Origin of the sequence: Leuconostoc pseudomesenteroides KCTC 3652, assembly GCF_014634745.1 — a bacterium.
Classification (GTDB): Bacteria; Bacillota; Bacilli; order Lactobacillales; family Lactobacillaceae; genus Leuconostoc; species Leuconostoc pseudomesenteroides.
This window is the reverse complement of sequence record NZ_BMBP01000002.1, coordinates 115,343-173,013: the sequence shown is the minus strand read 5'-3', so window position 1 is coordinate 173,013 and position 57,671 is coordinate 115,343. Positions and strand designations below refer to the sequence as shown.

The window sequence follows — 57,671 nt, the reverse complement described above, 5'->3', positions numbered from 1 at the left end:
GCATTTATCTGGGACTGTTCAATTGCTTTATCTGCATTCCGCAAATTGTGGCTTCGGTTGCTAGTTTTGCAATCTTCCCAGCAGTAGGAAAATCAATGGCACACATGTTAGCAATCGCCGGTGTCTTCTTGATGATTGGTGGTTGCCTAATCTGGACCGTAAAAGAAGAAAATCGTAATTAAAAAAGGAGAATTATCATGACAGAAACAATAAAATGGTGGCAAAAAGCAGTTGTATATCAAGTTTATCCTAGGTCTTTTCAAGACGCTAATGGAGATGGTATCGGTGATTTACAGGGTATCGAGCAACGCCTTGATTACATCGAAAAATTGGGTGCTGATGTTGTATGGCTGAATCCTGTCTATGCATCACCAGATAAAGATAACGGTTACGACATTTCCGATTATGAAGATATCAACGCAAAATTTGGTACAATGGCTGATTTTGATCGCTTGCTAGCGAAAGCGCATGAAAAGGGCATCAAAATTTTGATGGATTTGGTTGTCAATCACACATCAGATCAGCATAAATGGTTTATTGAAAGCCGTAGTTCAAAAGATAATGATAAGCGTGATTTCTATATTTGGCGTGATCCAGTGGATGGACACGAGCCTAATAACTGGGGCTCATTTTTCTCTGGTCCAGCTTGGAAATTTGATGAGGCAACAGGGCAATATTATCTACACTTGTTTGTCGAAGGTCAACCTGATCTAAATTGGGTTAATCCTAAAGTACGTCAATCTGTCTTTGACATGATGAACTTCTGGGTTGATAAGGGCATTGATGGTTTCAGAATGGACGTCATTTCCCTCATTTCTAAGCCAGATGGCTTGCCTGATGGTGAAGTGCCAGAGGGGGGCGAGTATGGTAATTCAGATAAAGCCGTTGCCAACGGTCCGCATGTCCATGAATACTTGCAAGAAATGCGTCAACAAGTCTTAAACAGAGCTGATATGATGACCGTTGGTGAAGCCTCAGGTGTTGATATTGAAAATGCCGTTAAGTATGCCAATCAAGACAACTCAGAATTGAACATGGTCTTCCAATTTGAGCACATGGGACTTGATAATAATCCTAATCCTGCGCTTGGAAAATGGTATGACAAAAAAGTTTCCCTCGTTGATTTGAAAGAAAATCTCTCAAAATGGCAGAATGATTTGGCTGGTAAAGCATGGAATTCACTTTATTGGGATAATCATGATCAACCACGTGCTGTAAGTCGTTATGGGGATGACCGTCCTGAATATCGCGTTGTATCTGCTAAAATGGTAGCCACTTTACTTCATTTCATGCAAGGAACGCCCTATGTTTATCAAGGTGAAGAAATTGGCATGACCAACGCCTATAATTTGCAACGTGACGATTTTGATGATGTTGAAATTAAAAATGCTTTCAAATACTTGATTGATAAAGATCACTTAACTGATGAAGCAACCATGCTGAAGTATGTGCATGCCAAAGGTCGTGATAACGCTCGTACACCAATGCAGTGGGACGATAGCAAAAATGCAGGCTTCACAACCGGCACGCCATGGTTAAAGATGAATGATAATTATGAAACTATTAATGCCAAGGCTGCGTTAGCAGACTTAAATTCAACATTCTATTACTACCAAAAGCTCGTTCGCTTACGCCACGAATTACCAATCATAACGACAGGCACATACGAATTGTTGGATCCTGAAGATGAACAAGTTTACGCTTACCGTCGTGTTGGCCAAAATGAGTCATTATTGGTAATCAATAACTTCACCAGCGAAACATTGACGCGTGATTATCATGTGCCAGATAACGCGTCAGTCCTCATTAGTAATTATGAGGATGACGCTTTGACAACACTTCGTCCTTATGAAGCAAAAGTATATCGTTTTGATAAGTAATTTTGTCTTGTAATTGGCTTGACTTTGAGGTGAGATAACTATATCATTAAGGCATATATTAAAGCCGATGAATTGGAAAAATTACGCTCTGGACCATCAGAAATTTTGCGGGTGATGCAAGCAAAACGATGACGTAATTTGTGACACCTTGGAGGACACTGTTGTATAAGGCAGTGCGTGGTAGCGCGATAAGCAATCTAAGTGATGTGTATGCATCAACATCTAAGGTGGTACCGTGCAATTGCGCCCTTAACGAATAATCGTTGAGGGCGCTTTTTCAGTTTTAATGTCAAAATAAAGAAGGAGTCCAACTGACGCGTTTCAAGATGACGTGCCAGCAATTAAAATACCATGGCAAAACCACTTTTCCAGCGCCCTAAGGGCACTGCAGATTTATTACCAGATCAAACAAGCCAATGGCAACACGTTGAAAATGTTGCGCGTTTATTATTTGGTGACTATAATTTTAAAGAAGTTCGAACACCAATATTCGAAAATTTCGAAGTTTTTTCTCGTTCAGCAGGTGACACATCAGATGTTGTCACTAAGGAAATGTATGATTTTCATGATAAAGGTGATCGTCACATTGCCCTACGACCAGAGGGAACAGCCGGAATTGTCCGCGCGTATGTCGAGAATAAACTATATGGACCTGAATTTGATAAGCCTTATAAATCATTTTACATTGGACCAATGTTCCGTTATGAACGTCCACAAGCAGGGCGTATGCGTCAATTCCATCAAATTGGTGTGGAAGCTTTCGGCTCCTCATCACCAGCACTTGACGTCGAAGTTATTGCTATGGCGATTGATTTGTTCCAAACGCTTGGTTTAAAGAATTTACGTGTTGCAATTAACACTTTAGGTGATAAGCAGTCACGAGATGATTACCGTCAAGCATTGATTGACTATCTTACGCCACATCGTGCCGAATTATCTGCTGATTCTCAGGCGCGTTTAGAAAAAAATCCACTACGTGTTTTAGACTCAAAAGATCCACGTGATCAAGTTTTTGTGGCTGATGCACCTTCAATTTTGGATTATTTGTCTGAAGCCTCACAACAGCACTTCCAAAAAGTTCAAGCATTGTTGACGGCTTTGAATCTTGACTTTGAAATTGATCCAACAATGGTTCGTGGTTTGGATTATTATAACGATACAATCTTTGAAGTAATGACAGTTGATGAACAGTTAAAAGGGGCTGCAACAATCGCCGGCGGTGGACGTTATTCAGGATTGGTGTCGGTTTTTGGTGGTCCTGAAACAGCAGGCGTTGGTTTTGGAATTGGTATGGAGCGTTTGGTGAGTTTGTTAAACGCTCAGGGTGTTGCACCGCAAGTCGATAATGACCTTGATTTTTATGTTGTCAACATCGGTGATGAAACAGATGTTGCAGCAATGCAAATCGTGCAAGCCATTCGGTCATTTGGTTTTGTTGCTGAACGTGATTATCTTGATCGCTCAGCCAAAGCACAATTTAAAACAGCTGACCGTCACAATGCTAAGTACGTCGTGACTGTTGGTGAAAAAGAGTTAGCGGCACACGCTGCCAATATTAAAAACATGGCAACTGGTGAACAACAACTTGTTAAATTGGCTGATCTTTATACAGATTTGCCAACAATTATTGATGCGCAAGGAGACGAACAATGAAACGAACAACATATGCAGGTTTAATTGATGAAAGTTACCTTGACCAAACGGTGACGTTGAGCGGTTGGGTGCAAAAGCGTCGTGATTTTGGTGACTTAATATTTGTTGACATACGTGATCGTGAAGGCATTGTGCAATTAACTTTCAATGCTACCAACCAATCAGCTTTGACCGTCGCTGAAGACATGCGAAGTGAGTATGTTGTGGCTGTGACTGGTAAAGTTATCAAACGTGATGAGAGTCAAATTAACGATAAAATTAAGTCTGGTGCCGTTGAAGTTGATGTGACATCAGCTAAAATTTTGGCAACGTCAAAAACACCACCGTTTTATATTGAGGATAACGTTAATGCTAATGAGGAACTCAAGTTGCAGTATCGTTATTTGGATTTGCGTCGACCAGAAATGCAAAAGAATCTACGCGTCCGGTCTAAAATTATGTCTAGTGCCATGCACTTCATGGATACACATGATTTTATTAACATTGAAACACCAATTTTGGCTAAGTCAACGCCTGAAGGTGCTCGTGATTACTTGGTGCCATCTCGTGTTTTCCCCGGATCTTTTTATGCGTTGCCACAATCACCTCAACTATTCAAGCAACTATTGATGGGGGCTGGATTTGATCGTTATTTCCAGATTGCACGTGCGTTCCGTGATGAAGATTTGCGTGGTGATCGACAACCTGAATTTACGCAAATGGATGTGGAAACATCATTCATGACTGCCGACGAAATTCGAGCGCTGGTCAATGAATGGGTCAAAGCAATGATGCATGATGTGGTGAATTTTGATCTTGATACGACTACCATTCCGACTCTAACATGGCAAGAATCAATGGATCGTTTTGGTACGGACAAACCTGATTTGCGGATTGCTTATGAAATTCATGATATTTCTGATATCGTTTCAAATAGTGAATTTGGTGTGTTTGCCAACGCTGTTAAAGCTGGTGGTGTTGTGAAAGCAATCGCTGTACCGGGCGGCGCAGATCACTATTCTCGTAAAGACATTGACAAATTGGCACAATATATTGAACGATTTGGTGCTAAAGGTTTGGCATGGTTAAAGGTAACTGATGACGGACTAACTGGTCCAATTGCCAAGTTCTTTAAACCAGAAGATAGCCAAGCCTTGATAGCTGGTGTTGGTGGTCAAACAGGCGACTTGTTGTTATTTGGCGCTGGTCGTAATGATGTTGTATCAGCTACTTTGGATTATCTCCGTCGTCAAACGGCTGCGGATCTTGATTTGGTGGACAAAACAAATCCTTGGGCATTTGCATGGATTGTTGATTGGCCATTATTTGAGTATTCAGAAGATTTCGATCGTTGGATCGCTGCCCACCATCCGTTTACAATGCCGAACGAAGAAGATTTGCACTATCTTGATGATGGTGAAGATCCACATAAAGCGCATGCGCAAAGTTATGATTTGGTTTTGAATGGGTATGAGTTGGGCTCAGGCTCAATCCGTATTCATCGCATGGATATTCAGGAAAAAATGCTTAAAGCGCTTGGCTTTACACCCGAAAAAGCGCATGAGGCATTTGGTTTCTTGCTTGAAGGCATGGAATATGGCTTCCCACCAATGGGTGGTATTGCGCTTGGGCTAGACCGTTTAGCAATGTTATTGGCGGGACAAGAAAATATTCGTGAAGTCATTGCTTTCCCTAAAAATTCACGCGCTACTGAACCGATGACTGAAGCACCAACACGCGTTGAGACAAAACAGTTGAATGAATTAGGTTTGTTTGTACCAGAAGCCGAGTGATTGATGCAAAAAATATTTCATAATTTCATGAAAAACCAATATGCGAGTCGTGTTGGTGGTGCTATATTTTACGGTGTGATTGTTGCTTTTGCAATGAATTACTTCTGGCATCCTGGTCATATTTATTCATCAGGGTTTACTGGATTTGCCCAGTTAGTTTCAACTTTAAGTGGTGAAAAAATTCCGGTTGCGCTCGCATTGGCACTAGTTAATTTACCAATGTTGATAATTGCATGGTGGCAACTATCTTGGCGTTTTGCTACTTTCACTACATTGGCTGTACTTCTCAGTTCAGCTTTGATGCCACTTTTTGATACAACTCGCGTGTTAACGCCAGACCCTTTAATTAATGCCATGTTTGGTGGTGCTTTAAATGGTATGGCTGTTGGAACAGCACTGCGATATGGCGTAGGAACCGGTGGATTAGATGTCATTGGATTGTTAGTTAAGAAGCATTTTGGCTTCAAAATGGGACCAATCAATTTAGCATTCAATGCTCTCATTATGATTGGTGCTGGGTTAACTTATGGTTGGAAATATGCATTGTATTCTATTGTCGGTGTGATTATTAGTTCACGCATGATTGACGCTTTTTATACTCGCCAACAGCAAATGCAGGTCATGATTATCACGACTAAACCTGATGAAATGGTTGATGGCATTCAGCGTAAAATGCGTCGCGGGGTTACCATCATTAACGATGCTCGTGGCGGCTACACTGGTCAAGAGCGCTCTGTATTACTGACAGTGATTACACAGCAAGAACGCTTTGAATTGCGTGAAGCAATGAAAGAAGTTGATGAACATGCATTTTCATCAACATGGAAAATTGAACATACTGTCGGTCGTTTCTACGAACCAGAGCTGTAAACATATTAAAAGGGATCCAATATCATGTTGGATCCCTTTTAATATGTTTATGAGGCTGTTGACGTTGAAGTCGAAACTTTTGATGAAAACTTACGATGTGATAGATAACCAAAAATGATAGTAAAGACAATGGCACCAATAGCTGACATTCGTGAATCAGATTGGAAGAATAAACTAACATAAATTGCAGCAAAGAATAGTAATGTTAGAGGGCTGGTCCATTTGTAGCCAGGCATGACGAATCCGTTTGGCATAAAGTCAGATGATTCACGGAACTTACGATGAGCGTACATTGTCATCGCATAGACAATAATATACATGTTTGACGAAATTGATGTGATAAATCCAAATGCACTAGTAATTTGTGGAATTGAGTTAATAACAGGTGACAACAGTACTAACACAGCAGTCAGAATAATGGCTTTAGCAGGCACTCCGTTTGACGAGATTTCTCGGAAATTGCCCATAAACTTGGAATCAGACTCTTCGGCCAGTTGATAGAAGTGTCGACCTGCTGAATAAATAGCAGAATTGAGTGCGGAAGCGGCTGATGTTAGAACAACAAAGTTGATAACTAACGCAGCGGCTTTGAAACCAGCTAATTGAAAGACCATAACGAACGGACTTTCATCAGGTGTTTTAGCAATCACATGCCAATTGATAATTGACATGATGATAATCATAGCACCAAGATAGAAAATCAAGATACGGAAAATAATTGTGTTAATCGCTTTTGGCAAAACTTCACGTGGGTTTTGTGTTTCAGCTGTTGTGATACCAACGAATTCCATACCTTGAAAGGCGAAAAATACCATTGGAAATGCAGCGAAGAACATACTTGCACCATTTGGAAATAGTGTGAAGTTAGAAAATACATTGCCAAATGAGGCAACCGTGTGGCCACCACTAGCCGGTGCCTTGAAGCCTGTTGCAATCAAGAATAATCCTGTTACAATCATGGCAACAATGGCGATGATCTTTATCATCGCAAACCAGTATTCGGTTTCTCCAAACAGTTTAACGGCGATGAGGTTAATCATTGTCAAAATGAAGAGAAAAGCAATTTGAATGATCCATGTTTGCCAGTTGGGGAACCAAAATTTAACATAAGTAGAAACCGCTGTTAATTCAGCCATTGCAACGAAAACAAGACCAATCCAATAAGACCAACCTGCAAAATAACCTGCACCTGCGCCCACATACTTACTGATAAAGGAGACAAATGTATGTTGCGACGGGTCAGCATATAACATTTCGCCAATGCCTCGCATCATCATGAAGAAGAAAGCGCCCAATACTGCATAAACAATCAGAATGGAAGGGCCTGTCTTCGCAATTGAATTACCTGCTCCTAAAAATAGTCCGGTACCAATTGTGCCGCCAATGGCGATCATTTGAACATGTTTCTTTTTGAGACCACGAATGGTACCGTCGTGGTTCACCGCTAGATTTGTGTATTCGATCATAAGTAATGCCTCCTTGATTGGAAACAATTTTATCATGTTTATCATCAAATACTAATTTTTCTTTGCACAAACTTATTTTTTTGGTTTATGCAAAGTGACTAATTAATCAGCAATAGTGACAGTTGAATATCCACTAACACATCTGGCATTTCTAAATTAACATCTAACAGCTCCGCAATACGCTTCAAGCGATAATTGATTGTATTGCGATGTACAAACATTGCGCCGGCTACGGCTGTGACGTTTTGATGTAAAAAAATGTATGTTTCTAGTGTCTTGAGAAGTTCAGGATTGTCTAGGATAGGTCCGAGTGTTTTTTCAACAAAGGCATGGCTTTCTTGTGGTGGTAGTAGATGCAGCAGTTCATGCGCACTTTTTGGTCTAAAACGCATAATGGGATGGGTTTTGGTCGTTAATTTTAAAGCGTTATTTGCTTGCTCATAAAGCTCTGCTAATTGTTTCATTTCGCCAGTAACACGTGAAAAGCCAATGGTAAAATCATATTCTAGTTTATCTTGCTCAGTTAAAAAGTCATATAATTCTTGCAAAAAAGAACGCGTGTCAATGGTCATATTAATCAGTAAAACAAGCTGTTGTTTGTGAGAAAAGATCAATACGGACCAATTTGATTCCCGAATGAACCACCGAGTGAGTGCTTGAAGAATTTCGAATTGGCGTGTTTCAATGACTGTTTTCTTTGTCGTAAAATCTAATACTGCAACCCGATAGCGCGCCGTAACGTCAATATTGGCGTCGTTCAAGTAGTGATTGATTGCTTCCTGGTTTAACCCTGATTCCATAACATTCAAAAAAAAGCCGGATCGATTACGGAATTCTGTTTCGTTAATGAGATCTGTGCGAGAGTTCGCAAATCCCAACGCGTTAATGACTTGTTCACGTTTTAACAATTGAAAGTCAGACAATCGATCTTCTGAGGTGGCAATTGCCACGAAAGCTTTATTCTCCTTTAAAGCAGAAAAAATGGGCAAAATATCAAAATTTTGACCTTTAAAAGTGACACGAACTTTTTCTTGTAGATTGAGATAGGCAATACCAGAAGATTCACGTAAAAATTGAGTGAAAAAATCACGTTCCTTGAGTAACGCTGTGCTGGCGTAAATTGCTGTAAAGTGAGAATCTAACAATAAGAGTGGGGCTTCTAAAATTTGGGCACTTAAATCAAGCAAGTGTTGATAAGTGTTATTATGATTGATTGCCGATAATTCTTGATTGATTTTAACAATTTCGTGCAATTCGCCCGTGTGTTTACTTAAAATGACATCACTTAAATTGCGAATTGTAATAGAAATCACTTCATCAGCTGGTGTCCATATAATAGGAATCCGATGTTTATTGGCTAAAACAATCACATCACGTGGTAATTCCGTGAAGTACCGATTGTATTTAATGCCTAGACCAGCCGCGTTGTGCTTATCCAGTTCAATAATTAAACTACGCAATAACGGTAAATTATCATGGAAGAGGTATCCAGTCGTTAAAATTAGCTGCCCTGGTAATAAATATTTTTCAAAATCTGGCGCATCAACAACACCAACTTGACTAACTTCTCGGGCTAAGCCTTCTTCGCCAGCCGCGACAGTATATTGATCCATCAGTGGTTCATTTAACAATGATTTAAATTTCATGGTTTGCCTCCGGAAAATTACCATTATTATGGCACAACTTAACATATTGTACAAACAAAACGATTTTGTTTGTGCAAACCGACGGTGAATAGTCATTCGGATTTCGTTACAGTAGGGAAAAAGGGGTGAATCGTATGCAAGTACAACGTTCAGAACGAGAGATTATTAGTAACATTTTGAAGGGATCGCTTGGTAATTTGATAGAGTGGTTTGATTGGTATGTTTATGCCTCATTCGCTGTTTATTTTGCGCCATCATTTTTTCCGAGCCATGATAAAACGGCTGAATTACTAAGCACTGCTGGCGTTTTTGCGATTGGTTTTTTGATGCGCCCATTAGGCAGCCTTATTTTGGGAAAATATGCTGATCAGCACGGTCGTCGGGCGGCTTTGACATTGTCCGTTCTCATTATGGCGAGCGGTTCACTGGTGATTGCTATCACACCGAGTTATGCGCATATTGGTATTTTTGCACCCGTTATTTTAGTACTGGCACGCTTGTTTCAAGGATTATCATTAGGTGGTGAGTACGGAACATCTGCGACGTACTTGTCAGAAATGGCCAGTCGAAATCACCGTGGTTTTTATGCTTCTTTTCAATATGTGACACTAATTAGTGGCCAGTTAATTGCATTAGGTGTCCAAATCATCCTGCAAATGACGTTGACTAATGAACAATTGACTGAGTGGGGATGGCGAATCCCATTTATTATCGGTGCCCTTGGTGCGATAATTGTGTTGTTCTTACGATTGAGCATGGCAGAATCTGATCAATTTGCTTCACAAAAAGCGAAGTCAAAAGGGAGCCTGAAAGAATTAATGCGGTATCCAAAGGCTGTCCTGACAGTGGTAGGCTTGACTTTAGGCGGTACAATTGCATTTTATACGTATACAACATACTTGCAAAAATTTATGATCAATTCAGTAGGATTACCAACACAGTCAGTCACTCGCATCAACTTTCTAGCGCTACTTATTTTTATGATTTTGCAACCAATCGCGGGTGCAATTTCTGATAAAATTGGACGACGGCCATTACTGTTTTGGTTTGGTGGACTTGGAACTATTTTTACCATACCAATTTTCGTGGCCTTGCAACATGCTACAACAAGTTGGGAGGCGTTTTGGCTCATGTTAGCGGGCTTGGTGATTGTGACAGGCTATACATCAATTAACGCCATCGTCAAAGCAGAAATGTTCCCAACAGAAATACGCGCTTTAGGTGTGGGTTTACCTTACGGACTGACGGTCGCTATTTTTGGTGGTACAGTTGAATATTTGGCGCTATATTTAAGAAAAATTAATCATGAAAATCTATTTTTTGTTTATGTTACAGTAGTTATTTTTATTAGTTTATTAGTTTATTGGCGTATGACTGATACAAAAGCAACTTCTAAATTAGACAAATAAGTGATAAAATTAAATAATATTTAATTTAAGAATGAGGTAAATCATGACAACGCAACAAGACCTATTTGATTCCGTCAAAGAACAGACTTTACTGTCTGAAATTGCAGCGCTTTCTGGCTGGGATGCTTTGACTGGTATGCCTAAAGATGCCGGTCATTTTCGTGCCGACGTTGATGCTTACTTAGCGCAGAAGATATTTACAGTCAGTACTGGAGAACACCGACAAAACATATTAAAAGCGCTCTCATCGGGCACAAATCAGTTAGACGAACTTGGTCGATTAGTACTTGAAAAAGCGCAAAAAGACTATGATATGACGGGCAAAATCCCAGAAGCAGATTTTATAGCTTTTGAAAAAACGTTATCGCAGGCACAAGACTATTGGGCGCAAGCTCGCGAAGCTAACGACTACAAAATTTTTCAACCTTATTTAGAAAAAATTATTGGCTACTTAAAGCAATTTATTCCGCTATGGCAAACAAATGAGGTAACACCTTATGATGTCTTGCTCAATCAATATGAACCGGGATTGACAGTGGCTAAATTAGACGCAGTTTTTGCCCAAGTCAAAACCGGCGTGACTGAGTTGCGCCAACGTTTGGCCAAAGAAGGTACGACGCCAGAAGACTCATTTTTGAAGAGACGCGTAACGAAAGAACAGCAACGACAGTACGCGATGGCGGCAGCACAGCGGCTGGGTTATAACCTAAATAAAGGTCGACTTGATGATACAATTCATCCTTTCATGGAAGCTTTGAATCGTGATGATGCTCGCATTACGACACGTTGGGATGATTATAATTTTCAAATGGCTGTTTTAGGTATTTTCCACGAAGCTGGTCATGGACTTTTTGAGCAAAATGTTGATCCCAAATATGATGATTTTCGTTCTGTTTTGCCAATTAGCATGAGTATTCATGAGTCCCAATCTTTGTTTAATGAGGTCATGATTGGACGTTCAAAGGCCTTCTGGGAAACAGAATATCCTCAAATGCAACAAGCTTTTGAGGGCGTTCTTGATGACGTTGATTTTGAAACTTTTTATGCAGGTTGGCTTAAAACGCAGGCTTCATTCACACGGACAGAAGCCGATCCTCTTACGTATCCATTACACATTATTATTCGTTATGAAATTGAAAAGGCAATTTTTAATGACAATATTGATGTAGCCGATCTGCCGGTCCTTTGGAATGCGAAATATAAAGAATACTTGGATTTAGATACACCTGATGATTTAACAGGTATTTTGCAAGATATTCACTGGGCAGGTGGCTCCTTTGGCTACTTCCCAAGCTATGCATTAGGTCATTTGTATGCTGCACAGTTCCAAGCAACTATGGCAAAATCATTGGACTTTGAAGCAATTTTTGCCTCTGGTGATTATTCACCAATTTTTGAATGGCGAAAAGAACATATTTGGCAATATGGTGGTGCAGTTGACCCACAAGTGATTTTAAAAGAAGCCACTGGTGAGTCACTTAATCCACAATATTGGCTTGATTTGCAAACAAAGCAGTATTTAGCGGCTTACGGTATTGACGATTAGTTAAAAGTCTGTCATAATAAATAAGTATTTAGTGCATGTCGTTTAACGAAATAAAATGCGAGAAAGGAGGGTTATCAAATGGCAAAGGTCATCGTACGTAAGAACGAATCTTTGGATGATGCATTGCGTCGCTTCAAGCGTGGTGTTTCAAAAGACGGTACTCTCCAAGAATACCGTAAGCGCGAATTCTACGTTAAGCCTTCAGTTGCACGTAAATTGAAGTCTGAAGCGGCACAAAAGCGTAACAAAAAGAAGGGTCGTTAATTCGATTCTAAACGTCACATCAGTGGCGTTTTTTTTATGGTAGAATGATAACAAGAAGGTCGGTCAGGTACCGACATTAATTTTAATTACGAAAGAAGAAAAATAATGTCATTGTTAGAAACTTTGAATGCTGATATGAAACAGGCAATGAAAGACAAAAACAAAGAAGCTTTGTCTGTTATTCGCATGGTGAAATCAACCGTCATGAATGAACAAATCAATTTAGGACATGATTTGACTGAAGAAGAAGAATTAACTGTGCTGTCACGTGAAGTCAAGCAACGTCATGAATCACTTTCAGAATTTGAAAAGGGTGGACGCGACGATTTGGCATCAGGTATCAAATCCGAACTAGCCATTCTAGCGAAGTATTTGCCAGCACAATTGAGTGAAGATGAAGTGATTGCTATTATTAAGGCTGCAATCTCAAAAACCGGTGCGACAACGCCAAAGGATATGGGTAAAGTTATGGGTGTTGTGACACCACAAGTCAAAGGTAAGGCTGATGGGAAGTTTGTTGCTAATCAAGTAAAAACTTTACTAGCAGGCCAGTAATTTATCCGCTAAAGCCCAGTATTAGTGCGTGAAGTAGCGCGCATCAAAGGAAAATGATATGAATCCAACAGTTGGTACCACAATTAAAGCACAAGTCACTGATGAAAACAGTCAGTTCTTTTTTGCGCAAGTCGATGGTTTTACTTATGAAATTGATAAGTCAGAACTTCAAAAGCCTCTCAAATTAGGTGGCTTTGTCACTGGCTTTGCCTATGAAAATGAAGATCATAAGTTACAAATTACCAAAAATGTGCCCACAGCACAAAAAGATGTGTACGGTTGGGGGACTGTTGTAGCTAACCGTCATGATTTGGGTGTCTTTGTCGCAATTGGCTTACCAAATAAAGACATTGTTGTTTCGTTAGATGATTTGCCCACTATCACATCACTTTGGCCACAAAAGGGCGATCGGCTCATGATTGCAATCAAAGAAGACAGCAAGGGACGTTTGTGGGGTGAAATTGCACAGCAAAATATCATTAACGCTGTTTCGCGTCGTGCACCTCAAGAAATGAAATCTAAACAGATTAAGGCAACCGTATACCGAAATAAAATGGCTGGCACGCTTGTTTTAACTGAGGATTACTATTTGGGATTCATTCATCCTTCCCAACGTGACGATGAACCACGTTTAGGAGAAGTAGTTAATGCTCGCGTAATTGGTGTACGTGATGACGGCACACTTAACTTGTCGCTGAAGCCCTTAGCTTATAAAACCATGAATGAAGATGCCACTTTCTTGTTGTTACAATTGCAGAGGCGTTCCGATCACTTCCTGCCATTTAACGATAAAAGCAATCCTGAAGCAATCAAGCGACAATTTGGTTTTAGTAAAAGTCAATTTAAACGCGCGCTGGGTCACTTATATAAAGAACGTCTGATAGAGCAGGTCGATGGCGGCATCAAATTAGTTGAACAATGACACAAGAAGTTGACAATGCAATTGTAGATTATTTGCATTATATTCGTATTGAACGTGGTTTATCCGACAATACCATCAAAAGCTACCATCAAGATTTAGTTCGTTTTGGTAAGTATCTTACTGTTGAAAAATTAACATTACGCCAAGTCGATCATATTGTGATTTTAGCGTGGTTAAATCAGCTACGTCAAGAAGGAAAATCTAATAGTTCTGTGATTCATATGGTGACATCGCTACGTAAATTCTTTGGCTATTTGACCCAAGAAAAAATAGTGGCTCATAACCCGATGAGTGACGTACGCCCACCAAAAAAAGCAGAACATTTGCCAGCTGTGTTAACGGTTGAGGAAATCGATCAGTTGCTTCAAGTAGCAGTTGAAGATACAACGCTTGGCATCAGAAATCGCACATTATTAGAAGTCATGTATGCCACTGGCCTTCGTGTCAGTGAACTGGTCAACCTTAAAATGAGTGATTTACATTTGGAGTTGGGTTTAATTCAAACAATTGGAAAGGGTGACAAAGAGCGTATTATTCCGATTGGTGAAGTTGCTATTGATTGGCTACAACGTTATTTTAAGACAAGCCGAATTGCCTTATTAAAAGAGCACGAGTCACCCTATGTGTTTTTAAACGATCGTGGTCATCAAATCACTCGACAAGGTATTTGGAAGATAATAAAAAAATTGGTATTGAACGCAGGTATCACGAAAGATGTTTCACCACATACATTGCGCCATTCCTTTGCGACTCATATTTTAGAAAATGGTGCAGACCTTAGAATTGTCCAAGAATTATTGGGTCACGCTGATATTTCTACAACGCAAATTTATACTCATATTTCTAAAAAGAGATTAAGCGAAGTCTATGATGAGTATCATCCGAGGGCCTGAATGATGATTATATTAGCCAGACAACAAAATGAAAAAACAGTCATGGGCATTTTATCCCTATTACCCGGATTGCGTGAAATTCCGCATTTAAAGGCTGAAATAGCATGGTATCACAATAGTGATACGCGAGAGCTTTATATTTGGCAAGCAGAATCACAAGGTCAAGTTCAAGGGGTTCTAGGTGTTGAAATTTATGATGATGAGATTACCATTATTCGACATGTTGCTGTATCGCCTGAATCACGCAGTGTTAAAAATTATTTTGCAATGCTTTCAGACTATCAGTCCCAGCATCCCGACGTTTTTTTGATGGGGACTTTAGATAACCAAAAATTGATTAACAAATGGAGAAAGTCGGTATCGAAAACAACGGCTTAACAATTAAATTAACTGATTTTGAAGGCCCTATTGATTTATTACTTCATCTCATCAAAAAGTCAGAAATGGATATTTTCGACTTGCCAATTGCCGAAATCACAACACAATATTTAGATTTCATACATACACAGCAAGCGATGCAGCTAGATGTTGCCAGTGAATATCTGGTTATGGCAGCCACTTTATTGCAGATTAAGTCCTATGATTTGCTACCAAATGATCCCATAGAGACTGATTTTGAAGATGATGAGTATACTGATCCACGTGAAGAATTGATGTTGCAATTGTTAACCTATAAACAATTTCAAGTGGTGAGTGAAACGCTTCGAGAACGTGAACAATCAGATCAACAATCTTTTCCACGACTGCCAATGATGGCACCAGAAGATGTTGACCAAGAAATTGGCTTGGCACCGGGATTAGGACTAGTGGACTTGCAAATGGCATTTACGCATCTGCTAGCAAAAAAGCGGCAACAACAACCAATCAGTCGACGCGTGGTCACTGAAAAGTATACAATTACTGATGCTGTTTCAAATATCCATCGTCATCTGCTGAGTCAAAAGGTTGGTGATATGATTGCCTTTACAACATTCTTTGATGATGTTTATGAACGTGAACCGTTAGTCATGACATTTTTAGCCTTGTTAGAAATGGCAAAGGCAGAGAAAATATCGTTGCATCAGATGGATTATGAACACGAAATTTTTGTAGAAATTGAGGATTTGAATTAAAAATGAATAATTTAAGTCAAATCGAAGCATTACTCTTTGTGGCTGGAGACGAAGGTATTTCTTTACCGGATCTGATCACAATGACCGGATTTGAGCAGACTGCTGTGATTGGGATTATTGATGATTTGGCAGCGAAATATGACAATGACTTAAGCTGTGCATTAGAAATCCGAGAAACCGATGGAAATTATCGTTTAGTGACCAAGCCGATGTTAGGCACCGTTGTTAAGCAGTATTTTGAATCACCAACTAATGCCACTTTGTCACATGCACAGTTAGAAACACTTGTTATTGTAGCCTACCGGCAGCCGATTACGAGAATTGAAATTGACCAAATCCGTGGTGTGCAGTCATCAGGCACATTACAAAAATTAGCTATGCGACATTTAATTACAGAAGTTGGACGAAAAGAAGAACCAGGTCGACCAATTTTATATGGCACAACGGTCGACTTTTTAGACTATTTTGGTTTGAAAACCATTAAAGATTTGCCGCCCTTACCAGATTTGGATTCCTTGGACGTTAATGATGATACTGAGGGAGAATTATTTGCTAACCCATTTGCGGTCGAACCAGAAAGAAAGTGAATTTTGATATGCCTGAAGAACCACAACGATTACAAAAAGTGATTGCCCAAGCTGGCTTAGCGTCGCGCCGCGGTGCTGAAGAAATGATTAGTCAGGGGCGGGTGCAAGTTAACGGTCAAATCGTCAACACGTTAGGTGTTAAGGTCACACATGGTGATCACATTCAAGTTGATGGTGCGCCTATCGAAGGTAGAGAGAAGCTTGTGTATTACTTGCTTAATAAACCCCGAGGTGTCGTGACAACAAATGATGATGAAAAAGGTCGCAAAACAGTGCTTGATATTTTGGCAGATGTTGATCAACGCGTCTATCCAGTTGGCCGTTTGGATTATGACACGACAGGGGCTTTGCTACTGACTAACGATGGTCAAGTTGCCAATCAATTGATGCACCCAAAGTCTCAAGTTAATAAAACTTACATGGCCAAAGTGAAAGGTATTGCTACGGAAGCACAACTTGCCCCATTGAAAAAAGGTGTTGTGATCAAGGGGCGTAAAACAGCACCAGCTCGCGTTGCGATCACACGCGTTGATCATGATAAAAAGACGAGCATGGTAAGATTGACAATTCATGAAGGTCGTAATCATCAAGTTAAAAATATGCTAGCAAAAGTTGGTTTACCGGTTGAAAAATTGAAACGTGAGCAGTATGCTTTCTTTGATTTGATTGGGTTACAACCTGGTGAATATCGTAAATTGACAAATGCCGAAGTGAAACAACTGCAGGCACAAGATTATCGGATGTTGCGACGCAAGTAATTTCGTGGTATCATTTATTCAAATTGAATATAAACTTCAGGGTCAGGTGTAAATCCTAACCGGCGGTGAGACATAGTATTTTAAAAATGGTAAGCCCGCGACCTGCGCAAGCAGTTGATTTGGTCAAAATCCAAAGCCGACCGTACAGTCGGGTATAAAGAAGTCTAAAAAAGAAAGTGAAAACTGCCTTTTTGTTGTACCCTGACAAATTGCGCAGTTTTTTTGATTTGGTCAATATGTGCCAAGTTAAGAGGAAAAAAATATGTTACTAACAACGACACCGGTACAACGTGTTCAGCGTTTAACTTTGATTGCAATTTTAAGTGCTATTTCTTTTGGGTTAATGCTTTTTCCGCAATTACCATTAATACCTGGTGCTGATTTTTTGAAACTGGACTTTTCAATCGTTCCAATTATGATCGCCCTAAGTTGGTTAGGTATGACGGCCGCAGTTTGGGTTGTGTTTTTAAGAACAATCTTAAAACTCATTTTAGCAAATGAGGGAATCAATACTTATCTGGGTTTGCCTGTTAATGTGGCTGTCGTGTTAACTTTTATTCTGGTCTTAGGGTTAATGATGTCACAAAAAATGCAATGGTATAAAAAATTAATTGCTATGGTGATCAGCGTGATTGCAATTACTGCTGTAGCCATGATCATTAATTGGTTGGTTGCAATACCGTTGTACGCAACTTTTGCAAATTTTGACATTAACCGCCTGATCGGTATCAAAACTTATCTATTTGGCATGGTATTGCCATTTAACCTGATTCAAGGGATTATTTGGTTCGGAACAGGTGAAATTGTAAAAGCTAGTTTGACGCCGTTATGGCAAAAAATCGTTTCTTAATAAAACGTTATCAAAAAACAATGTGGGGATGTGGTAAAATCTTATTTGAATGAATAAATATGGAGGTCGTTTAAATATGAACGATTATGACCCAAATAACATGAGCCGATCTAATCGGCCCAAAAATAAAAAGATTGAACCTAAGTTTGCAAGAACATCTGATTCAAAGTCTGAAAATAAAGGGCTGCGAGTTGCCTTAATTGTATTGGGTTTGGTCATTTTATCAGCCTTCCCAGTTTATGGCTTCTTCAGTAACCACAAAGGTTCTACACCGCAAACCGTTTCATCATCGAGTCAACACAAATCCTCAACCAAAAAATCATCTAGTAGCACCTCCACTTCTTCTGAGACAACGTCTTCTGAAAGTAGTGTGTCCAGCTCTTCCCAATCAGAAGCAAGCAGTAGTTCTGAAAGTACAACTGATGATGAAACTGCTGCCTCATCATCAAGTGCAGCGTCATCAAGTGTTGCTACTACAACAGCTGTTTTGGGTACCAGCCAAACATTGTATAATTTTGCTGTTACACATGGTTTGACAACAGAGCAAGTAATCGCTTTGAACCCTGGTTTGACGGTTGATAATTACACGCAATATGCTGGCACTGCGTTGAACATTCAATAAGCAAGGATAACAATGATGACAAATATTCAAATTGCAATTGACGGACCAGCATCAGCGGGAAAGTCAACAATTGCTAAAATATTAGCAGGCAACTTAAAGTATGTCTATGTTGATACCGGTGCCATGTATCGTACTATTACATTGGCAGCCAAGCAAGCCGGCATTCCTTATGAAGATGAACAAGATATCACTAAACTACTTGATAAAACTGATATTCATTTTGAACCAGGAACACCTGTGCAACACGTTTTTCTGAATGGTCAAGAAGTCACATCACTGATTCGGTCAACTGAAGTAACGAATAATGTGTCACTCGTTTCCTCATACGCTGCTGTTAGAAAAAGTTTAGTTGAGCGTCAGCGAGCCATTGCCAACCATGATAACGTCATTATGGACGGGCGTGACATTGGCACTACCGTACTGCCAAATGCGCAAGTTAAAATATTTTTGGTGGCTAGTGTCGAAGAACGTGCCCAAAGACGTTATCGAGAAAATGTATCCAAGGGGATTGCAACTGATTTGGATACACTAAGAAAAGAAATAGAAACACGCGATTATAAAGATTCTCACCGCCAAATTAGTCCTTTGGTGCAGGCAAAAGATGCAATACTTGTCGACACAACTGGACAAACAATTGATCAAGTGGTTGATGAAATTACAAAAATTATCAAAAATTCATTGAACTTCTAATTTACACGGTTTAAACCGTGTTTTTTACTATACAAGAGTTGAAATATTTGGTACACTATATTCATAGTGTAAATTGTAGGAGGACGTTTGACGTCATGAGTGAAACAAACAACGAGCTTTTAGCAGCTCTTGAAAGTGCAGATCAAATTAAGGTAGGAGATGTCGTTACCGGTGAGGTATTAGCCATTGATAACGATAACCAAGCAGTTATTGGTTTGCATACCGGTGAAGAAGGAGTTGTGCCAGCACGTGAGTACTCAGACGATCGTAACATCAACCTGGCAGACGAATTAAAAGTTGGTGACAGCGTTGAAGCTGTTGTCATCTCTAATGTTACAAGCGACAAAGAAGGTGTTGCATACTTGCTATCAAAGAAGCGTTTGGAAGCACGTAAGGCATGGGAAAACTTGTCATTTGCTGAAGGGGACACTGTTGATGCAAAAGTTATCAATGCGGTCCGTGGTGGCTTAATTGTTGATGTCAATGGTGTTCGTGGCTTTGTCCCAGCATCAATGGTTGCTGATCGTTTCGTTTCAGATTTGAATCAATTCAAGAATAAAGATATTAAAGCGCAAGTTATTGAAATTGATGCTTCAAAAGCACGCTTGATTTTGTCACGTAAGGCTGTTGCTGCGCAAGAACGTGCTGCACAATTAGCAGAAGCATTTGCTAAGTTAACAGTTGGAGAAGTTGTTGAAGGTAAAGTTGCTCGCTTAACTGACTTTGGTGCTTTCGTTGACTTGGGCGGCGTTGATGGCTTGGTGCACGTATCAGAAATTTCACATGATCGTGTTAAGAACCCAGCGGATGTTTTGACAAAGGGTGAAGTTGTTAATGTTAAAATTTTGGCATTGGATTCTGAAAAGGGTCGCATTTCATTGTCAATTAAAGCAACACAACCTGGTCCATGGGACAAGGTTGCTGAAGAAGCACCAGCTGGTACTGTACTTGAAGGTACAGTAAAGCGTGTTAAAGATTTTGGTGCCTTTGTTGAAATTTTCCCTGGCATTGAAGGTCTTGTCCATGTGTCACAAATTTCGCACAAGCGCATTGAAAACCCATCAGACGTTTTGAAGTCAGGTGATAAGGTTAAAGTTCAAGTGCTTGATGTTAAGCCTGCAGAAGAACGCATTTCTTTGTCAATGAAGGCTTTGGAAGAAAAGCCAGAACGCGAAGATCGCGGTAATGCAAACGATGGTTCAGCTTCACGTGCCGATATTGCTGCTTACAAGCAACAAGAGGACGATTCAGCTGCAACTTTGGGCGACATTTTTGATGGTAAGTTCTAAGAATTCTTATTGAGAAGAACTGGTTCGCCAGTTCTTTTTTTATGATAACGCAATATAAAAAGGAGGTGCTGATATGGCTGCACCAATAGTAGCAATTGTTGGTCGTCCAAATGTTGGGAAATCAACTATTTTTAATCGAATGGCTGGGGAACGTATCGCTATCGTAGAAGATATGCCTGGCGTCACTCGTGATCGACTTTATGCATCAGCTGAGTGGTTGAATTACGACTTCCGAATGATTGATACCGGTGGTATTGAAATTGGCGATGCGCCATTTCTAGCTGAAATCAGAGGACAAGTCGAATTGGCCTTGGATGAAGCAGACGTTATTGTCATGGTTGTTTCAGGTAGAGAAGGTTTGACCGAAGCTGATGAAGTCGTCGCTAAAATGCTGTATAAAACCGACAAACCTGTTGTATTAGCAGTTAACAAGGTTGATAATCCAGAAATGCGTAATGATATTTATGATTTTTACGCGCTCGGTTTAGGTGATCCATTCCCTGTATCTGGTTCTCATGGTATTGGCCTAGGGGATTTATTAGATGAAGTGGTTAAACATTTCCCTGATGAAGCTGCTGAACAAGAAGACGAAGCCATACGATTTAGTATTATTGGACGCCCAAACGTTGGAAAGTCTTCAATTGTAAATGCGATGTTAGGTGAAAAAAGAGTCATTGTCTCTGATATTGAAGGTACGACACGTGACGCTATCGATACGCGGTTTGTTACGCCTGATGGTGACGAGTTTGTGATGGTAGATACCGCTGGTATGAGAAAACGCGGTAAAATCTATGAAAATACTGAAAAGTATTCCGTGATGCGCGCTATGAAGGCCATTGATGATAGCAATGTTATCTTAATGGTTCTCGATGCAGAAGCAGGTATTAGAGAACAAGATAAGCATGTGGCTGGCTTTGCGCATGATGCTGGCCGTGCGATGATTATTGTTGTAAACAAATGGGATGCAATTGAAAAGGATGATCACACGATGTCTGATTTTGAAAATTTGATTCGGGATGAATTCAAATTTTTGGACTATGCACCGATTGTTTTTGTGTCAGCCAAAACGGGCCAACGTTTAGACAGATTGCCTCAGTTGGTAAAGGATGTTGATGACAACCACCGAAAGCGAATTGGATCGTCAACCCTGAATGATGTCATTATGGACGCTATTGCGATTAATCCGACACCTTCGGATAATGGTAGGCGCTTGCGTGTCTACTATGCGACACAAGTAGCAGTTCAGCCGCCAACATTTGTTATATTTGTCAACGACGTAGAGCTAATGCACTTTTCTTATGAACGCTTCCTTGAAAATAAAATTCGAGAAGCCTTTGACTTTACAGGGACACCGATTAAGCTAATTGTTCGTGCCAGAAAGTAACTTAATTTCACAAATATTGAAATTATGTAACGTAATTATTACGAAATGCCGAAAACCCTTGATAACACTACACATAAGCGCTTTCTTGTGTTATTCTAAGTACATGAAATAATGTTTCGACAAATTTCACACGGCGCTTTGCGCCAATCATAAAATAACTCTCAGGAGAAAAGAACATGGCAAACAAGCAAGAATTAGTAGATTCAGTTGCAAAAGCAACTGGTTTGACAAAGAAAGATGCTGTCGCATCAGTTGATGCTGTCTTTGCATCAATTGAAGCAGCTTTGAAAAAGGGCGAAAAGGTTCAATTGATTGGCTTCGGTAACTTTGAAGTTCGTGATCGTGCAGCTCGTAAGGGTCGTAACCCACAAACTGGTGAAGAAATCGAAATCGCTGCTTCAAAGGTTCCTGCATTCAAGCCTGGTAAAGCCTTGAAGGATGCCGTTAAGTAATATATATCGCAATTAAAAAGAGTAAGCTTTTGGTAGGCTTGCCTTTTTTTGTGTACAAAATGTTACACACACCGCTAAACATTGTTCTTTATCCTTCTTTTGGGAATTTCGCTAATTTATACATTGTGCACGATTTAATGGTGTACAATGTAGTTGTTAAGAAAGAAGGCGACGAACTTGGAAATTCCAGTTAATAATGACAACATTAAGTTAGACAACCACTTGTGTTTTTATATCTATGTGACCTCTCGTGCAATTCAGCGAATGTATATGCCACGACTAAAACAATTGGGATTAACATATCCGCAATATCTTGTGCTGGTTGCTCTCTACGATAAGCAAAAACTAACGGTTAATGAGTTGGGAAGACTGTTGGACTTAGAATATGGTACATTATCACCCATGCTTAAAAGAATGACCGATAGGGGATTAATTTCAAAAGTACGTTCAACTGAAGATGAGCGAATTGTTGAGTTGACGTTGTTATCTGAGGGAAAGTTGAAACGACAGCAAGCATTGCAGCTTCCACAATTGTTAGCTAGTAATAGCGGATTAACTGATGAAGAATGGCAGCAGATGGTTCATCTAACAGAAAAAATGTTTAAAAATATTTCAGAATAATTTTTTTGGGGGAATAATTTATGTTATCAGTTTCAGAAAATTTAACGAAAAAAATAAGCAAAGTAACTCATCCGGAAACAGTGCTGATTTTAGATTTTGATGATGGTGTCGGTCCGTTTTCTAACGCGGCAACCTGCACGTTGGATGTTGCTTTCAACTTGATATTAGCAACACAAAGTCAAATCACAAAGGACTTCGACACCACGATTGAATCTAATTTAGGCAAAATATACATTAAAAAGTATGCTCTACCACAACTTGGAAATGGTGACTTGAAGTTAGAACAAAATAAATATTTAGCGAATGTTTTGACAAGTGACGCTGGTGTTGTTGACTCAAATTGTGGTATTTATGATGTACAAGGGGTGAATGAGAATGACGCAAAAGTTGGCAGTTATTTATCATGTGACGGGGTGTCTCAAATGTAGGATTACTGCAAGAATCCTGATGAATTGTGGCGTTCAGGTTGAAACAGTAAACATTGAAAATCATCCGGAAACTTTGCAGAAATTAAAACAAATGGGGTATCGTAGTTTTCCGGTTATCAAAATGAATGATGGTACAATTTGGCACGGATTAAGTTTAAAACACTTATTAACATTTTTTACCGATCGATATCAAACTAATAAAAGCAAGGAGAAGTGATTATGGCAATTCAAACAGCAATATTTGCGGGTGGTTGTTTTTGGTGTATGGTGGAGCCATTTGAAAAAATGGATGGCATTCAAAAAGTCAGATCAGGTTATACTGGTGGCTCAGTTGCCAATCCAACCTATGAGGAAGTATCCAGTCATCTAACTGGTCATGTTGAAGCAGTAAAAGTGTGGTTTGACGATAGCAAAATTTCGTATAAGCAACTACTGAACATATATTGGATGATTTCAGATCCTACTGACAATCAGGGACAATTTGCAGATCGAGGCAATACCTACAAACCAGTTATATTTACTAATTCTGAAGAACAAAGAAGAGAAGCACAGGAATCAAAAGAAGAACTTCAGAAATCAAATCGATTTGACCAACCTGTTGTCACTGCAATTAAGGATGCTCAACCATTTTATGATGCAGAATCAGAGCATCAAGATTTTTACAAGAAAAATCCAATGCGAGAAGCAATCATGATGCGACCGCGTCATGCGTTTCAACATTGCTATTGGAATGATAAATTGTGAAGGGAGTATGTGATGGACAAAGAACAATTAGAAAAGCAAAAAGCAACTCTAACTAATGAAGAGCGGCAAGTGACACAGAATGGCACAACAGAAAGAGCATTTACTGGAAAGTACGATAATTTTTTTAAAGATGGTATTTATGTTGATGTCGTGAGTGGTGAGCCACTGTTCACATCACGAGACAAATACGACTCAGGCTGTGGTTGGCCGGCCTTTACTCACATTTTGGCACCTGAAAATGTTGTTGAACACAATGATAATTCATTTGGTATGAAACGGGTTGAGGTTAAGTCAAAATTAGCTGATTCGCATTTGGGTCATGTTTTTCCTGATGGTCCAAAGGATCAAGGCGGTTTGCGATATTGCATAAATTCTGCGGCACTTAGATTTATCCCAAAGGACCAAATGGTAGCACAGGGGTATGGCAATTACCTGAATAGTTTGTATGGTAATTAAATCAATTGGGGGAATTGGGAAATGGTAATAGAAATTAATGATCAAAACTTCAATGATGAAACAAGAACTGGTTTAGTGTTAACTGATTTTTGGGCAAGTTGGTGTGGTCCATGTAAGATGCAAAGTCCAGTAGTTGAAGAAATGTCTGAACGATTTAGTGACATTAAATTTACAAAACTAAATACTGAACATAATCAAAAAGTTGCGACGGAATTAGGCATTAAAGCGATTCCAACATTACTTATTAAAAAAGATGGCGTGGTGGTTGATCGCTTGACTGGCTTCCATAATAAAGAAATGTTGTCAGAAATTTTGGAGCAATACAGGTGATTAAAGCAAAAGTTGTGTTGTGATTTTTTTGGGGGGGTAAAAATGAAAGTCATTATTGTAGGGGCATCGCATGGCGGTCATGAGGCTGCCTTTGAATTATTAGATCGTTATAGTGATATAGATGTCACGGTTTATGAACAAAGCGATTTTATTTCGTTTATGTCATGTGGTATGCAACTCTTTCTTGAAGAGCAGACTACTAAACGAGATGATGTGCGTAATTTTACACCAATGGATTTGGAAATGCGTGGTGGTAAAGTACAGATGAATAGTAAAGTGACAAAGATCGATCCATCGGTGCATCAAATCACAGTCAAAAATTTAATAACGGAGGCTATTTCAACCGATAGTTATGATCGATTAATTCTATCAACAGGCGTTACACCAGCTCTAATTCCAATTAAAGGCGTGGATTTAAAAAATATTTACCTAATGCGTGGTCGTGATTGGGCGATTAAACTTAATGAGAAGTTGCATGATAAGACAGTCAAAAATGTTGTTATAGTTGGTGCCGGTTATATTGGTATTGAGGCGTCAGAAATATTTGCCAAGGCAGGCAAACAAGTCACTGTTGTTGATAAAATATCGCATCCTCTGGGTAACTATTTAGACGAACCGCTGTCTAATGAAGTGAAAAATGAGCTCATCAAAAATGGTGTATCGCTTTACCTTGGTCATGGTGTATCTGAATTTAGGGGAGATAGTGGCGTTACACAAGTTATCACTGATGATGGGCAACATTTTGCGGCAGACTTATGCATCATCGCGGCTGGTGTTCGTCCCAATACAGATTGGTTAGCAGGGACGGTTGATTTAGACAGTCGTGGCTGGATAGCAACTGATCCATTTTTACGGACCAGCCAACCAGATATTTTTGCTATTGGAGATGCAATATTGCCCGCATACGCTAGTGTTGGAAAACAAGCACCGATTGCATTAGCATCCACAGCAAGGCGTGAAGCACGTTACGTGGCAGAAAATATTTATCAAATGAGTCAACCTGAGCGTCCATTTTCAGGAGTTAATGGGACTTCTGCGTTACGAGTATTCGGATTAAAATTGGCTAATACTGGATTAAACGATTATAGCGCCAAAAATCTGTCAATTAAAACAGAAAGTAGCTTATATGTTGGATCTTTGTTACCCTCGTTTGTAAAATTAGACAATCCTAGAGTGATGATTAAATTAACATACAATCCAATCAACCATGTGATTCTCGGTGGCCAAATTCTGTCTCAGGCAAATGTGGTGGAGATTGTTAACACAATTGCGTTAGCGATTAAAGGTAAAATGACATTATCCGATTTAGCGGAGGCGGATTTTTTCTTCCAGCCTAGTTTTGATAAGCAATGGTCAATTTTAAATCTTGCAGCGCAACATGCGCTAGGTGAATACATGACCATTGCATAGTGAGCAATGTCATTAACAATAAAAATAATTATTAATAAAGGAGAAAATATGAGTGTAAAAGTTGGTATTAACGGTTTTGGACGTATTGGACGTTTGGCATTTCGGAGAATTCTATCATTAGCAGAATCGGCCGATGATATTGAAGTTGTAGCCATCAATGATTTGACAAGTCCAGCAATACTAGCATACTTACTAAAGCATGACTCAACTCACGGTAAACTTAAAGCCGAAGTGTCAGCAGATGAAACTGGTATTATTGTGAACGGCAAACATTATAACGTTTACGCAGAGCAAGATGCCCGTCAAATTCCATGGGTGCAAAATGATGGTGTTGAGTATGTGTTGGAAGCTACTGGATTTTATACCTCAACTGAAAAAGCGACGGCACATTTAGACGCGGGTGTCAAAAAAGTGTTGGTGACAGCTCCAGCTGGAAATATGCCAACTGTCGTTTATGGTGTTAACCAAAATATTTTAACCCCAGACGATAAAATTATCTCAGCTGGATCATGCACCACCCAATCGCTAGCCCCCATGGCCTATGTTTTACAAAAAGAATTTGGTATTGAAGTTGGTACAATGACGACGATTCACGCATTCACTTCAACGCAAATGATACTAGATGGTCCTAAAGGAAGCAATCTGCGTTCTAACCGAACAGCATCAGCTAATACAATTCCTCATTCAACTGGTGCAGCTAAGGCGATTGGTTTGGTTATTCCTGAGTTGCAAGGCAAATTACAAGGACATGCGCAACGTGTGGCGGTCGTTGATGGTTCAGTGACAGAACTGGTTTCAATCTTGTCACGTCATGTAACGGCTGAAGAAATTAATAATACCATGAAAAAATATCAATCGGAATCATTTGGTTATGACGATGATGAAATTGTCTCTTCGGATATGATTGGTGATACACATGGTGGTGTCTTTGATCCGACTCAGACCGAAATTACAACAGCTGGTGACTTTCAATTAGTAAAAACGGTTACTTGGTATGATAACGAATACGGATTTACGTCGAATATGATTCGCACTTTACAGTACTTTGCCAGTTTATAATTCAAATTGCGAAATGTTTTAAACGAATTTAGTTTTCTCTAAATTCGTTTTTTTGTGCTTTATAATCTTTAGTCGTCAAGCAGTGATTTGCTAATAAAATGTTTTCTGAAATGATTTGGCGTCACACCTGTCACTTTTTTAAATGTTTTGACAAAATAGGTGGCTGTTGAGAATGATAGCAATTCAGCAATTTCTAGTAGTGACAAATTGGATGCAATCAAGAGCTCTTTGGCTGTTTCAACTTTTGTCTGTCGAATAAATTGTGTGATTGTGACACCGTATTCTTTTTTAAAAGCAGGATTTAGCGTTTTTTTCGAAGCATTTAATCCAGTAGCAATGTCATCTAGAGTAATATTTTCTCTGATATGTTGTTTAATATATTGTTTAATTCTTTGGTGCAATGGTAGAAAATTATTAAATCGATAATCTTTAACAACGTTAAAATAGTGCCATGAAATTTCCCTAATGGTTTGAAAAAAATTTAAAAATTGGGGTGATAATTCCACTTCCTGCACTAAACTATATTGCAATTGGAAAGCTAATTTAGCTGGATAACCCCATTGTATAATTGCCCGATTTAAAATTGATATGTAAGAAATGAGGGTATTCTTTTCGCCTCGAATAATATTATTGGCTGTTAAATGTTCAGCTACTAAGTTAAATTCTGCTAGACGCTCTAATGCTTTGATCAGCTGATTTTTTTTTGAATATACAATTGCTTTAATAATATCAGTTTCTGTGTCAAAAAATAATTGTGAATCAAATGGTACCAAATGTGTTGGTTTTACCTTTTTTTTGTTATCAATTTTTATGATATAAATGTCTTCATCGGGTGCTTCCACCGCATTGTACATTGTAAAAATAATTTGTGCAATTGTTTTGAAATTTTGTAATGAGTGTAAAAGTATTAGTTCGTTGTTATCATTTACTCTTTTTTTGTATAAAAATACAAAGCATATTAACTGAGTTGAATTAATTTTACATATAACAGCGTGTCCTAAATCATAATCAACTGAAGTATACGAGTGAGATAGCACCAAATCTAGTTTGTTCAATAAAAAAGCATGAATGTCATTATTGGAATCACGATTATTTTTGTATAAAAAGTTTGTGGTCTGCTTAGCACTATCCAAAAAAAAGACATTAGCATTTAATATTTTTGCTAGTTTTGCAATGTTATTCATCAACACTCCTAGTTTATTCATTTATAGTGACCAGACAATTGAGACTAAAAAATATGTATTCTTAAAAATTTCGTTCTTTAGATACTCGTGAATTATTGTATAAAAAAAATAATAAAAAAATAACCATATGCCGGTTTATGGATTTGAATTTGCTATAAAATCCCTTTTTGTATCATGAAAATATAAAAAAAGTAATAGATAATAATTAATAGCCATGAAAAGAATTGTAGTACATTCTTTGTCCGATTCGAGAATGGGGGGGAATTATAAAAAACTTACGCTACCCGGGTAGTTAAAGTTTTTGTTGCTTTTAAAAAATGTAAATATTTTTTAAATTATACACACATCACAAACATTAGAGTGAATTTTATAAAGATTACAATAGCAAAAGACAAACTCGAGCTACAGTTCATGGTGAGAAAGAATAAAATTTCTCAGATGTTGTGAATTAATTTTTATAAAAAAGAACAATTAATGTTCTTAGAGAGGAGAATTATGAAAAAAAATATTCACAAGAATCTGCGCAACAAAATTGTTCACTTCTTGGGAATTGTTTTATTGATGGGATCGATTGTTACGAGTTCATTTTTACAGCCAATGCTGACTGCTTCTGCAGCAAGCGACATAACACCGCAATATACCAATAACAGTAGCGGTATTTCGCCAACTAACTCTTGGACTATTCCAGGACAAAATACTGTAATCAACCATCAAGGTGGGGATACTACTAATGGTTGGGACAAGAATAGCAGTTGGAATGGTGATTCATCTGATACATCAAAATCATATTTGAAATTTGGTACTGATACTAGTAACCCTGATTACCAAATTCGTAAGTATGCTAAAGAGACTGCAACACCTGGGTTATATGATGTTTATTTGAATGTTAAGGGAAATGAAGTTAAGAATATTAAACCGATCGATATTGTGTTAGTTGTTGATATGTCGGGATCAATGGAACCTAATAATAACTCAACTAAAAGTAATAGAGCACAGGCAACTAGAGACGGCGTTAAACAATTTTTACAGGCTATCAAAGATGCTGGAATTGCTCAGTATGTTAATGTTGGGTTAGTCGGATTTTCAAGTCCAGGAGGTTATGTTACAGGCTCAAATGGGTATCTAGAAGTTGGGATGCAGAGTCTTTCAACATCTGGTCAGACAGAACAAATAAATAACACGTTATCTCCAACTTTCTCAGGTGGAACCTTCACACAATTGGGGATTCGTAGAGGTCAAAAAATGCTTGATGATGATAAAAATAATCACCAAAAAATGATGATTTTATTGACTGATGGTGTTCCAACCTTTTCTTATAAGGTTACTCAAGCAACCACCATTTCAGGAACAACCTATGGAACAGCATTTTCCTCCTCAGATCAGGACCAACCTGGATCGACTTCGCAATTTGTCAGTTGGAGAAATAATTGGGAAAAGCGGAATAATCGTTACATTAGTGGAACTGATCCTAACGGAGCAACAACAAGTGCACAGAATTATGGATTATATTACAATACTGGTAATAATGTTAAAATTTGGAATACTTGGCCAGCAACGCTTGGAGAAGCAAAAATTAGCAGAGACAGCGGAACTGAAATACATGCTTTAGGGATACAGTTAGGGGATGATAATAATAATAATTATTGGGATTCACCACTTTATTTATCTTCCAATAGTGTGCGTTCCAGGGCTAGTTTAATTGCTTCATCTGGACTTTACCAAGATGCCAACAGTGCTTCGGACGTTACTACCTACTTAAATAATCAGGCAAAAAATGTCCTAAGCCAATTCAACACCGTCAACCAAGGCACTATTTCAGACCCACTAGGTTCCCAGTTTATATACGGTGACGATACACCAACAGTCAAAAGTGTTGGTAGTAGTGTCGTTCAGAATTTGCCAACTGTTACCAAATCAAACGGAAGTATCTCTGTTAGCAATATGAACCTCGGTAAAAACCAAGAAGTTCAAATTCACTATCAAGTTCATTTGAATACCGAGTCGGATAAATTCCAACCGGATTACTGGTATCAGATGAATGGTAAAACAACCTTCACACCGACAAAGGATAGTAATGCTGTCGAATTCGGCGTTCCTTCTGCTAAAGCACCTGGAACGGCGATAAAGGTTACCAAGCAATGGCAAGAGTTGGTTGATGCATCGAAGCGACCGGATAGTATTAACTTTAATGTAACAAGGACTGTGAACAACCAATCAACTAATTGGCAAGCTTCTGGTATTTTGAGTAAAAGTGATAACTGGGCAAAAACGTTTAAGCAATTGAGTAAAAATAACCAATCTATTTGGTTGCCAGCGTATGACAATAATGGCAATACATTTAATTACCAAGTTTCTAGTGAAGCTACGGATGGTTATGTTTCAAGCATTGCTAACAAAACGAATGAGTCAACAATCACAAATACACAGTATGGTTTAATTATTGATAAGTATGCAAGTAATTCAACAAATAAACTCACTGGCGCTGAATTTATTGTTAAATCAGCAGATGGCAAGCAGTCCTATACATTAAAGGACAATCAGTTGCAACAACTGTCACCAGGTAATTACACTATTCAAGAAACTAAGAGCCCAACTGGGTATCAACTTGATTCTACGGTTTATCCCATAACATTATCGCAAGATGGTAAATGGTCAAGCAGTGGGCAAGGTATTAGTGTGACATCACCAACCGCTAATGGTAACGGCTATAAAGATGGTTTTTCTATTGCGACTGATAAATCAAACAATCCTGACAAGAATAATGTTGTTAGATTTGTCAAAAATGATGCTCTCAAGAAGTTTGATCTGACAGTTAATAAGGTTGATAAAACTACTGGAAATGCGCTAAAAGGTGCTAAATTCACATTAACTGACTCTGCGGGCAAAACATCGTCTTATAAAGAAACTGATCCAACAGCGATGTTTACTTTTGAAAATCTTTCATCAGGAACATATACTTTGAAAGAAACAAAAGCGCCTGATGGCTACATTACTAGTCAAAACGTCACAATAGTAATTTCTGATGATGGCAGCGTTAAGGTAACTAACAATAATGGCGATTGGAAATCAACCTTACAAAATGATGCGGGTAATAATCAGATTAGCCTAACGGTTAATAATACCAATAAAACTGTCTTTCCATCTACTGGTGGATCAGGTAATGAACTTTATTTGATTGTCGGAGGTGTTTTCATATTAATCGCGGTACTTGCTGGCGGCTATTATGTTTTCAGAATTAAGCGAGGTTATCGGTCATGATTAAAAAAATGATGATTTCTATTGTAACGATTCTATCAGCTGTTCTGTTAAGTTTTAGTCTGTCACACAAAAATGTCGAGGCGGATCTATCTAGTCCTGTAACAATAAAGCTTAATCATCAATTAAGTGTTTATGGTTCAGATCCAATGGCTTATATGCCAGGCGCAAATGTCACTTTTAAATTATACGATTTAACCAATGATTATCAAAAACATCAAAATGATGAGAATTATTTTCAAACACTAAAATCACTTAATCAAGGTATTGAAAAATACATTAAACAAAACAACGTTCAATTGGTTGAGACTGAAAGAACTGATGAAAATGGACAAGCAATCTTTCATGCAGACAGAAGCATTGGTAAAGCCTATTTAATCGTTCAAGAGCAGGTGAAACATTTTGATAACAATGGGTTATTTTATGAACAAATGACCGATCCAATTGCTTTTGTGCCAGCTGATCAAAAAGTGCATCAAGATATTTTAACAATTGATACTAAGTCTGCGATTGTTACAAGAGTGCCATATTTTTTCAAATATGGTCAAACATTAGATCAAAAAGAAACACCATTAGCTGGGGTGAAATTTGTCTTTTATAGATTAAATAATAATCGAAAAGAATATCTTACAAATGACAATAATTGGCAAATTGTAACTAATCCGTTACACGATAGCGCAATTAAAAAAATAGTATCTGATGAAAATGGCTTAGTTGCTTTGAATGATACTAAATTAGTTGCTGGAGAATATTATTTTGAAGAGGTTGCAACATTAAAAAACTTTGAAATTTCAAAGTTAGCTCAGCAAATTAAAGTCAATATTCCCGCAGTTAACAGTATCAATGACGTTTTACCAATTACTGTTAACGGGCAACCATTATCAAAAATTTCAGCTGGTACTATGCCGGACTATATTATGAAAAATGCGCAACCACGCATCTTGAATTATCAAAAAAAGCCGACTATACTGCCAGCTTTACCAGCAACGAGTGCGGCGATAGGTTCTATTTCTGTTATTGGTTTGGTGATGGTGATATTAGTTTTGTTTATGAAACAAAGAAATAGGAAGAAAAAGGGAGAATACAAATGAAGCGTAAAACATGGTCAACATTGGCCAATACAATTTTACTAGTGCTACCATTATTGCTTTCAGCAGTTTTAGGTGTTGCTAATGTATCAGCAGATTCAACTGACACAGTTAATGTGACATTACACAAGCGTGTGTTTGATGAAGGCCAAGTACCGGCAAACAAGACCAACACAGGTGATGTTGATAGCAGTTTTGGTGGCACACCACTAGCGGGTGTTACTTTCACAGCTTATGATGTTACAGATCATTATTTGGCGCTACGTAAAGGTGGGCAAACGGCTGAAGAAGCTACTCAAGCTGTTCAAAAAGATGCTGTTGATAAAGCACCAAGTTATGCAAATCAAGTGGGTCAAGATGTCACTAAGGGTGATGATGGCACAGTGACTTTCTCAAATTTAGCTTCTAAAGATGGTGATAAAGATAAAGTTTACTTATTTGTTGAAACGAATTCACCAACGGATATTACACAAAAAGCTGATCCAATTGTATTGGCACTACCTATCTATAAGACAGGATCTGATTCAGAGATCAATACTAATATTCATGTTTATCCAAAAAACGAAAAATCAACTGCTATTACGAAAGATTTGAATGATAAAAGCAAGGCCGCTTTAGAAGTTACGCTGCCTGATGGTACAAAGGTATACAATGCTACATTTGGCCAAACATTTGGTTATCAACTACAAATTGCTGTACCTTGGAACATTGCTGATAAATCAACATTTAATGTTGTCGATACACCTAATTTAGGTATCGATGATGATGCGTCAACTGTTCAAGTTGCAGGACTAACAAAAGGCACTGATTATAAGGTTGAAGCAAGTGCTGCTAATGACCAAAATGGTAAGGGCTTCAAAATTACCTTTGATACAAGTACTGCTGCTGTGAAAGCAGCTGCAGGAAAGAAATTAACTATTACTTATGATGCAACGCTAACTAACGCTGCAGTACCAGATAAGGCTTTAAACAACACGGCGACACTTAATATTGGTAATGGCACTGACGTTACTTCAACGCCAACTCAGGGACCAGAAATTTATACTGGTGGCATTAATTTTGTTAAGCAAGATAAGCAAAGTGGTAAAACACTTGCTAATGCAGAATTCCAGTTGGTTAAGTTGAATGCAAATGGTGATAAGGTTGCTTATGCAACACAAGCTTCTGATGGGTCATACAATTGGGCCGCAACAGCTGATGGTGCTACAACATATATTTCAGATTCGAAGGGTACGATATCACTAAAAGGATTGGAATATTCAGCTAAGTTGTCAGATGGCCAAAGCTACGCCTTGGTTGAAACAAAAGCACCAGAAGGCTATGCACTTTTGACAGCACCTGTTAAGTTCACAGTGACAAAGGGAAGCTTTGGTGCAAGTCAGTTGATTACAATCACGAACATCAAAAAAGGTATTTTGCCATCAACAGGTGGTTCAGGTATTTATTTGTTCTTAATAATTGGCGCATTGATGATGGGTGCTGCTTATCTTTGGAACAAACGTAATAAGAAAGAACAAAACATTTAATTCATCTCTAGAAAGTGCAAATCATGATAATGGTGCGCGCTTTTTTTATCAAAGTAGTATCAGATCAAGTGTGACATTCTTCTCAGAAATACCTCGGTGGCGTTTAGTTTGGCAAATTATAAAGGGAAATGAGAACATGTCAAAGATAAATCATAATAGAACGAATATTTCATTGAAGTTGTTTATTGCCATTATGTTTATGATTGGCTTTATGATATTTATGTACCCTTTTTTTGCCAATGCTGTTAATAATTATGTTGCGCAAAGAGAGGTTAATTCAGTTAATCAGATTAATCAAAAAGCAAGTGATAAGAAGTTAAAGGAACTAATCGCAGCGAATAAGAAAAAGAATGAAGAAAATCAACAATTAGGAATTTCTCCAGTCAAAAATATTCTTGGTACATCTCTAAAAAATGTGCCAAAGGAAGATCAGTCTTATTATAGGCAACATGCCTTAGGTAGTATATTTATTCCCAAAATATCACTAAGTTTACCAATTTTTGATACAACAACTGAAAGTTTATTGCAACAAGGTATCACATTGTTGCCTGGCAGTTCATATCCTGTTGGCGGTAATAACACTCATACTGTGCTTTTAGGTCACAGTGGTTTGACTAGTCAATTGTTGTTTACCAATTTACATAAGCTAAAGAAAGGTGATAAGTTTTTTTTCAAAGTGTATGGCAAGCGATTAGCTTATCAAGTAGTTAGTAAGAAAGTTGTGTTACCGTCGAATTTAAATGATGTTGGTATAAAAGCAAACGAAGATTTGGCAACTTTGGTGACGTGTACGCCATACATGATTAACACTCACCGACTGTTGATCACTGGTAAAAGGGTTCCCCTCAGCAAATCAGCATTTGACCACCAAGAAAAGCAAACCTCGCAATACCAAGCCAAAAATCTGTTAGTCTTATTGGTACTACTTGTGACTGTTCTTGCGATTATTTGTTATATTTTGAAACGAGAAATAATTGAACTATTAGCCGCCAAACGCTCTTATTTATTGCGATTCTATATTTATCAAAATCATCTTCCAGCGCCGAATCTATCTTTTAGACTGATTCAAAAAAATGGAAAACCACTTTTCAATCAGCAGGGCGATATGTATCGAGCAACTAGTGATAAAAACGGCCAAGTTAACTTTGGCAAATTGTTCGGTGGACAGTACAAAATTTTAATTGAAAATTCTATGACAAATGAAAAACCATTTTGCGCTTATGTAAAAAAGTTGACTAACAAACGATTTTATTTAAAAAAGACAAAGCGAAGTCATTATCAAATCATAATGGAAAGTAATCAAAAAAATGACTAAAAAGAAGAGAACAAAGCAAAATTTTATTTTAAATCTTATTTTTTTAATCGGTTTTTTGGTTGCGTTGTATCCATTTTATGTTGGTGCACTTAATCATTTTATTGATGAACAACGTATTAAAACCCTACAATCTCAAACAAACAAAAATATTTTGTCTAAAGAAGCCAGTATGCGTAAAAAAAATGCAAAATTGCGTCAAGACGGTATCGTGGCAGGTAGTGATCCTTTTTCTGGGTCCACTTATAATGAACACGTCGACCTAAAAAAGCACTTAATCGGAAAAATTAGTATTTCAAAAATCGGATTAGATATACCTCTTTTTGATACTACCAACGAAGAAACACTCAATTATGGCGCAACAGTATTGCAAGGCACTTCTTTTCCAATTGGCGGGGAAGGAACGCATAGTGTTATTTCCGCTCATCGTGGATTGGCATCTCGGGTTTTATTCACAAACCTCAATAAAGTTAAAAAAAATGATGTTTTTGTTTTAACAGTATTGCATAAAAAATTAGCCTATAAGGTTTTTAAAATTCAAATTGTTAAACCTGAGGATTATCAAGGATTAAAAATTGAACCAAACAAAGATTTAGTTACGCTTTTGACATGTACACCATATATGATTAATTCTCATCGACTGTTGGTGACCGGATATCGGGTACCCTACACAGCAGATATGACAAAGAAAATTGATACCGCCAATAAGTGGCATACTCTGAAACAAGGCATAATTCTGATTGGTGTTGTGTTGTTGCTAATTGGTCAGTTCTTTTTACTCTGTCGAAAAATTGTGATGATGAAATTATCAAAAAAGAAATTCAATTTTTCTTTTTACCGACTTAACAAAAATGGAGAGCCTATTGCTGATATAGGTTACCAATTATTCTCCAAAAATGGAAAAGTGACTCTGAAGAGAGATGGTGCGCCGTTAATTCGTTATTCTAATTTGGATGGTCAAGTCGTATTTGATAATTTACCGGGTAATATGTATGTTATGAAGGAGCTGGGCATACCTAATCAAACTAATGTTAAGATAGGTGTTAAAAAAATAAGTGATAGGCACATGTCATTTTATCCTAAAAAACAAGATCAATTCTATTTTAATTCCAAGAATGGCGAAAATTGGATTAAAATGTGAAAGTAAAAGATATAACACTAAAATAATTTTGAACTGAGTAGTCTAGATTTGGTAATTAACTGAATTTAGTCTACTCATTTTTGGTAGCTGATTATTTTACTGGAGTTTTAAGCCTGTCAGTTTAGAATTTAGAACAGTTGATGATTAAAACATGACTGTATGAGAGCGATTCACTATCTTAATGAAATTAAGGTTTAATAGGATGACAACATAATTGAGAGTTACAAAATGCTATTGATTAACTGTCCTATTGGTTTAATGCTATATTTGTAAAATTGTAGTGTTTTTACATTATTATCAAACGGCAAGACTAAATATAAGTTATTAAAACTATTTTTTTATACTAATAGTGATATAGTGATATCTAAAATGTTTAACGTTTATCATCGGCTAGCAATTTACGTGTATAGAGTCTAAAAAAAATAATGAGAACTTCAAATTTATTTTATGACATAGGAGAGTATATGAAAAATACAATTAAAGTAATGTTTGTTTTTGGCACGAGACCAGAAGCAATTAAAATGGCGCCAATTATTAAGGCAATGGCAAAAAACAATCATTTTCAAGAAATTGTTGTTGTGACGGGACAGCATAGAGAAATGTTGGATCAAGCGCTTAATGATTTTAAAATAGTCCCTGATTATGATCTGAATTTGATGAAAAATGAACAAAGTTTGTCAAGCATAACAATTGATGTTATTCAAACATTGGACGGTATTTTGGATAACGACAGGCCGGACATTGTTTTAGTTCACGGTGATACCGCGACAACTTTTGCTGCCAGTGTTAGTGCATTCTATCATAAAATTACTATTGGTCATGTGGAAGCTGGGCTACGAACTTGGCATAAATACTCACCCTTCCCAGAAGAAATGAATCGTCAATTAACTGACACACTTGCTGATTTGTATTTTGCGCCAACGATTCAGAGTCAAGAAAATTTGCTTTTGGAACATCATAATCGTGAACATATTTTTGTAACTGGTAATACTGCGATTGATGCATTAAATTATACTGTTCATAAAGAATATAACCATAGTGTGCTAGATAAAATTGAAAAAGGTCATCGTATCATTATGCTAACAATGCATCGACGCGAAAATCAAGAAAATGGATTGGAGTCAGTTTTTAGTGCGGTCAAAAATGTGATTAAGCAATATGAAGATATTGAAGTTATTTTTCCAGTTCATTTGAGTCCACATGTACAAGAGGTTGCTCATCGCTACTTTGATGACGTTGATAAAGTTCATTTGCTACCACCATTAAATACGGTTGACTTTCAAAATATTGCAGCTCGTAGTTTCTTCATTATGACAGATTCGGGTGGTGTGCAAGAAGAAGCACCATCGCTTGGGAAACCGGTTTTGGTCCTACGAGACAATACAGAGCGACCAGAGGGAGTAGCGGCTGGTACTCTGAAATTAATTGGCACACAGTCTGATAATGTTCAAAAAAATATGCGTTTATTGTTAGATGATAAAAATGTTTATCAACAAATGGCCAGTGCTAAAAATCCCTATGGCGACGGAAAAGCATCTGAAAAAATTTTGGATATTATTTATCATCATTTCCAATAGTTGAGTAGGTAATTTATAAAATGAAATATAAAAGTAAAACATTAACGTTAGAAACATTGATTCTTTTGTTTATTGTTGTTATCTTAACAATCACAATTTCGGTTGGACTATTAGATAAATACCTAATGATTCCAATTGCAGTTATGATGTTGCTGGGCATTATTACAGGATTCTTTATTGATCGTATTATTTTAGTATGGTTAGTAACTATTGTTGTTTTTGTTGGTATCGCCCTAATTTTGAATATTGGTTCGCAAGTTAGCGGTGTAATCAAAACTTTGCTACTTGTGACCTTTCCTTTTTTTTCTACTATTAGTGTAGTTATGCGCTCACAAGTTTTGAGTCGTAATACATTAATTAATAATAGAAAATTGATCATGCGTAAAATGGAAAAGAAAAATTTGGTCACCAAAACACCAACGCAAGCATCACTTAGAAAATATTATGACAAAATAGTTAGCAAATTTTCTGATCGTGAACCACTCGTTGTACTAACATTAATTTCTCTGCCATACTACGAACAACGGGAGTATGCAGATCAAAATCAATTGTTCCAAGTGCTTTCAGATATATCAACATTACTAAAAGAAAATCGGCTTCCTAGCGAACGTATCTTTTATTTCGGTCATAGTGAATTTATTATCGTTAGTCTACGAATTAAAGAAGATGAAGTTAACTCATTAAATCTTGAAACGCGACAACAACTTAATGACACATATTTTGAACTTAATGGTAAAAAACAGGAATTACGTTATCAATTTGCCAGTTTAAAACTAAATCAGCGGGAACCATTAAAATTTGATGACGTATTGAAAAAGCTACATCGAAAACAAGAGACCGATTTAATTGATGAATACTTATTATAAGGATTAAAAAAATGACAGAAAGCATTTTTGTATTGATTTCATGGCTAGTAACGGGCATATTTTTTATTAGTTTTGTTATTCTTTTTGTTTTTTTATGGATAATTTATTACAGAGTGATTGACATTTTTAAATTGGAGTCAGAAGATGAATTTTAGTCAAATAATTATGGTGTTAGCAATTATGTCGATTTGGATTGCGACTGGACTTGGGCTGATGATCTTATTTAGTGCCACTCATTTTTGGCTAACAAGTATTAAAAAAGAAAGGCAAAAAGTCTTTCGACTAGCAACTTACCCTAAGGTAACAGTCGTCGTTCCTGCCCACAATGAGGACGTTGTGATTGCCCAAACTGTTGAAGCTATATTAAATTTAAATTATCCTAAAGAACAGTTAGAACTGTTATTGTATGCCGACAACTGTGAAGATGACACCTATGATCAAATAAAGAGTGTTGTGTCGTTACCACAGTATCAACATATTGATGCGACGGTTATTCAAAGAACGGGGACTGGTGGAAAAGCAGGCGTATTGAATGATGCTTTAAAAATTGCCACAGGTGAATGGATCTGTGTATACGATGCAGATGCAATGCCTGAAAAAAACGCACTTCACTTTTTAGTAGAGAAATCCAGAAAAATATGCGGCTGTTTTTGGTAGAAATAAAACAAGAAATTATAAACAAAATTTTTTAACAAGGTGTATTAATTTAGAAATTGTCAATACACAAAGAATTCATCATGTTGGCTTATGGCATCTGTTCAAAATTGGGCGAATACCAGGGACAAATTTTATTATCAAAACAAGTTTTGTTAAGCAGATTGGTGGTTGGGACAATGGCGCATTAACTGAAGATACAGCCATTTCATTTAAAATTATGCAAAGCGGTAAATTGATTGCTTTGGCACATAATTCTGAGGCGTTTCAACAAGAGCCTGAGACTTTGTCAGCATATTATCAGCAGCGCAAGCGCTGGGCTAAGGGCAATTATCAGGTGATTTTGGATAATTTCAAACATTTATTTGATCGAAGTGTTTGGCGGATAAAGTGGGAAGTTTTTTATTATATTAGTACATTTTTTTGGTTCAATGCTGCGATTGTCATTTCTGATGTGATATTTGTGGTTAATATGGTGACTTGGGGGATTAGCATTTTCAATCCGAGTGTTCATATTTTATTTACAATTGGTAGTAATAACGTTGAGCTAGCAAATTTATTGATGATAAATTGGTTTTTGATGGTTGGCATTTACTTATTACAAATCAATATAGCACTTGCGAGTCAGTTTGGACAATTGACTGTAAAAAATCTATTAGTAGCAATCATTTCTTATATAACTTATGCACAACTTTTTATTGTTGTGTCAGTGGTGTCAGTTATTTCCGTACTTTTAGATCATATTTTACATAGAGACGGTACGAAATGGTACAAAACCAAAAGATTTGGTGACTAAAGGAATTATAAATGACTAAAAGAATTTTATCGTTTGTCTGGTTTTTTATTGTGATTTTACTTTTTGTTTTTTCAGTGCAATATGTCAAAAATGAAAGTTCAGAGCATAATAAACAAGAAATCTACAGTCAGTGGCAGCATAAATATATTTTTAAAACGCCTCAAGGAAGATACGTGAATACCTCATCCCGTAGTGAAAATGGCGTCGCTTTGTCTGAGGCACAGGGATATGGCATGTTAATTTCTGTATTAAATGATCAAGATAAATCTTCAGAAAATCAGTTTTATGACCTGTATACTTACTACAAACATCATCGTGTTAAGGGAACGTATCTCATGTCATGGCGTTATACTAATGGCGCTAAGCAACAAAAACAAGCAGATTTAAAAAATAATGCAACCGATGGGGATCTTTACATTGCTTATGCATTAATTTTAGCATCTGAAAAATGGTCACAGCATAGATCTGTCTATGAAAGTACTGCAAAACAAATTTTAGATGATATTTTGAAGTACAACGTGAATTACAATAATAATATTTTGACGGTTGGTAATTGGGCGGATGGTTCTTCCAAGTACCAAAACTTAATGCGAACTTCTGATGTTCTACCTTCGTTTTTTGATAAGTTTTACGAGTTTTCACAAAATTCTCAATGGTTGACAATTAAAAATAAAATGCTTGACAGCCTTTATCAAGCCAGTCTTAAGAGCAACGTTGGTTTGGTACCAGATTTTATACAGGTGACAAACGATAACAAAGTGAAATCTTTAACCTATGGTAAAAACGTTAAACTCAACAAGCACGATGATGATTATTACTATAATGCATTTAGAATTCCCTATAACTTAGCGCTTGATAAAGATAGAAGTAGTAAAGAAAATCAAATATTGATCAAGTTGATGAATTTCTTTAGTTCACTTGAAAAAATAAGTAGTGGTTATAATATGTCTGGTAAACCGCTTAATAAATTCCAGTCAACTAGTATTTCGGCCCCGTTATTTTATGCTGCTTCAACTAGTCAAAAATGGCATACGCTGTATCAAAAACAATCCTTTATATTAGATTATGACTGTTTAAATCATAACTATTATGATGATACTTTATTAGTTCTGATATTATATAGTACTAAATGAGAACTTATCAAACAACTGTCAAAACAGCATATTTCATACAAATTAAGGTTGGTAATATTAACATCGTTAATGACGTAAAACGTAAAAAAACGAAATATCTAAATCATTGCTGGAAAAGTAATGTGTCGAGAAAACGGAACGTATTTAGATGGACTTAAACGTGTGTTCGTCGTTATAATAATTCAAATAAACGCATTTAGCTAATAGATAAATTGTCCTTTCAATTTTTTGAACACATTATTTTTTGCGAGAACTTTATCTTCATTCAAATGATAACAGTGCCATTTCGTTTGTTGGAGACGACGTCACCCCATGCAAAAATAGGATCGTTTAGTATTCTATTTGAGCTATTATGGATTGGTTTTGATAAAATAATAGTTATGAAAGGTAAAATACTGAATGAAAAATATTGTGATAACTGGTGGTGGATCTGGTGTTGGATTTGCCATAGCGCGAGATTTATCAATTAATAATCAAGTGATTTTGGTTGGCCGTAATGAGCACAAGTTGCAATTAGCCCAAACTAGTCTTGGTAATAATGTCAAGTATGTTGCTGGTGATCTGTCAATCAATTCAGAACGTCAAAAAGTTGTTGAATTTATTTTGAAAAACACAGAGCGGATAGATGTCTTGATCCATAGTGCCGGTATTTATCCAACTAACAGTCAAGATAATATTAATAACAACTTGTTAGCCCATTATTATTTGACAATAGCTCTTTTAAAAGTATTAAGAGGAAGTCGAGTATTGATTGTCACGGGAAACCCACAGGCTATTGCATTGGCTCCAATTTGTGAACAACAGTTTAACGCGTTGATGCGCGCCACATGGGCAATTACTCATAAAATGCTATTAGTACAGGTACTGGTTGACCAATTGGCAGCACAGAAGACCACTATTAATAGCTTTTTCCCTGGGGATGTAAAAAGCAATCTGATGGCGTATACAAAGTCTCTGACGAATACTTCTGTACCGGTGGGTAGCTTACTGGCTTTGAATGAAAAATTTGAAAATGTGACTGGTGCGTTTTTTGATGAAATCGGAAATAAAGTACCTCAAAATACTGATAAATACAATAAAAATAATGCGAAAAGAGTCTTATCACCTTATATCCGAGAGCTTGGTTATTCATCATTGCACAGACTTCAATAATCAGCTTTTTTCAATTGAAGAGGTGGCAAAAAATAAATTGATTGGCAGAGTCATTAGCATTTCTTATTGATAACAGCTCTATAAATAATCCAGAAAAAATTCTAAAATTGTGAAATTGTATTTTGTAACAATCGCTATAACGTCACCATAACTTTTGAAAGAAGTCCAGTTATGTCTAGTTAGCCCATTACTAGACTTCGTTGCGAATCTAAATGGGTTAGTTTTTGTCATTCGGATTCGCCTGGTTTGACTTTGACGAGTGATAGGCTTTGTTATTGACTTATGAGCAATCTAGAATGATTGAAACAGTTTACACGTTTTTGTTACTTTATATAAAAATAGAATTGACAGAGTAGTATTGTAATGATAACAGAAATTTTAAATAAACTAAGTGCTTGACACCAAAGAGACTTTTTAAAGAATACTGGCAACTTTTATTTGTTTAATCAATGACTGATTTAAATTTCCAGTCTTGTTGGTAAAAAGCTTGCTCCCAAAACTGCCATTCTAGTTCACAGCTTTTTAAGAAAAATTGCATAGCTTCTTCACGTTGTGACGATGTTGCCTCTGATGCCAAACGATCAATCCAATCGAAAATTTGATCAGAGAGTGTGGTCTGAGAATCATCATCCGTTTTGGCATAGAAATCAATCCATCCTTTAAAAGGATTAGCTTGATTATTAGCCTTTTCTTGAACTTGCTTGCTGGCAATTTCATGGTACGTCCAAGGACAAGCTTGAAAAGCAGCGAGAATATTCAGCAGTAAACCTGTATCAGCTGCACGATACATATGTGATTCATACAAATATGCTTTTGGTGCTGGTGTTGCATGTTGTAACATTTCATATTGAACGCCGGCCACATCGCAAAAGACGTGGTGTGGATGAATTTCGCTATTCAAAATAAAATCAATTGAATTCGCAAAAAATTTTATCTCAGTGCGGTCAGTTAGTTTTGTAATTGCAGTGGCATAAATTTTAATAAATTCACTCAAATATTGAAAATCTTGTTCAACATAAAAAATTAAAGCTTCTCGTGGTACATATCCTGTCGCGATACCACGGACAAATGGGTGTTCATGAATAGCAGTCATAATTGGTTGTGCATGAGCACGTAATTCTTCTGAAAACAACATAATATCTCCTAATAATTGGTTTTTAGTCAACAAAAAAAGCGCTTTGTTAAGAGCGCAAAAAGAGCATCTTTATTAAATAAAAGAATGCCACTTTCCTACGCTAGTGTTGACTAGATCAGGTTCGAAGGGACTGATGTAAACATCATCTCAGCCAAAAAGGCACCCCTAGTGGACAACATATAATATTTTATGAATTAAGAATAACACTACTACAAAATAATTACAAACATTAAAAAAAAGTAGGAATCAGTGCATTGCATTTTTGAAAACAATGAGTTATACTTTTTCACGTAGTTTAATATTTTATCTGGGGTACCGTAAGGTTGAGATTATACCCATTGAACCTGTCAGGTTAATACCTGCGAAGGAAGATAAGTTAGATTAAGACATTTTTTGATGCCATCAATCACTAGTCTCTTTTGTGGTTGGTGGTTTTTTCTATGATCACTTATTACTAAAACGGTATATTATCAAAACTTACGACCTCAATCAAAAGGAGAATATGTTTATGGAACAGTTAGAAATCTCATCTGAATCAAAGGTTAGGTGGTCGTTGCGAGAAGTGATATTAATGGCATTAATAGGTATTGCTTTTGGTGTCATTTATTTTATTATGGATCCAATATACACAGCTTTAGATGCTGTTTTGGTCCCACTCGGATTACATCAATACACAATTGCAATTACAATTGGTCCTTGGATGATGGCAGCGCCACTTTCCAGCTATCTATTGAGAAGGATGGGGGCTGGATTAATTGGTGAATTACTAGGTGCGACAGGAGAAGCACTTTTGGGTGGTTACTGGGGTGTAGCGACTTTAATTTCTGGTTTTATTCAAGGAATTGGATCAGAGTTAGGTTTCACATTAACAGGCTATAAAAATTGGAAAACAGGTTTAATTTTGTCGACCCTTACAGGAACTATTGTGACTTTTGTATGGTCATTGTTCCATGATGGCTATCTTCAGTTTGGAATTAGTATGTTAATCGGATTGTTCATTGTACGGTGGATTTCAATTGCTTTTTTTGCTGGCCTACTAGTTTATTGGATTGTTAATCTATTAGAAAAGTCTAAGTTATTAAAAAAGTGATGTTAGGATAACCAACAATGACGATTTTAAAAACTAGCCATTTAGATATTAAAATTGATGAACAATTAATTTTAAAAGATATTACGCTATCCATACAACCGGGACAATTTATTTTATTAGTTGGTGAATCAGGTTGTGGGAAGTCTACATTGATGACTGCTCTAGCGGGTTTGTATCCCAAGTATGGTGGTGAATTGTCAGAAACAGTTTTATTAAATAAACATAATATCGCAACAATTAAAGCCAATTTTCGATCGAGAAAAGTAGCTATGTTATTTCAACATCCCGATCAACAGTTCGCAATGGATCGTGTGGAAGATGAATTAATTTTTTCACTTGAAAATTTGTCTCTATCAAAGCAAGACATAGATAAACGAATCAATGAAGCATTAATTGAAGTTGGTATTGAACCACTGAGGCATAGTGATTTAGCTCATCTATCAGGTGGGGAATTGCAAAAAGTGGCTTTAGCTGAAACGTTGGCCATGGGCGCCGAAATCATTTTGTTAGATGAACCTTTTGCAGCGGTTGATCCCGTGCATCGAAAAGAATTGCAGTTATTGTTGAAAAAGTTAGCTGATCGTGGACATGGCATTCTAGTTTCTGATCATGATACAAGTGGTTATCAGTCGCTGATGACGGATGTCTTTCGCATAGCAAATAAAACACTTTATCAAGCAGGTAAAAATGAAATTAAGGATATGTTTAATGAATATAGTCCGCAGCTGTTACAGGTTCACAATACAGTAGATGAACTATCATTTAATATGGTTGATGTGACATTGAAAAATGGCATCATGCCTATTTTAAAAAATAGTGATTTTAAGTGGGCAAAAAATAAAATAACATTAATTACTGGACCAAATGGTATTGGTAAGTCAAGTTTGTTATTAACTTTTGCGAGATTGCATGACTTTCAAGGAACATTATGCTACGAAGAGCAATCGATTAATAATTTACCTTTTAAGAAATATGCACGTTTAGTGGGGCTAGTTTTTCAAAACGCAATGAATCAATTTTTAAACATTACAGTAAAAGAAGAACTTGAGCAGGCTAGATCAAAGAGTCGTTTCAAAGGATACTGGACTGAAGACAAAATATCCAAAGTTATCGACCGGCTAAATCTTGACGGACTATCAGAGCATAGCGTGTATGAATTGTCAGGCGGGCAGCAAAAAAAATTACAATTATTAATTATGATAGTTATTTCTCCAGAAATATTATTATTAGATGAGCCTTTGGCGGGTTTGGATAAGATGTCTATTCAACATGTTATGGCAACTATTAAGGAGGTCGCTGATGATTTACATCAAACCGTTATTATGATTTCGCACCAAACACATGGCATTGCAAAATATGTTGACTATCACGTTCATTTCGATACAAGTGGCCTGCGCTATGAGGAGAAAATATGTTGATGAATGAAACTCAAAAACTATTATTGGTCTTACTTATCTCTTTTGAAATAGCTTTCACAAAATCAGTATATCTCAATTTAATCTTGATTGTAATGAGTCTATTAATTTTATTGATAACTGGGAATTTTGCAAAGAACTTTGCTCGATTGTTGATTGTAAGTATACTGCCGGCCATTGGATCATTTACTTCGTTCTACTTTTTTGGTACCGGAAACAAAGAACAGCGGGTACACTTTGCTTTTGTCATGACGACTCGTGTCGGAGTGTATATTTTTTTGGGCGCAGCTTTTATATCGACCATGGTGTTATACAAATTACTACGTTCTTTGGAGCAAAATGTCAAAATGTCTGCTACCTTTGTCTACGGTATATTAGGCGCTTTTAGTTTTATTCCTAAAATTATACACGCTGTGAAGACGATTCGTGCAGTCGGTATGATGCGAGGAGAAGTGTTGCATTTTTGGTCTCCAAAGCTATATTTTAAAGCGATTACCCAGTCATTGGTATGGTCCAATAATTTGGCCATGGCTATGACTTCACATGGTTTTGAGGAAGGAGAAAAACGAAGTTACTATGAGCGGTTTCCAGCAAAATTTGGTGGTTGGATGATTATTCTGATCGTGATGTTATTCATTCAATACTGCGTTTTTATTTTACGACTCTGGTAATTATTTTTTAATCATTAGCTAATTTTGAGAGCTACACCTTTGATCAAAGATTGAACAGTTTAGAAAAGTCCGCGTTTTTCCTAGAGAATATAAAAGGAGCTGAATTATGAACGATAACAAAATTGTTTTCTTTGACTTAGACGGCACGCTTTGTCCCAATAACGATCTAAAAGTTAGCGTGGAAATGCCCGAACTGTTAAAAACGTTTCCAAAACGTGGGATTCTGTCAGTCATAGCTAGTGGCCGTAGTTTTTATGAAACTAAACCATTACTCGAAACACTGGAACAAGATGCTATTCAAAATACGATCTGAAAAAGGGAATTGAAATATGAATTTGAAAAAGACATTGAAATTATATTTGGTTACTGATCGACAGGGGCTTTGCGATGAGGATTTTTTGAATCGGGTAGGACTGGCATGTAAGAGCGGGGTCACACTAGTACAATTAAGGGAAAAAGAGCTTTCTTCGCGTGACTATTTTAATTTAGCCGTTAAGGTTAAATTAATTACGGATAAATACGATATTCCTTTAATCATTGATGACCGTGTGGATATTTGTCTAGCAGTTGGAGCTGATGGTGTTCATGTTGGTGATAGTGATTTACCAATTAATGTTGTTAGAAAGCTGTTAGGGCCGAACAAAATAATTGGTGTATCAGCAAAAAGCGTGCAGAGCGCACAGGAAGCAGCAAAACAGGGAGCTGATTATATCGGCGTCGGTGCGATATATCCGACCCAAACAAAGGTTGTCACACAACACACATCTATAAAAACATTGCGGGAAATAAGCCAAAATGTTTCTATACCAGTGATTGCGATTGGAGGTATTAAGGAGGCGAAAATAAGGCACCTTGCAGAAACTGGTATTGTTGGCGTTGCAGTGGTAAGTGAAATTATGCAGGCTATCAATATTGCGCAAAAAGTGCCTAATTTACTTAAAGAACTGCATAAAGTTGTGACGAAAGAATAGATTCAAAAGAAAAAACGATCACAAAATATTGAACCTCACATAGGCATTACAAATATGCAGGAGACAAAAATGAATAAAAATGTAGGTATTCAAAGATTAACAATAGTAGCCGTCATGATTGGTTTGGACGTGATATTGTCACCAATTTTTAGAATAGAGGGTATGGCTCCAATGTCAAGTGTTATGAACATTATAGCTGGCGTCTTTTTAGGGCCACTTTATGCAGTTGTTATGGCATTTGTGACTGGTATCATCAGAATGCTAATTTTGGGTATTCCACCACTTGCTTTAACAGGGGCTGTTTTTGGTGCTGCTGGTGCAGGATTACTATACAAATATGGACAAAGCATTTATTGGTCTATGCTTGGAGAATTTTTAGGAACTGGCATTATTGGATCATTGATTTCTTATCCTGTAATGATTTGGTACACAGGACAACAGCAGAATATGTATTGGTTCGTGTATACGCCACGTTTTATTGGTGCAACAATTATCGGTGCTGTTATTGCTTACTTTGTCATTGCTAATTTATTGAAAATTAAGGCTGTTCGGAAAATTCGCCTTTTATTTGTAGGTTGAAACATGGAAAAAATAGATATAAAGACCTTTGATAGTATTTTACCTTTAAAAAATTCACCACTCATTCATTGTATAACAAATGACATCACTATCGAGACAGTTGCAAATAGCATTCTATACATTGGTGGGAAACCAATTATGAGTGGCGACAGTCGAGAATTTCGTTCTTTATTCCAGACAACAGATGCTTTATTTTTGAATATGGGGCGTATGAGTGAAACCCATGAAAAAAATTTGAAATTAGCCAGTCAACTGGCTTATCAAACGAAAAAACCAACAGTGGTTGACATGGTTGGCTATGGTATTACCCAACAAAGATTAGATTTAGGAAATGAGATAATCAGTACGCATCCTGCTATTATTAAAGGAAATAGTTCTGAGATGCGACGGATTGTTGGATTGCCTACGTCCGCTCGTGGAATAGATAGATCAGAACAGGACAACCAAGACAATACAGTCTTTGAACTAATTCACGCCTTAAAGATGGTAGCTAAGCAACAGCCAGAAACGGTGTTTGTTGCCACAGGCCCAATAGATATTGTCGTTAAAGGTAATCAATGTGTCAAACTTAATAATGGTGTGTCTTTGTTGGATCGCTTTGTGGGGACTGGTGATATAGTCGGTGCTTTAATGGCCACTTTACTGGGTGCTGGTTACGATGCCTGGACGAGTAGTTTATTTTCACTTAGTTATCTCAATATTGCTGGCGAACAAGCTTTTTCTAAAGCAAAAGGACATGGTATTGAAAACTTTCGTCAAACTTTTCTGAACGAACTATCTGTACTCAGTAGCCATAAAGATTGGGTTAATGACATACGTCCAGTGTCTTAACGACGCCTTTTGAGTGAAGCATTTTGTCATTTAAATATTTAAATTCAGCACTCGTGTAGTGTGAGCCATTTGTAACAACATCAGCAGTAACTTGTATCGTTAATGTCACAATAGCTTGATTTATAATTTCAAAAAGCATATAGTTTCTATTTAGAAACTATATGCTTTTTGAAAGGATGATTATGGATAACAAATTAAAAAAAATACTCTCAGAGTTACAATGCGAATTAGTGGCTGAAAGGAACCTAGTGAATCCTGAAGCAGTGAGTTGGTTACAATATGATATTTTGAGCCTTTTGAGGATAAAAGCTTACTTACCAAAAGAACTTAGCAAGCATTTGGGGATATCCAAATCGAAACTTTCTAAAAATTTGGCGGGATTGCATACTTTAGGCTACATTAGTCAAAAACCCGATCTACTCGATAGACGTGAAATGATTACGGATTTAACGGAAAAGGGTCAAAAATTTTTGACAGAAACAGATAATAAACACAATGAATTACTTGTGGACGCTCAAGCTAGTTTAACAAATGAAGAACAGCAACTATTTGCGCAGTTGTCTGAGAAATTTGTGTCAGAGCTTCGAGAAAGAAGGTTAAGTAATGGCACAAAATAAAATTGTTGTTAAAGGTGCCAAAACGAATAATTTAAAAAATATAGATGTTGAGATTCCAATTAATCAGGTAACGGTGATAACTGGCGTTTCTGGATCAGGAAAGTCGTCGTTAGTATTTGATACACTAGCATCAGAAAGCCAAAGAGAAATAAACAAAAATTATAGTGCCTATCTACAACAACTACTTCCAAAATATGATAAACCAAATGTTGATACGATTCAAAATTTGCCTTTCTCCGTTGTTGTTAATCAAAAAAATATCAGTGGCAATGCGCGCTCTACTGTTGGTACATTCACAGAAATTTATACAGCGCTGCGTTTATTATTTTCTAGAAAAGCACAACCATTTATAGGATATTCAATGGCTTATTCATTATAATAACCCATCTGGTATGTGTCTTGATTGCCAAGGATTGGGTTATATTCAAGAAATCAATAACGATAAACTTTTGAATACCAATTTATCCTTAAATGAAGGCGCCATTCAGTTCCCAACTTTTCAACCTGGTGGCTGGCGCTTAACACGTTATACCGAATCCGGATTTTTTGACAATGCGCTACCGTTGAAAGATTGGTCAAGAGATACGTTCCAATTATTTTTATATGGCGAAGAACAGACGCCTGACCATCCAACAAAATCATGGCATAAAACAGCCAAATATCTAGGCCTCATACCACGTATAAAAAAATCTTTTTTTCACCAGGAAGATGGCAAATACAGTAAAGAGATTGGCGCCATTACTCAAACAATTACTTGTCCGACATGTCACGGCACGAGACTTAATGAAGCAGCTCGTACAGCTATTCTTAATGGTAAAACAATTGCCGAATGCAGTGCGTTGCCGCTTATTGATCTTAAAAAATGGTTGGGGAAAATCGTTGATACGGATATCGAGTCTGTACTAAAAGATTTGAATTTAAAAATTGACAATTTAATAACGGTTGGACTTTCTTATTTAAGTTTAGATCGCCGTACAAGTGCACTTTCTGGTGGTGAAGGGCAAAGAATTAAATTGTCTAACCATCTTAATAGCGCTTTATCAGGGGTACTATACATATTCGACGAACCAAGTGTAGGATTACACCCACACGATTTAATCGGTATCAACAAAATTTTTAAATTACTTGCTCAGAAAGGTAATACAGTCGTTATTGTTGATCATGATCCAGACGTTATCAAAAAGGCAGATAATGTTATTAATTTAGGTGAAGAGGCTGGTGAAAATGGTGGCTATCTAACATTCGTGGGTACGTATCAGGAATTACTTACCAGCGGAACTGTAACCGGTAAAGCCCTTAGCAATCCTGGTCTGGTGAACAATCAAAGTTTACTGAAAGAAAATTTTGTTAGTTTGCATCATTTAAATATTCACAACTTAGTCGATGTGAGTGTTGACATACCTCAAAAGGCGCTGACAGTAGTATCTGGGCCAGCTGGTTCGGGTAAAAGTTCATTGTTACATGCCTTTATTAAATCACAGGATGCCGTCACAGTATTAGATCAAAAACCAATTCATACAAGCAGTAGGTCGAACATTCTAACTTATTTAGATGAATTTGATCAATTGAGAAAATTGTTTTCACAAATCACTGGTTCTTCTCAATCATTGTTTTCATATAATGGTAAAGGCGCTTGCACAGTATGTAAGGGTCTAGGTTTTGTGAAATTGGATCTGGCGTATCTGGGTGACGAAATTTCGGTTTGTGAGGCTTGCCATGGGACTCGTTATTCAAGCAAGACTTTATCTTTGAGTGTGAAAGGATTTAATATTCACGAAGTGTTAAATTTTTCTGTGGCCAAATTCGCCAACGTTTTTCCTGAATTTTCTAATGTAACAACGATACTTCAAGAGTGTGGGCTTTCCTATCTAAATATAGGTCAAGCGCTAAATACACTTTCAGGTGGCGAATTACAACGGCTCAAATTAGCAAAGAATCTACTGCACAACAATAGTACTACCATTGTGCTTGACGAACCAACAAGTGGTTTACATGAATCAAATATTCAACAAATCATCAATTTGTTAAAAAAACTAATTGTGAAACGTCAAGTGACTATAATTGTGGTGGAACACAACTTGCGGTTTATCGGTCAAGCTGACTGGGTGATTGATATGGGTCCGAGCGCGGGGGATAATGGCGGAAAAGTTCTTTTTGAAGGTTCGCCAATTGAACTCATGAATCATTATCAAACTAATACATCTATTGCAATGCAGGAATATTTTCTCAATAATGGTTATACAGACTAACGCTATATCAACATTTTAGGGATGAAACAAGTAGGGCGACCACAAAGTCCATGGAAGTCTGATTCTTATTTTACTACCCTTTTTTTAAATCGCACAAGTGTTTGGGCTTTATACCAATTGCTAGATTTTGGCCTGATACTCTAGCTACAGCAAACAAGTTAATACGGTGGCTATCCTAGATGAAAATGGTGCTTATGGTGTAACAGATAGAGGCCGAGACTCTAAGAAAAGTGCTGACTAGTGCCACATCAGATAGTTTACAGCAGCTAATGATCGGCTTTGGATCTAGGTCTTAATGCTGGTCGGATTAGTTGTTGAGATGATAAACAAAAACAACAAAAAATGACTACTCTTAACTTTTGACAGAGCTAATGATCGTAGGATTAATTAGTATAGACGCCGTATAAAACTGTTTTGCTAGGAGTCATAGGTGGCGCTACGACTCATTTCAATGTACTTTGTATCAAATGTTTTAAAGACTATCACTAGATCAGTTGGTCAAGAATGTTGGTCAAAAGGAGAAAGTCGCTAACTTATCAATTAAGAAAGTTAGCGATTTTTGTGGATGATAAAATACTGATGTGGTTAATCGACGAGTAGATTTGCCTGACAATAATCCAAACACACAGCCACACAATTTCTAGTGATAAAATCAATCGAGGAAGTGGCAACTCAATAGATTTTGACTATGTATATTAAACAAGAGCGACTGGCTAATTAAAAGGTCAAAATGTAAAAATCAAGTGTTAATAGTTTCTATCACCAGAAGACTATAACAAATAATAAATTAATTTTTGATGTATGCCATGTTTTTTCTTGTAAATTACTCTTACTTGCCCAAATGAATCCCTGTGACTCAAAATACTAGTCTAACGTTGCTAAACATAGTAAGAAAACAATTAAGTTTTTAGTAGCAGTGTAGTATCAGATGAACGCAAAGATAAAAACAGGAAAGTAGGATTAAATGTAATTGAGCACGTGATCAAAAATAAGCCTTAAGACAAATATCATAAGATATAATAAAGTCTAGAAACCGCACCAGATCAGATATAAACAGGCATAAAATTCAAAAGTAACCGCCAAAAAGAATACAAATTTTCTATTTTGGGTTGACATGTTTCGTTGCACATCAAGTTGCACACCATATTATGAAGTAGAATATTTTTATTTTTAAGGGTTATAAGCCTTGATATGACAATGTTTCTAAACTACTTCATGATATGGTGCTTTTTTGTTCAATTTATTTTTGTTCATTAGCACGTTATTGAAACGTTTTAGATTGGTAACACAAATTTGTGCTATTGGAAGATTTTTATGTATGAGTGTTGGTGAATTTATGTGTAAAAGACGAGAAGAGCTGGGAATATCATTACGTCAGTTATCCAAGTTGACGGATTTGTCAGAAAACGGTCTTTTCCGCATCGAATATGATCGAACTAATTTGTATGCCTTTGAGGTTAATCGTTTATCACAAGGGCTCTATTTATCTATTAATGACATCATGGTGATTGTAGAAAAATATGATACAGAAACAGTTAGTTACGCAGACCGCATGTTGTACCAGCGTCTGAAAGAGAGAATAGGAGAGCTTGATGGAAAGAATTAGTCTAAAACAGGTAGAAACCAGTGAGCGTTTTTACCGTGTACCAAAAGCACTGTTATTGAATCCATTTTACAAATGTCTAAAGCCTGAAGCTAAACTGGCTTACAGCCTTTTACGCAATCGATTTAATTTATCAATTTCAAACGAATGGATTGATTCTAAGGGTGATGTTTATCTTTACTATCCTAATGAAAAATTAGCTCATGATCTTAATGTTGGAAAAGATAAAGTAATTCGTATTAAAAAAGAGTTACACGAATATGGTCTATTAGAAGAATAACGACAGGGATTGAATAAGCCGAATCGTATATATGCTGGAAATTTAGAGGTTAGAAAAATCACAGAAAGCGTAACAGATATTACTGATAACAAGGAAGTCTCAAAATGCGACTACCGGAAGTCTTGTTTTACGACACTAATAATACTGAGTTAAATAATACTGAATTTAGTAATACTAAAACCCCTTCTTTTGATGAGGATGAAGTCACTAATAATAATCATTCAAAAAAATCTCAACAGTCATTTATCGCAATCGGCAAAATCATTCAAAAAAATCTTGAATTAAGAAGTGTAGTCCAAGGTTTGATTCCTGATTTACTTTTGAATGAACCCCAACAAGCAGAAATTGTCGTACGCGCTCTTGATCGTGGATATCACTTTTTGATAACCGAACTTGAAAAAAATAATTCTATTTTGACTTTGCAAAAGCAATTACAAGGTGATGACAGCATCAAATTATTTCTGACAAAGATTGGTGGTAAGTAATTGGAGTATATGCGAGGTCACTTGGTTGATATTAGCCAATACGGTAATTATTTTGCTAATGGCCTTGAAAATCGTTTGAAAATTGCGATCACAACAAGTCAATCGGTATCAGGCTTTTAACTTTAAATTGGAGAGAGGAGAGATATAATGGCAAACCAATACAACGTATTTATTGCAGTAGACTTTTTCAACTCAGACATACTTTTTGTAGCTAACTCATCAGGTGAACTCAGCCGAAAAGTGATCAAAGCAATTGAAAATCAAGAATTAGAAAGTGATGGCGCAGTGAGGTTATACCGTACCTCTTATCAACCATTTAAGGCTATAAAAAAATTCATGGAATGCTATCACTTACCATTTCATGAAGCTGCAAGACCGAAAGGGAGAGATTATGAAAGTCAGACAATTAACGCTGTTGGATGAGAAAAGTTTACAAGAACTACAACAAACCAAATACGTCGTCATTCTCGTTAGGAAATTGAAAAATAATATCGTTCAACCAACAAAAAAACAAGCCTTTGTCTGCTTAAAATCAACTGAAATGAAAGTCAAAGGTGAGTTGTTTGACGATTGCTTAGGTAATCATTATGTCGGTTGTACAGTCCTGAAAGGCATTCATTATTCTGAAGCTGGTAACCAAATCCCTGTGTTTAAACTACCAAATAATATCCAAGACTATTTAGCCAAACAATTGACACCGATTGTTAATTTACTGGATCAAAAAAGGAGAAATTATTATGCAAATTAATCACCACGTAGGACGTTTAGTTCGTGACTTAAACTTCACCGTAAGAGGTGAAAATGAAACTAAAATTGCCTACTTCAAATTAGCCATTAATGATTTAAAAGATGGCAAAGCCACTTACATTGATTACGTTGCTTTTAACAAAACGGCAGAATTGATTCGTGATTATGTGACTGATGTTGGCCAAGTAGTAGAGGTTGAATTTGTGATGCGCAATCACAATTACACCGATAAAAATACAGGTCAAAAAATTTATGCTATACAAAATCAAGTGACACAATTCCGCATCTATAAATCTAATCACTCATCGAAAAATTCTGCTGTTCAAACACAGATTGCTGACAGTAAAATTAGTGAAGTGACAGATAAGGATTTGCCACCATATCCTGACTTTAATAGCAATGCATTTGAGTATGTGGAGGGGTAGGACGATGACTGCAATAATCACAATAGCTGATAAATTTAGAAATATCTTTCAAAGATTTAGTCGATTCGGTACTTGGTTTTTGGAAAATCAGCGGCGCAATTTAATTGCAATATTTAGTCTGTTTATCCTGATAGCTTTTAGTACAACCGTGATGGTTAATATTACACCTCGACCTTCAAATTTGCCTAGTACGGAGTTAAATACGCCAGTGTCATTTGGCACTTTGAACAAAACTGCTAGTCTGACAAAAAGTGTTTTTAATAAAAATAATGGTGTTTTGGAACTGCATTATACAATCTCTGGCAGTGCTGTTTCTGATCAAGATTTGGTTGATATTAGCAAAATTAAATTCACTGCTATGACTGATCATGGTGGTAGTCAAGTGACAGGTCGTGTCGTACCAACTTCGAATAATACAGTCGTGGTTCAATTTAAAAACCTGAGTCATAACTTCAATGCTGTAACACTAACAGCTCATGATAAAAGCATCAATACTGCCACAGTCGAAGCGCCAAGTAGCATAGTTGCTGATAGTTCAAGTGCAAAGAAAACTAACGCAAACAGTAATACTGCAAGCGGCAAATTCATCATCAATCGTGACAAAGTATCTAAATCAAATACGCTAACATTTGCCAGCCAAAAGGAACTTGAAGTTAGCGAAAGTGATGCCAAAATTTCGGCACAACAAACACTGATTTCCAAGAATATGAACGCAGTTGTTGAATATCAAAAAGCAATTTGGTGCACCAACAGAACTCAGTCCAAACAATGAATTGGCACAATCTTATGAAGAATATAAACAAATTCGGAGTCGGGATAAGCAGTTAATCAAAAAATATCATCAAACCGGAGGACAACTCGATGAAGATTAAAAAGCCTAATAAAAGAAAAGAACAACTAACAAAGTATCTAGCGCAACTTGATGAGTTTAATTGGCATCATCCGACGCAAGTTAGTGAGATGGCCGACAGTCAACATGAACGCGATAACCGAACTTACTATTTGGCCCAAATCAGTTTAATTCTGTTTAATAACTATCAACAATCCTACATGCAAATTGCTCAAATGCTGAACATGTCCTCCAGAACAGCCCGCCGTTTGACAATTGATTATGAACAAGATTTTGATAGTTTAGAAGAGATTATGGAGGAATTGCAAAATGGCGAAGACTGGTGAAATTGCTGCATTTGCCCTGGGTGAAAAAAAGACGGCAATGGTCAA

General features: G+C 37.0%; 61 protein-coding genes, 1 pseudogene and 3 riboswitches (2 of these 65 running past the window's edge). Of the genes and pseudogenes, 58 read left to right on the top strand and 4 right to left on the bottom strand.

Features of this window, described 5'->3' with window-relative positions:
* The 5 genes from IEU65_RS03155 to IEU65_RS03135 form a co-directional block, all read left to right on the top strand.
* Window positions 1-182, top strand: the 3' end of a protein-coding gene (locus IEU65_RS03155; protein ID WP_168441501.1) for an SLC45 family MFS transporter. 1,162 nt of this gene lie to the left of the window's left edge; the window shows 182 of its 1,344 coding nt (coding positions 1,163-1,344); its start codon lies off the left edge, out of view; the stop codon is at window positions 180-182.
* Window positions 183-197: 15 nt separating this feature from the next.
* Window positions 198-1,880, top strand: a complete 1,683-nt coding sequence (locus IEU65_RS03150) for a glycoside hydrolase family 13 protein (RefSeq protein ID WP_010294154.1) — start codon at window positions 198-200, stop codon at window positions 1,878-1,880.
* Between the two features lie 351 nt (window positions 1,881-2,231).
* On the top strand, window positions 2,232-3,533 hold the full coding sequence (gene hisS, locus IEU65_RS03145; RefSeq protein WP_010294151.1) for a histidine--tRNA ligase: 1,302 nt from the start codon (window positions 2,232-2,234) through the stop codon (window positions 3,531-3,533).
* Entirely contained in the window at window positions 3,530-5,305 is a 1,776-nt protein-coding gene (gene aspS, locus IEU65_RS03140) for an aspartate--tRNA ligase (protein ID WP_010294148.1), read from the top strand. Before hisS ends, aspS begins: the two co-directional genes overlap by 4 nt.
* A 3-nt stretch (window positions 5,306-5,308) precedes the next feature.
* The gene (locus IEU65_RS03135) at window positions 5,309-6,175 is read left to right on the top strand and encodes a YitT family protein (RefSeq protein WP_031941335.1); all 867 of its coding nucleotides are present in this window, start codon (window positions 5,309-5,311) and stop codon (window positions 6,173-6,175) included.
* 47 nt (window positions 6,176-6,222) lie between these two features.
* Here the strand turns inward: IEU65_RS03135 and IEU65_RS03130 are convergent, their stop codons facing one another.
* Both IEU65_RS03130 and IEU65_RS03125 read right to left on the bottom strand, forming a co-directional pair.
* Window positions 6,223-7,641, bottom strand: a complete 1,419-nt coding sequence (locus IEU65_RS03130) for an amino acid permease (protein ID WP_010294145.1) — start codon at window positions 7,639-7,641, stop codon at window positions 6,223-6,225.
* Window positions 7,642-7,739: 98 nt separating this feature from the next.
* Window positions 7,740-9,287 carry a PucR family transcriptional regulator gene (locus IEU65_RS03125; protein ID WP_139968410.1) on the bottom strand — a complete coding sequence of 516 codons (1,548 nt, stop codon included), beginning with the start codon at window positions 9,285-9,287 and terminating at the stop codon, window positions 7,740-7,742.
* A gap of 134 nt (window positions 9,288-9,421) precedes the next feature.
* Between IEU65_RS03125 and IEU65_RS03120 the strand changes: the two genes are divergently transcribed.
* From IEU65_RS03120 to gap, 24 genes are all read left to right on the top strand, one after another.
* The gene (locus tag IEU65_RS03120) at window positions 9,422-10,696 is read left to right on the top strand and encodes an MFS transporter (protein ID WP_147651805.1); all 1,275 of its coding nucleotides are present in this window, start codon (window positions 9,422-9,424) and stop codon (window positions 10,694-10,696) included.
* A gap of 43 nt (window positions 10,697-10,739) precedes the next feature.
* Window positions 10,740-12,242 carry a carboxypeptidase M32 gene (locus tag IEU65_RS03115; protein ID WP_010294140.1) on the top strand — a complete coding sequence of 501 codons (1,503 nt, stop codon included), beginning with the start codon at window positions 10,740-10,742 and terminating at the stop codon, window positions 12,240-12,242.
* Between the two features lie 78 nt (window positions 12,243-12,320).
* On the top strand, window positions 12,321-12,506 hold the full coding sequence (gene rpsU / locus IEU65_RS03110; protein WP_004899901.1) for a 30S ribosomal protein S21: 186 nt from the start codon (window positions 12,321-12,323) through the stop codon (window positions 12,504-12,506).
* A 105-nt stretch (window positions 12,507-12,611) separates the two neighbouring features.
* Window positions 12,612-13,061: a GatB/YqeY domain-containing protein gene (locus tag IEU65_RS03105; RefSeq protein WP_010294117.1), complete on the top strand. Its 450-nt coding sequence runs from the start codon at window positions 12,612-12,614 to the stop codon at window positions 13,059-13,061.
* 58 nt (window positions 13,062-13,119) lie between these two features.
* Window positions 13,120-13,983 carry a CvfB family protein gene (locus IEU65_RS03100; RefSeq protein WP_004910057.1) on the top strand — a complete coding sequence of 288 codons (864 nt, stop codon included), beginning with the start codon at window positions 13,120-13,122 and terminating at the stop codon, window positions 13,981-13,983.
* Window positions 13,980-14,876 carry a site-specific tyrosine recombinase XerD gene (gene xerD, locus IEU65_RS03095; protein WP_010294112.1) on the top strand — a complete coding sequence of 299 codons (897 nt, stop codon included), beginning with the start codon at window positions 13,980-13,982 and terminating at the stop codon, window positions 14,874-14,876. Before IEU65_RS03100 ends, xerD begins: the two co-directional genes overlap by 4 nt.
* 3 nt (window positions 14,877-14,879) lie before the next feature.
* Window positions 14,880-15,254, top strand: a complete 375-nt coding sequence (locus IEU65_RS03090; protein ID WP_031941334.1) for a hypothetical protein — start codon at window positions 14,880-14,882, stop codon at window positions 15,252-15,254.
* Window positions 15,221-15,988, top strand: a complete 768-nt coding sequence (locus tag IEU65_RS03085) for a segregation and condensation protein A (RefSeq protein ID WP_010294109.1) — start codon at window positions 15,221-15,223, stop codon at window positions 15,986-15,988. The genes IEU65_RS03090 and IEU65_RS03085 overlap by 34 nt, the downstream gene beginning before the upstream one ends.
* Window positions 15,989-15,990: 2 nt before the next feature.
* Entirely contained in the window at window positions 15,991-16,575 is a 585-nt protein-coding gene (gene scpB / locus IEU65_RS03080) for an SMC-Scp complex subunit ScpB (RefSeq protein WP_010294108.1), read from the top strand.
* Window positions 16,576-16,583: 8 nt separating this feature from the next.
* Window positions 16,584-17,333 carry a pseudouridine synthase gene (locus IEU65_RS03075; protein ID WP_031941333.1) on the top strand — a complete coding sequence of 250 codons (750 nt, stop codon included), beginning with the start codon at window positions 16,584-16,586 and terminating at the stop codon, window positions 17,331-17,333.
* Between the two features lie 28 nt (window positions 17,334-17,361).
* Window positions 17,362-17,502: riboswitch (FMN riboswitch) on the top strand.
* Between the two features lie 93 nt (window positions 17,503-17,595).
* Window positions 17,596-18,183, top strand: a complete 588-nt coding sequence (locus IEU65_RS03070) for an ECF transporter S component (RefSeq protein WP_010294103.1) — start codon at window positions 17,596-17,598, stop codon at window positions 18,181-18,183.
* A gap of 76 nt (window positions 18,184-18,259) precedes the next feature.
* Window positions 18,260-18,805 (top strand): hypothetical protein, encoded by a 546-nt coding sequence (locus IEU65_RS03065; protein ID WP_010294100.1) that lies wholly within the window; start codon window positions 18,260-18,262, stop codon window positions 18,803-18,805.
* 12 nt (window positions 18,806-18,817) lie between these two features.
* A complete protein-coding gene (gene cmk / locus IEU65_RS03060) occupies window positions 18,818-19,495 on the top strand; it encodes a (d)CMP kinase (protein ID WP_010294096.1) in 678 nt (225 codons plus the stop codon).
* A 95-nt stretch (window positions 19,496-19,590) separates the two neighbouring features.
* A complete protein-coding gene (gene rpsA / locus IEU65_RS03055) occupies window positions 19,591-20,784 on the top strand; it encodes a 30S ribosomal protein S1 (RefSeq protein WP_004910088.1) in 1,194 nt (397 codons plus the stop codon).
* Between the two features lie 73 nt (window positions 20,785-20,857).
* Window positions 20,858-22,168 carry a ribosome biogenesis GTPase Der gene (der, locus tag IEU65_RS03050; protein ID WP_010294094.1) on the top strand — a complete coding sequence of 437 codons (1,311 nt, stop codon included), beginning with the start codon at window positions 20,858-20,860 and terminating at the stop codon, window positions 22,166-22,168.
* Window positions 22,169-22,344: 176 nt separating this feature from the next.
* Window positions 22,345-22,620: a non-specific DNA-binding protein Hbs gene (hbs, locus tag IEU65_RS03045; protein WP_004910092.1), complete on the top strand. Its 276-nt coding sequence runs from the start codon at window positions 22,345-22,347 to the stop codon at window positions 22,618-22,620.
* 177 nt (window positions 22,621-22,797) lie between these two features.
* The gene (locus tag IEU65_RS03040; RefSeq protein ID WP_147651799.1) at window positions 22,798-23,241 is read left to right on the top strand and encodes a MarR family winged helix-turn-helix transcriptional regulator; all 444 of its coding nucleotides are present in this window, start codon (window positions 22,798-22,800) and stop codon (window positions 23,239-23,241) included.
* Between the two features lie 20 nt (window positions 23,242-23,261).
* Complete coding sequence (locus IEU65_RS03035; RefSeq protein WP_010294088.1) at window positions 23,262-23,669, top strand: iron-sulfur cluster biosynthesis family protein; 408 nt, start codon at window positions 23,262-23,264, stop codon at window positions 23,667-23,669.
* Window positions 23,611-23,886, top strand: a complete 276-nt coding sequence (locus IEU65_RS10540; RefSeq protein WP_147651797.1) for a glutaredoxin family protein — start codon at window positions 23,611-23,613, stop codon at window positions 23,884-23,886. Before IEU65_RS03035 ends, IEU65_RS10540 begins: the two co-directional genes overlap by 59 nt.
* A 2-nt stretch (window positions 23,887-23,888) precedes the next feature.
* The gene (gene msrA, locus IEU65_RS03025; protein ID WP_010294083.1) at window positions 23,889-24,413 is read left to right on the top strand and encodes a peptide-methionine (S)-S-oxide reductase MsrA; all 525 of its coding nucleotides are present in this window, start codon (window positions 23,889-23,891) and stop codon (window positions 24,411-24,413) included.
* A gap of 12 nt (window positions 24,414-24,425) precedes the next feature.
* Window positions 24,426-24,869: a peptide-methionine (R)-S-oxide reductase MsrB gene (msrB, locus tag IEU65_RS03020; RefSeq protein WP_010294081.1), complete on the top strand. Its 444-nt coding sequence runs from the start codon at window positions 24,426-24,428 to the stop codon at window positions 24,867-24,869.
* Between the two features lie 21 nt (window positions 24,870-24,890).
* On the top strand, window positions 24,891-25,199 hold the full coding sequence (gene trxA, locus IEU65_RS03015) for a thioredoxin (RefSeq protein WP_010294079.1): 309 nt from the start codon (window positions 24,891-24,893) through the stop codon (window positions 25,197-25,199).
* Window positions 25,200-25,241: 42 nt separating this feature from the next.
* A complete protein-coding gene (locus IEU65_RS03010) occupies window positions 25,242-26,609 on the top strand; it encodes an FAD-dependent oxidoreductase (protein WP_010294077.1) in 1,368 nt (455 codons plus the stop codon).
* A 48-nt stretch (window positions 26,610-26,657) separates the two neighbouring features.
* Window positions 26,658-27,668: a type I glyceraldehyde-3-phosphate dehydrogenase gene (gene gap / locus IEU65_RS03005; protein ID WP_010294075.1), complete on the top strand. Its 1,011-nt coding sequence runs from the start codon at window positions 26,658-26,660 to the stop codon at window positions 27,666-27,668.
* Between the two features lie 68 nt (window positions 27,669-27,736).
* On the opposite strand, the gene IEU65_RS03000 is transcribed toward gap, so the two are convergent.
* Window positions 27,737-28,852 (bottom strand): helix-turn-helix domain-containing protein, encoded by a 1,116-nt coding sequence (locus tag IEU65_RS03000; RefSeq protein WP_010294072.1) that lies wholly within the window; start codon window positions 28,850-28,852, stop codon window positions 27,737-27,739.
* A gap of 495 nt (window positions 28,853-29,347) precedes the next feature.
* On the opposite strand from IEU65_RS03000, the gene IEU65_RS02995 reads away from it, so the two are divergent.
* From IEU65_RS02995 to IEU65_RS02950, 10 genes and pseudogenes are all read left to right on the top strand, one after another.
* Window positions 29,348-32,110 carry a SpaA isopeptide-forming pilin-related protein gene (locus IEU65_RS02995; RefSeq protein ID WP_010294069.1) on the top strand — a complete coding sequence of 921 codons (2,763 nt, stop codon included), beginning with the start codon at window positions 29,348-29,350 and terminating at the stop codon, window positions 32,108-32,110.
* Window positions 32,107-33,198, top strand: a complete 1,092-nt coding sequence (locus IEU65_RS02990) for a prealbumin-like fold domain-containing protein (RefSeq protein WP_010294067.1) — start codon at window positions 32,107-32,109, stop codon at window positions 33,196-33,198. Before IEU65_RS02995 ends, IEU65_RS02990 begins: the two co-directional genes overlap by 4 nt.
* Window positions 33,195-34,721: a SpaH/EbpB family LPXTG-anchored major pilin gene (locus IEU65_RS02985; RefSeq protein ID WP_010294065.1), complete on the top strand. Its 1,527-nt coding sequence runs from the start codon at window positions 33,195-33,197 to the stop codon at window positions 34,719-34,721. The genes IEU65_RS02990 and IEU65_RS02985 overlap by 4 nt, the downstream gene beginning before the upstream one ends.
* Window positions 34,722-34,857: 136 nt before the next feature.
* Window positions 34,858-36,036, top strand: coding sequence for a class C sortase (locus IEU65_RS02980; protein ID WP_010294062.1), 1,179 nt, complete (start codon window positions 34,858-34,860; stop codon window positions 36,034-36,036).
* Complete coding sequence (locus IEU65_RS02975; RefSeq protein WP_147651793.1) at window positions 36,029-37,174, top strand: class C sortase; 1,146 nt, start codon at window positions 36,029-36,031, stop codon at window positions 37,172-37,174. Before IEU65_RS02980 ends, IEU65_RS02975 begins: the two co-directional genes overlap by 8 nt.
* A 464-nt stretch (window positions 37,175-37,638) precedes the next feature.
* Complete coding sequence (gene wecB, locus IEU65_RS02970; RefSeq protein WP_010294060.1) at window positions 37,639-38,751, top strand: non-hydrolyzing UDP-N-acetylglucosamine 2-epimerase; 1,113 nt, start codon at window positions 37,639-37,641, stop codon at window positions 38,749-38,751.
* Window positions 38,752-38,771: 20 nt separating this feature from the next.
* Window positions 38,772-39,617, top strand: coding sequence for a hypothetical protein (locus tag IEU65_RS02965; RefSeq protein ID WP_010294058.1), 846 nt, complete (start codon window positions 38,772-38,774; stop codon window positions 39,615-39,617).
* Between the two features lie 165 nt (window positions 39,618-39,782).
* A pseudogene (locus IEU65_RS02960) lies at window positions 39,783-41,067 on the top strand (glycosyltransferase family 2 protein).
* 11 nt (window positions 41,068-41,078) lie between these two features.
* Window positions 41,079-42,200: a glycosyl hydrolase family 8 gene (locus tag IEU65_RS02955; RefSeq protein ID WP_010294054.1), complete on the top strand. Its 1,122-nt coding sequence runs from the start codon at window positions 41,079-41,081 to the stop codon at window positions 42,198-42,200.
* 399 nt (window positions 42,201-42,599) lie between these two features.
* Window positions 42,600-43,352 (top strand): SDR family NAD(P)-dependent oxidoreductase, encoded by a 753-nt coding sequence (locus tag IEU65_RS02950; RefSeq protein WP_010294050.1) that lies wholly within the window; start codon window positions 42,600-42,602, stop codon window positions 43,350-43,352.
* Between the two features lie 442 nt (window positions 43,353-43,794).
* On the opposite strand, the gene tenA is transcribed toward IEU65_RS02950, so the two are convergent.
* The gene (tenA, locus tag IEU65_RS02945; RefSeq protein WP_010294047.1) at window positions 43,795-44,487 is read right to left on the bottom strand and encodes a thiaminase II; all 693 of its coding nucleotides are present in this window, start codon (window positions 44,485-44,487) and stop codon (window positions 43,795-43,797) included.
* Window positions 44,488-44,562: 75 nt separating this feature from the next.
* Window positions 44,563-44,664: riboswitch (TPP riboswitch) on the bottom strand.
* A 121-nt stretch (window positions 44,665-44,785) separates the two neighbouring features.
* Window positions 44,786-44,874: riboswitch (TPP riboswitch) on the top strand.
* A 121-nt stretch (window positions 44,875-44,995) separates the two neighbouring features.
* Here tenA and IEU65_RS02940 point away from each other — a divergent pair.
* From IEU65_RS02940 to IEU65_RS10445, 19 genes are all read left to right on the top strand, one after another.
* Window positions 44,996-45,577, top strand: coding sequence for an ECF transporter S component (locus IEU65_RS02940; RefSeq protein ID WP_010294045.1), 582 nt, complete (start codon window positions 44,996-44,998; stop codon window positions 45,575-45,577).
* Window positions 45,578-45,594: 17 nt separating this feature from the next.
* A complete protein-coding gene (locus IEU65_RS02935; RefSeq protein ID WP_010294042.1) occupies window positions 45,595-46,995 on the top strand; it encodes an ATP-binding cassette domain-containing protein in 1,401 nt (466 codons plus the stop codon).
* Entirely contained in the window at window positions 46,989-47,663 is a 675-nt protein-coding gene (locus IEU65_RS02930; protein WP_010294040.1) for an energy-coupling factor transporter transmembrane component T family protein, read from the top strand. Before IEU65_RS02935 ends, IEU65_RS02930 begins: the two co-directional genes overlap by 7 nt.
* Before the next feature lie 106 nt (window positions 47,664-47,769).
* On the top strand, window positions 47,770-47,976 hold the full coding sequence (locus IEU65_RS02925; RefSeq protein WP_010294038.1) for an HAD-IIB family hydrolase: 207 nt from the start codon (window positions 47,770-47,772) through the stop codon (window positions 47,974-47,976).
* 16 nt (window positions 47,977-47,992) lie between these two features.
* Window positions 47,993-48,634, top strand: coding sequence for a thiamine phosphate synthase (gene thiE / locus IEU65_RS02920; protein ID WP_010294034.1), 642 nt, complete (start codon window positions 47,993-47,995; stop codon window positions 48,632-48,634).
* Between the two features lie 69 nt (window positions 48,635-48,703).
* Window positions 48,704-49,213 (top strand): energy coupling factor transporter S component ThiW, encoded by a 510-nt coding sequence (gene thiW, locus IEU65_RS02915; RefSeq protein WP_010294033.1) that lies wholly within the window; start codon window positions 48,704-48,706, stop codon window positions 49,211-49,213.
* Between the two features lie 3 nt (window positions 49,214-49,216).
* Complete coding sequence (gene thiM, locus IEU65_RS02910) at window positions 49,217-50,044, top strand: hydroxyethylthiazole kinase (RefSeq protein WP_010294032.1); 828 nt, start codon at window positions 49,217-49,219, stop codon at window positions 50,042-50,044.
* A 182-nt stretch (window positions 50,045-50,226) separates the two neighbouring features.
* A complete protein-coding gene (locus IEU65_RS02905) occupies window positions 50,227-50,661 on the top strand; it encodes a MarR family winged helix-turn-helix transcriptional regulator (protein WP_010294030.1) in 435 nt (144 codons plus the stop codon).
* Window positions 50,648-51,040: a hypothetical protein gene (locus tag IEU65_RS10505; protein ID WP_050799433.1), complete on the top strand. Its 393-nt coding sequence runs from the start codon at window positions 50,648-50,650 to the stop codon at window positions 51,038-51,040. The genes IEU65_RS02905 and IEU65_RS10505 overlap by 14 nt, the downstream gene beginning before the upstream one ends.
* A 34-nt stretch (window positions 51,041-51,074) precedes the next feature.
* Window positions 51,075-52,910, top strand: a complete 1,836-nt coding sequence (locus IEU65_RS02900) for an ATP-binding cassette domain-containing protein (RefSeq protein ID WP_050799430.1) — start codon at window positions 51,075-51,077, stop codon at window positions 52,908-52,910.
* Between the two features lie 1,336 nt (window positions 52,911-54,246).
* The gene (locus IEU65_RS02895) at window positions 54,247-54,516 is read left to right on the top strand and encodes a helix-turn-helix domain-containing protein (RefSeq protein WP_228934210.1); all 270 of its coding nucleotides are present in this window, start codon (window positions 54,247-54,249) and stop codon (window positions 54,514-54,516) included.
* Window positions 54,503-54,793 carry a replication initiator protein A gene (locus IEU65_RS10355; RefSeq protein ID WP_228934211.1) on the top strand — a complete coding sequence of 97 codons (291 nt, stop codon included), beginning with the start codon at window positions 54,503-54,505 and terminating at the stop codon, window positions 54,791-54,793. Before IEU65_RS02895 ends, IEU65_RS10355 begins: the two co-directional genes overlap by 14 nt.
* A 104-nt stretch (window positions 54,794-54,897) precedes the next feature.
* On the top strand, window positions 54,898-55,278 hold the full coding sequence (locus tag IEU65_RS10350; protein WP_228934212.1) for a hypothetical protein: 381 nt from the start codon (window positions 54,898-54,900) through the stop codon (window positions 55,276-55,278).
* 147 nt (window positions 55,279-55,425) lie between these two features.
* Window positions 55,426-55,701 carry a hypothetical protein gene (locus IEU65_RS02885; RefSeq protein WP_010294027.1) on the top strand — a complete coding sequence of 92 codons (276 nt, stop codon included), beginning with the start codon at window positions 55,426-55,428 and terminating at the stop codon, window positions 55,699-55,701.
* Window positions 55,670-56,026 (top strand): hypothetical protein, encoded by a 357-nt coding sequence (locus IEU65_RS02880; protein ID WP_010294025.1) that lies wholly within the window; start codon window positions 55,670-55,672, stop codon window positions 56,024-56,026. The genes IEU65_RS02885 and IEU65_RS02880 overlap by 32 nt, the downstream gene beginning before the upstream one ends.
* Window positions 56,016-56,450, top strand: a complete 435-nt coding sequence (locus tag IEU65_RS02875; RefSeq protein WP_010294024.1) for a single-stranded DNA-binding protein — start codon at window positions 56,016-56,018, stop codon at window positions 56,448-56,450. Before IEU65_RS02880 ends, IEU65_RS02875 begins: the two co-directional genes overlap by 11 nt.
* Before the next feature lie 4 nt (window positions 56,451-56,454).
* Entirely contained in the window at window positions 56,455-57,222 is a 768-nt protein-coding gene (locus tag IEU65_RS02870) for a hypothetical protein (RefSeq protein ID WP_010294023.1), read from the top strand.
* An 89-nt stretch (window positions 57,223-57,311) separates the two neighbouring features.
* Entirely contained in the window at window positions 57,312-57,626 is a 315-nt protein-coding gene (locus IEU65_RS02865) for a hypothetical protein (protein WP_010294022.1), read from the top strand.
* On the top strand, window positions 57,610-57,671 hold the start of the coding sequence (locus tag IEU65_RS10445; RefSeq protein WP_267478833.1) for a hypothetical protein. 73 nt of this gene lie beyond the right edge of the window; only the first 62 of its 135 coding nucleotides appear in the window; the start codon lies at window positions 57,610-57,612; its stop codon lies off the right edge, out of view. Before IEU65_RS02865 ends, IEU65_RS10445 begins: the two co-directional genes overlap by 17 nt.

Coding starts and splice junctions, on each gene's coding strand:
- gap (WP_010294075.1), top strand. CDS start 26,658: ATGAGTGTAAAAGTTGGTATTAACGGTTTTGGACGTATTGGACGTTTG.
- cmk (WP_010294096.1), top strand. CDS start 18,818: ATGATGACAAATATTCAAATTGCAATTGACGGACCAGCATCAGCGGGA.
- thiM (WP_010294032.1), top strand. CDS start 49,217: ATGGAAAAAATAGATATAAAGACCTTTGATAGTATTTTACCTTTAAAA.
- IEU65_RS02895 (WP_228934210.1), top strand. CDS start 54,247: ATGTGTAAAAGACGAGAAGAGCTGGGAATATCATTACGTCAGTTATCC.
- IEU65_RS03130 (WP_010294145.1), bottom strand. CDS start 7,641: ATGATCGAATACACAAATCTAGCGGTGAACCACGACGGTACCATTCGT.
- IEU65_RS02950 (WP_010294050.1), top strand. CDS start 42,600: ATGAAAAATATTGTGATAACTGGTGGTGGATCTGGTGTTGGATTTGCC.
- IEU65_RS02930 (WP_010294040.1), top strand. CDS start 46,989: ATGTTGATGAATGAAACTCAAAAACTATTATTGGTCTTACTTATCTCT.
- hisS (WP_010294151.1), top strand. CDS start 2,232: ATGGCAAAACCACTTTTCCAGCGCCCTAAGGGCACTGCAGATTTATTA.
- IEU65_RS10350 (WP_228934212.1), top strand. CDS start 54,898: ATGCGACTACCGGAAGTCTTGTTTTACGACACTAATAATACTGAGTTA.
- IEU65_RS03120 (WP_147651805.1), top strand. CDS start 9,422: ATGCAAGTACAACGTTCAGAACGAGAGATTATTAGTAACATTTTGAAG.
- IEU65_RS02865 (WP_010294022.1), top strand. CDS start 57,312: ATGAAGATTAAAAAGCCTAATAAAAGAAAAGAACAACTAACAAAGTAT.
- scpB (WP_010294108.1), top strand. CDS start 15,991: ATGAATAATTTAAGTCAAATCGAAGCATTACTCTTTGTGGCTGGAGAC.
- thiE (WP_010294034.1), top strand. CDS start 47,993: ATGAATTTGAAAAAGACATTGAAATTATATTTGGTTACTGATCGACAG.
- wecB (WP_010294060.1), top strand. CDS start 37,639: ATGAAAAATACAATTAAAGTAATGTTTGTTTTTGGCACGAGACCAGAA.
- IEU65_RS02985 (WP_010294065.1), top strand. CDS start 33,195: ATGAAGCGTAAAACATGGTCAACATTGGCCAATACAATTTTACTAGTG.
- IEU65_RS03100 (WP_004910057.1), top strand. CDS start 13,120: ATGAATCCAACAGTTGGTACCACAATTAAAGCACAAGTCACTGATGAA.
- IEU65_RS03090 (WP_031941334.1), top strand. CDS start 14,880: ATGATTATATTAGCCAGACAACAAAATGAAAAAACAGTCATGGGCATT.
- IEU65_RS03075 (WP_031941333.1), top strand. CDS start 16,584: ATGCCTGAAGAACCACAACGATTACAAAAAGTGATTGCCCAAGCTGGC.
- IEU65_RS02880 (WP_010294025.1), top strand. CDS start 55,670: ATGAAAGTCAGACAATTAACGCTGTTGGATGAGAAAAGTTTACAAGAA.
- IEU65_RS10540 (WP_147651797.1), top strand. CDS start 23,611: ATGAGAATGACGCAAAAGTTGGCAGTTATTTATCATGTGACGGGGTGT.
- tenA (WP_010294047.1), bottom strand. CDS start 44,487: ATGTTGTTTTCAGAAGAATTACGTGCTCATGCACAACCAATTATGACT.
- IEU65_RS02965 (WP_010294058.1), top strand. CDS start 38,772: ATGAAATATAAAAGTAAAACATTAACGTTAGAAACATTGATTCTTTTG.
- IEU65_RS10505 (WP_050799433.1), top strand. CDS start 50,648: ATGGCACAAAATAAAATTGTTGTTAAAGGTGCCAAAACGAATAATTTA.
- der (WP_010294094.1), top strand. CDS start 20,858: ATGGCTGCACCAATAGTAGCAATTGTTGGTCGTCCAAATGTTGGGAAA.
- IEU65_RS02990 (WP_010294067.1), top strand. CDS start 32,107: ATGATTAAAAAAATGATGATTTCTATTGTAACGATTCTATCAGCTGTT.
- IEU65_RS03135 (WP_031941335.1), top strand. CDS start 5,309: ATGCAAAAAATATTTCATAATTTCATGAAAAACCAATATGCGAGTCGT.
- thiW (WP_010294033.1), top strand. CDS start 48,704: ATGAATAAAAATGTAGGTATTCAAAGATTAACAATAGTAGCCGTCATG.
- IEU65_RS02955 (WP_010294054.1), top strand. CDS start 41,079: ATGACTAAAAGAATTTTATCGTTTGTCTGGTTTTTTATTGTGATTTTA.
- hbs (WP_004910092.1), top strand. CDS start 22,345: ATGGCAAACAAGCAAGAATTAGTAGATTCAGTTGCAAAAGCAACTGGT.
- trxA (WP_010294079.1), top strand. CDS start 24,891: ATGGTAATAGAAATTAATGATCAAAACTTCAATGATGAAACAAGAACT.
- IEU65_RS03070 (WP_010294103.1), top strand. CDS start 17,596: ATGTTACTAACAACGACACCGGTACAACGTGTTCAGCGTTTAACTTTG.
- IEU65_RS02870 (WP_010294023.1), top strand. CDS start 56,455: ATGACTGCAATAATCACAATAGCTGATAAATTTAGAAATATCTTTCAA.
- IEU65_RS03035 (WP_010294088.1), top strand. CDS start 23,262: ATGTTATCAGTTTCAGAAAATTTAACGAAAAAAATAAGCAAAGTAACT.
- IEU65_RS03105 (WP_010294117.1), top strand. CDS start 12,612: ATGTCATTGTTAGAAACTTTGAATGCTGATATGAAACAGGCAATGAAA.
- IEU65_RS03010 (WP_010294077.1), top strand. CDS start 25,242: ATGAAAGTCATTATTGTAGGGGCATCGCATGGCGGTCATGAGGCTGCC.
- IEU65_RS03065 (WP_010294100.1), top strand. CDS start 18,260: ATGAACGATTATGACCCAAATAACATGAGCCGATCTAATCGGCCCAAA.
- xerD (WP_010294112.1), top strand. CDS start 13,980: ATGACACAAGAAGTTGACAATGCAATTGTAGATTATTTGCATTATATT.
- IEU65_RS10355 (WP_228934211.1), top strand. CDS start 54,503: ATGGAAAGAATTAGTCTAAAACAGGTAGAAACCAGTGAGCGTTTTTAC.
- IEU65_RS02875 (WP_010294024.1), top strand. CDS start 56,016: ATGCAAATTAATCACCACGTAGGACGTTTAGTTCGTGACTTAAACTTC.
- rpsA (WP_004910088.1), top strand. CDS start 19,591: ATGAGTGAAACAAACAACGAGCTTTTAGCAGCTCTTGAAAGTGCAGAT.
- rpsU (WP_004899901.1), top strand. CDS start 12,321: ATGGCAAAGGTCATCGTACGTAAGAACGAATCTTTGGATGATGCATTG.
- msrA (WP_010294083.1), top strand. CDS start 23,889: ATGGCAATTCAAACAGCAATATTTGCGGGTGGTTGTTTTTGGTGTATG.
- IEU65_RS02925 (WP_010294038.1), top strand. CDS start 47,770: ATGAACGATAACAAAATTGTTTTCTTTGACTTAGACGGCACGCTTTGT.
- IEU65_RS03115 (WP_010294140.1), top strand. CDS start 10,740: ATGACAACGCAACAAGACCTATTTGATTCCGTCAAAGAACAGACTTTA.
- IEU65_RS02940 (WP_010294045.1), top strand. CDS start 44,996: ATGGAACAGTTAGAAATCTCATCTGAATCAAAGGTTAGGTGGTCGTTG.
- IEU65_RS02975 (WP_147651793.1), top strand. CDS start 36,029: ATGACTAAAAAGAAGAGAACAAAGCAAAATTTTATTTTAAATCTTATT.
- IEU65_RS03085 (WP_010294109.1), top strand. CDS start 15,221: ATGGAGAAAGTCGGTATCGAAAACAACGGCTTAACAATTAAATTAACT.
- IEU65_RS03125 (WP_139968410.1), bottom strand. CDS start 9,287: ATGAAATTTAAATCATTGTTAAATGAACCACTGATGGATCAATATACT.
- IEU65_RS02995 (WP_010294069.1), top strand. CDS start 29,348: ATGAAAAAAAATATTCACAAGAATCTGCGCAACAAAATTGTTCACTTC.
- aspS (WP_010294148.1), top strand. CDS start 3,530: ATGAAACGAACAACATATGCAGGTTTAATTGATGAAAGTTACCTTGAC.
- IEU65_RS02905 (WP_010294030.1), top strand. CDS start 50,227: ATGGATAACAAATTAAAAAAAATACTCTCAGAGTTACAATGCGAATTA.
- IEU65_RS02885 (WP_010294027.1), top strand. CDS start 55,426: ATGGCAAACCAATACAACGTATTTATTGCAGTAGACTTTTTCAACTCA.
- IEU65_RS02980 (WP_010294062.1), top strand. CDS start 34,858: ATGTCAAAGATAAATCATAATAGAACGAATATTTCATTGAAGTTGTTT.
- IEU65_RS03000 (WP_010294072.1), bottom strand. CDS start 28,852: ATGAATAACATTGCAAAACTAGCAAAAATATTAAATGCTAATGTCTTT.
- IEU65_RS03150 (WP_010294154.1), top strand. CDS start 198: ATGACAGAAACAATAAAATGGTGGCAAAAAGCAGTTGTATATCAAGTT.
- msrB (WP_010294081.1), top strand. CDS start 24,426: ATGGACAAAGAACAATTAGAAAAGCAAAAAGCAACTCTAACTAATGAA.
- IEU65_RS02935 (WP_010294042.1), top strand. CDS start 45,595: ATGACGATTTTAAAAACTAGCCATTTAGATATTAAAATTGATGAACAA.